The organism is Camelimonas sp. ID_303_24, assembly GCF_053543495.1.
This window is the reverse complement of the sequence record NZ_JBLLJM010000005.1, coordinates 227,337-285,007: the sequence shown is the minus strand read 5'-3', so window position 1 is coordinate 285,007 and position 57,671 is coordinate 227,337. Positions and strand designations below refer to the sequence as shown.

Annotated in this window: 43 protein-coding genes (2 of these 43 cut by a window edge); 15 read left to right on the top strand and 28 right to left on the bottom strand. The window is 66.9% G+C overall.

Annotated elements, in window-relative coordinates; all coding sequences use genetic code 11:
* From ppdK to ygfZ, 12 genes are all read right to left on the bottom strand, one after another.
* On the bottom strand, nt 1-1,228 hold the start of the coding sequence (gene ppdK / locus ACERNI_RS06930) for a pyruvate, phosphate dikinase (protein WP_448832542.1). 1,445 nt of this gene lie to the left of the window's left edge; only the first 1,228 of its 2,673 coding nucleotides appear in the window; its start codon is at nt 1,226-1,228; its stop codon lies off the left edge, out of view.
* A 377-nt stretch (nt 1,229-1,605) separates the two neighbouring features.
* Nucleotides 1,606-2,124 carry a hypothetical protein gene (locus ACERNI_RS06925; protein WP_448832541.1) on the bottom strand — a complete coding sequence of 173 codons (519 nt, stop codon included), beginning with the start codon at nt 2,122-2,124 and terminating at the stop codon, nt 1,606-1,608.
* Nucleotides 2,124-2,546, bottom strand: coding sequence for a DUF883 family protein (locus ACERNI_RS06920; RefSeq protein ID WP_448832540.1), 423 nt, complete (start codon nt 2,544-2,546; stop codon nt 2,124-2,126). Before ACERNI_RS06920 ends, ACERNI_RS06925 begins: the two co-directional genes overlap by 1 nt.
* Before the next feature lie 560 nt (nt 2,547-3,106).
* Nucleotides 3,107-4,561 carry an FAD-binding oxidoreductase gene (locus tag ACERNI_RS06915; protein ID WP_448832539.1) on the bottom strand — a complete coding sequence of 485 codons (1,455 nt, stop codon included), beginning with the start codon at nt 4,559-4,561 and terminating at the stop codon, nt 3,107-3,109.
* Nucleotides 4,558-5,883: a class I SAM-dependent RNA methyltransferase gene (locus tag ACERNI_RS06910; protein ID WP_448832538.1), complete on the bottom strand. Its 1,326-nt coding sequence runs from the start codon at nt 5,881-5,883 to the stop codon at nt 4,558-4,560. Before ACERNI_RS06910 ends, ACERNI_RS06915 begins: the two co-directional genes overlap by 4 nt.
* A 260-nt stretch (nt 5,884-6,143) precedes the next feature.
* Nucleotides 6,144-6,971 (bottom strand): TlyA family RNA methyltransferase, encoded by an 828-nt coding sequence (locus ACERNI_RS06905; protein ID WP_448832537.1) that lies wholly within the window; start codon nt 6,969-6,971, stop codon nt 6,144-6,146.
* 4 nt (nt 6,972-6,975) lie between these two features.
* The gene (gene dxs, locus ACERNI_RS06900) at nt 6,976-8,901 is read right to left on the bottom strand and encodes a 1-deoxy-D-xylulose-5-phosphate synthase (protein ID WP_448832536.1); all 1,926 of its coding nucleotides are present in this window, start codon (nt 8,899-8,901) and stop codon (nt 6,976-6,978) included.
* 157 nt (nt 8,902-9,058) lie between these two features.
* Complete coding sequence (locus ACERNI_RS06895) at nt 9,059-9,337, bottom strand: exodeoxyribonuclease VII small subunit (protein WP_448832535.1); 279 nt, start codon at nt 9,335-9,337, stop codon at nt 9,059-9,061.
* A 39-nt stretch (nt 9,338-9,376) separates the two neighbouring features.
* On the bottom strand, nt 9,377-12,211 hold the full coding sequence (locus ACERNI_RS06890) for a DUF2339 domain-containing protein (protein ID WP_448832534.1): 2,835 nt from the start codon (nt 12,209-12,211) through the stop codon (nt 9,377-9,379).
* A 601-nt stretch (nt 12,212-12,812) separates the two neighbouring features.
* Nucleotides 12,813-13,511 (bottom strand): hydrolase, encoded by a 699-nt coding sequence (locus ACERNI_RS06885; RefSeq protein ID WP_448832533.1) that lies wholly within the window; start codon nt 13,509-13,511, stop codon nt 12,813-12,815.
* A gap of 183 nt (nt 13,512-13,694) precedes the next feature.
* Nucleotides 13,695-14,402, bottom strand: coding sequence for a DNA-3-methyladenine glycosylase I (locus tag ACERNI_RS06880; protein WP_448832833.1), 708 nt, complete (start codon nt 14,400-14,402; stop codon nt 13,695-13,697).
* A gap of 92 nt (nt 14,403-14,494) precedes the next feature.
* Nucleotides 14,495-15,382 (bottom strand): CAF17-like 4Fe-4S cluster assembly/insertion protein YgfZ, encoded by an 888-nt coding sequence (ygfZ, locus tag ACERNI_RS06875; RefSeq protein ID WP_448832532.1) that lies wholly within the window; start codon nt 15,380-15,382, stop codon nt 14,495-14,497.
* 137 nt (nt 15,383-15,519) lie between these two features.
* Between ygfZ and ACERNI_RS06870 the strand changes: the two genes are divergently transcribed.
* Nucleotides 15,520-16,857: a dihydroorotase gene (locus ACERNI_RS06870; RefSeq protein ID WP_448832531.1), complete on the top strand. Its 1,338-nt coding sequence runs from the start codon at nt 15,520-15,522 to the stop codon at nt 16,855-16,857.
* Between the two features lie 562 nt (nt 16,858-17,419).
* Nucleotides 17,420-17,722 carry a hypothetical protein gene (locus tag ACERNI_RS06865; protein WP_448832530.1) on the top strand — a complete coding sequence of 101 codons (303 nt, stop codon included), beginning with the start codon at nt 17,420-17,422 and terminating at the stop codon, nt 17,720-17,722.
* A gap of 38 nt (nt 17,723-17,760) precedes the next feature.
* Here the strand turns inward: ACERNI_RS06865 and ACERNI_RS06860 are convergent, their stop codons facing one another.
* A complete protein-coding gene (locus ACERNI_RS06860; RefSeq protein WP_448832529.1) occupies nt 17,761-18,348 on the bottom strand; it encodes a L,D-transpeptidase in 588 nt (195 codons plus the stop codon).
* Nucleotides 18,349-18,659: 311 nt separating this feature from the next.
* Here ACERNI_RS06860 and ACERNI_RS06855 point away from each other — a divergent pair, with 311 nt between their 5' ends.
* Entirely contained in the window at nt 18,660-19,592 is a 933-nt protein-coding gene (locus tag ACERNI_RS06855; protein WP_448832528.1) for a histone deacetylase family protein, read from the top strand.
* 75 nt (nt 19,593-19,667) lie between these two features.
* Nucleotides 19,668-20,354: an FMN-binding negative transcriptional regulator gene (locus ACERNI_RS06850; RefSeq protein ID WP_448832527.1), complete on the top strand. Its 687-nt coding sequence runs from the start codon at nt 19,668-19,670 to the stop codon at nt 20,352-20,354.
* A 13-nt stretch (nt 20,355-20,367) separates the two neighbouring features.
* Here the strand turns inward: ACERNI_RS06850 and ACERNI_RS06845 are convergent, their stop codons facing one another.
* The 6 genes from ACERNI_RS06845 to fabI all read right to left on the bottom strand — a co-directional run bounded on the left by ACERNI_RS06845 (nt 20,368) and on the right by fabI (nt 30,118).
* Nucleotides 20,368-21,450: an ROK family protein gene (locus ACERNI_RS06845; RefSeq protein ID WP_448832526.1), complete on the bottom strand. Its 1,083-nt coding sequence runs from the start codon at nt 21,448-21,450 to the stop codon at nt 20,368-20,370.
* Between the two features lie 338 nt (nt 21,451-21,788).
* Nucleotides 21,789-22,871 (bottom strand): 3,4-dihydroxy-2-butanone-4-phosphate synthase, encoded by a 1,083-nt coding sequence (ribB, locus tag ACERNI_RS06840; RefSeq protein ID WP_448832525.1) that lies wholly within the window; start codon nt 22,869-22,871, stop codon nt 21,789-21,791.
* 35 nt (nt 22,872-22,906) lie between these two features.
* On the bottom strand, nt 22,907-24,031 hold the full coding sequence (gene aroC, locus ACERNI_RS06835; protein WP_448832524.1) for a chorismate synthase: 1,125 nt from the start codon (nt 24,029-24,031) through the stop codon (nt 22,907-22,909).
* A gap of 152 nt (nt 24,032-24,183) precedes the next feature.
* Nucleotides 24,184-28,254, bottom strand: a complete 4,071-nt coding sequence (locus ACERNI_RS06830) for a Pls/PosA family non-ribosomal peptide synthetase (protein WP_448832523.1) — start codon at nt 28,252-28,254, stop codon at nt 24,184-24,186.
* A gap of 317 nt (nt 28,255-28,571) precedes the next feature.
* Nucleotides 28,572-29,279, bottom strand: a complete 708-nt coding sequence (locus ACERNI_RS06825) for a histidine phosphatase family protein (RefSeq protein ID WP_448832522.1) — start codon at nt 29,277-29,279, stop codon at nt 28,572-28,574.
* 8 nt (nt 29,280-29,287) lie between these two features.
* Nucleotides 29,288-30,118, bottom strand: coding sequence for an enoyl-ACP reductase FabI (gene fabI, locus ACERNI_RS06820; RefSeq protein WP_448832521.1), 831 nt, complete (start codon nt 30,116-30,118; stop codon nt 29,288-29,290).
* Between the two features lie 469 nt (nt 30,119-30,587).
* Between fabI and ACERNI_RS06815 the strand changes: the two genes are divergently transcribed.
* Both ACERNI_RS06815 and ACERNI_RS06810 read left to right on the top strand, forming a co-directional pair.
* Nucleotides 30,588-32,522, top strand: coding sequence for a potassium transporter Kup (locus ACERNI_RS06815; RefSeq protein ID WP_448832520.1), 1,935 nt, complete (start codon nt 30,588-30,590; stop codon nt 32,520-32,522).
* Nucleotides 32,523-32,755: 233 nt separating this feature from the next.
* A complete protein-coding gene (locus tag ACERNI_RS06810; RefSeq protein WP_448832519.1) occupies nt 32,756-32,983 on the top strand; it encodes a hypothetical protein in 228 nt (75 codons plus the stop codon).
* 529 nt (nt 32,984-33,512) lie between these two features.
* On the opposite strand, the gene ACERNI_RS06805 is transcribed toward ACERNI_RS06810, so the two are convergent.
* The 4 genes from ACERNI_RS06805 to pdxH all read right to left on the bottom strand — a co-directional run bounded on the left by ACERNI_RS06805 (nt 33,513) and on the right by pdxH (nt 35,884).
* Nucleotides 33,513-33,767, bottom strand: a complete 255-nt coding sequence (locus ACERNI_RS06805) for a hypothetical protein (RefSeq protein WP_448832518.1) — start codon at nt 33,765-33,767, stop codon at nt 33,513-33,515.
* A 356-nt stretch (nt 33,768-34,123) separates the two neighbouring features.
* On the bottom strand, nt 34,124-34,651 hold the full coding sequence (locus tag ACERNI_RS06800; protein WP_448832517.1) for a TIGR02301 family protein: 528 nt from the start codon (nt 34,649-34,651) through the stop codon (nt 34,124-34,126).
* Between the two features lie 29 nt (nt 34,652-34,680).
* Nucleotides 34,681-35,214: an NUDIX hydrolase gene (locus ACERNI_RS06795; protein ID WP_448832516.1), complete on the bottom strand. Its 534-nt coding sequence runs from the start codon at nt 35,212-35,214 to the stop codon at nt 34,681-34,683.
* 52 nt (nt 35,215-35,266) lie between these two features.
* Nucleotides 35,267-35,884 carry a pyridoxamine 5'-phosphate oxidase gene (gene pdxH / locus ACERNI_RS06790; protein ID WP_448832515.1) on the bottom strand — a complete coding sequence of 206 codons (618 nt, stop codon included), beginning with the start codon at nt 35,882-35,884 and terminating at the stop codon, nt 35,267-35,269.
* Nucleotides 35,885-36,282: 398 nt separating this feature from the next.
* On the opposite strand from pdxH, the gene ACERNI_RS06785 reads away from it, so the two are divergent.
* Nucleotides 36,283-36,753: an RT0821/Lpp0805 family surface protein gene (locus tag ACERNI_RS06785; RefSeq protein ID WP_448832514.1), complete on the top strand. Its 471-nt coding sequence runs from the start codon at nt 36,283-36,285 to the stop codon at nt 36,751-36,753.
* A 487-nt stretch (nt 36,754-37,240) separates the two neighbouring features.
* Nucleotides 37,241-38,158, top strand: coding sequence for a DnaJ C-terminal domain-containing protein (locus ACERNI_RS06780; protein WP_448832513.1), 918 nt, complete (start codon nt 37,241-37,243; stop codon nt 38,156-38,158).
* A 112-nt stretch (nt 38,159-38,270) separates the two neighbouring features.
* On the opposite strand, the gene ACERNI_RS06775 is transcribed toward ACERNI_RS06780, so the two are convergent.
* On the bottom strand, nt 38,271-39,641 hold the full coding sequence (locus tag ACERNI_RS06775) for an aspartate aminotransferase family protein (protein ID WP_448832512.1): 1,371 nt from the start codon (nt 39,639-39,641) through the stop codon (nt 38,271-38,273).
* 379 nt (nt 39,642-40,020) lie between these two features.
* Complete coding sequence (locus tag ACERNI_RS06770) at nt 40,021-41,487, bottom strand: amidase (RefSeq protein ID WP_448832511.1); 1,467 nt, start codon at nt 41,485-41,487, stop codon at nt 40,021-40,023.
* Between the two features lie 186 nt (nt 41,488-41,673).
* Here ACERNI_RS06770 and ACERNI_RS06765 point away from each other — a divergent pair, with 186 nt between their 5' ends.
* Nucleotides 41,674-42,078 carry a GFA family protein gene (locus ACERNI_RS06765; RefSeq protein WP_448832510.1) on the top strand — a complete coding sequence of 135 codons (405 nt, stop codon included), beginning with the start codon at nt 41,674-41,676 and terminating at the stop codon, nt 42,076-42,078.
* A gap of 174 nt (nt 42,079-42,252) precedes the next feature.
* On the top strand, nt 42,253-43,260 hold the full coding sequence (locus ACERNI_RS06760; protein ID WP_448832509.1) for an endonuclease/exonuclease/phosphatase family protein: 1,008 nt from the start codon (nt 42,253-42,255) through the stop codon (nt 43,258-43,260).
* Here ACERNI_RS06760 and ACERNI_RS06755 read toward each other — a convergent pair.
* On the bottom strand, nt 43,257-43,667 hold the full coding sequence (locus tag ACERNI_RS06755) for a MarR family winged helix-turn-helix transcriptional regulator (RefSeq protein WP_448832832.1): 411 nt from the start codon (nt 43,665-43,667) through the stop codon (nt 43,257-43,259). The two genes, ACERNI_RS06760 and ACERNI_RS06755, sit on opposite strands and share 4 nt — an antisense overlap.
* A gap of 248 nt (nt 43,668-43,915) precedes the next feature.
* Between ACERNI_RS06755 and ACERNI_RS06750 the strand changes: the two genes are divergently transcribed.
* Both ACERNI_RS06750 and ACERNI_RS06745 read left to right on the top strand, forming a co-directional pair.
* The gene (locus tag ACERNI_RS06750; RefSeq protein ID WP_448832508.1) at nt 43,916-45,544 is read left to right on the top strand and encodes a long-chain-fatty-acid--CoA ligase; all 1,629 of its coding nucleotides are present in this window, start codon (nt 43,916-43,918) and stop codon (nt 45,542-45,544) included.
* 150 nt (nt 45,545-45,694) lie between these two features.
* On the top strand, nt 45,695-46,453 hold the full coding sequence (locus tag ACERNI_RS06745; RefSeq protein ID WP_448832831.1) for a DUF1499 domain-containing protein: 759 nt from the start codon (nt 45,695-45,697) through the stop codon (nt 46,451-46,453).
* A 239-nt stretch (nt 46,454-46,692) separates the two neighbouring features.
* Here the strand turns inward: ACERNI_RS06745 and ACERNI_RS06740 are convergent, their stop codons facing one another.
* Nucleotides 46,693-47,619 (bottom strand): MBL fold metallo-hydrolase, encoded by a 927-nt coding sequence (locus ACERNI_RS06740; RefSeq protein ID WP_448832507.1) that lies wholly within the window; start codon nt 47,617-47,619, stop codon nt 46,693-46,695.
* A gap of 1,208 nt (nt 47,620-48,827) precedes the next feature.
* Nucleotides 48,828-49,313, bottom strand: coding sequence for a MucR family transcriptional regulator (locus ACERNI_RS06735; protein ID WP_448832506.1), 486 nt, complete (start codon nt 49,311-49,313; stop codon nt 48,828-48,830).
* A 562-nt stretch (nt 49,314-49,875) separates the two neighbouring features.
* On the opposite strand from ACERNI_RS06735, the gene ACERNI_RS06730 reads away from it, so the two are divergent.
* The 3 genes from ACERNI_RS06730 to ACERNI_RS06720 all read left to right on the top strand — a co-directional run.
* A complete protein-coding gene (locus tag ACERNI_RS06730) occupies nt 49,876-51,102 on the top strand; it encodes an ABC transporter substrate-binding protein (protein WP_448832505.1) in 1,227 nt (408 codons plus the stop codon).
* 505 nt (nt 51,103-51,607) lie between these two features.
* Entirely contained in the window at nt 51,608-53,659 is a 2,052-nt protein-coding gene (locus tag ACERNI_RS06725; RefSeq protein ID WP_448832504.1) for an autotransporter assembly complex protein TamA, read from the top strand.
* A gap of 1,169 nt (nt 53,660-54,828) precedes the next feature.
* Nucleotides 54,829-57,671, top strand: the 5' portion of a protein-coding gene (locus ACERNI_RS06720) for a translocation/assembly module TamB domain-containing protein (protein WP_448832830.1). Its footprint extends 340 nt past the window's final position; the window shows 2,843 of its 3,183 coding nt (coding positions 1-2,843); the start codon lies at nt 54,829-54,831; the stop codon falls past the right edge of the window.

Genomic DNA, 57,671 nt, shown 5'->3' with positions numbered 1-57,671 from the left:
GCAGGCCGCTGGCGACGATGGTGCGGGCGGCCTTGGGGTCGAGGGTGGGGTGCAGCAGTTGGTCGAGCGCCTGGGGCTCAACGCGCAGCACCGCCTCTTCCTTCGTCAGCAGGCCTTCGCTGGCCAGGTCAACGGCGATCCGCAGGGCGGCGCGCGCGGTGCGCTTGCCGTTGCGGGTCTGCAGCATCCACAGCTTGCCTTCCTCGACCGTGAACTCCATGTCCTGCATGTCGCGGTAGTGCTTTTCCAGCAGACCATAGATGCGGACGAGTTCGGCGTAGACCGCCGGCATTTCCTGTTCGAGCGACGGCTTGTCGGAGCCGGCGTTGATGCGCGCCTTTTCCGTGATGTCCTGCGGCGTGCGGATGCCGGCCACCACGTCCTCGCCCTGGGCGTTGATGAGGTATTCGCCGTACAGTTCCTTCTCGCCGGTCGAGGGATTGCGGGTGAAGGCGACGCCGGTGGCGGAGGTCACGCCGCGGTTGCCGAACACCATGGCCTGGATGTTGACCGCCGTGCCCCAGCTGGCCGGAATGCCATGCAATTCACGGTATTTGTTGGCGCGGGCGTTCATCCACGAACCGAACACGGCGCCCATGGCGCCCCAGAGCTGCTCCTTCGCGTCCTGCGGGAAGGGGCGGCCGAGCTCGCGGCTGACGATGTCCTTGTAGACGCCAACCAGCCCCTTCCAGTCCTCGGCGGACAGGTCGGTGTCGAGACCATAACCCTTGCGGTTCTTCACCTGGTCAAGAGCGTCCTCGAAATGGTGGTGCTCCACGCCCAGCACCACGTCGGAATACATGGTGATGAAGCGGCGGTAGCTGTCCCAGGCGAAGCGCGCATCGCCGGACAGGCGGGCGATGGTCTCCACGGTCTCGTCGTTGAGGCCGAGATTGAGAACCGTATCCATCATGCCGGGCATGGAGGCGCGGGCGCCGGACCGCACGGACACCAGCAGCGGGTTTTCCCGATCGCCAAAGGTCTTGCCGGCGATGGCGCCGACGTGGTCCAGCGCGGCGTTCACCTGCGCTTCCAGATCGGCGGGGTATGCCTTGCCGTTGGCGTAATACCAGGTGCAGACCTCGGTGGTCACGGTAAAACCGGGGGGCACGGGGAGGCCGAGATTGGCCATTTCGGCAAGGTTCGCGCCCTTGCCGCCCAGGAGGTTCTTCATGCCCGCTTCGCCTTCGGCGCGTCCGTCGCCAAAGGTGTAGACCCACTTCGTCATGATAGGCGCACTCTCTTGGTTAGAGGCAGCCCGTTTTCGCGAGAACGCGCCGGGAGCGGTTCCTTCACGAGCGCCGGACTGTCCCTTTCATGGAGCTGGAGCGTGAGCCGCCCATTGATCGGGAACCGGAATGGTCCCGGATGGGCGCCGCGCGCGCCAGCCTGCCAGGTTCGGGGAGGGTGTACGGATAGAATTGCAAAAGGCAATGCTGCTGAGCGCCGATCGGCCAGATTTTGCGGCGACCGGCGGCAAATTGACGGCATTTCCCGGTTTTCGGATCGAAAACCACAGGCGTTGGCAGCCAAACGCCGGGGCGGCCGCATCGGGCCGGGGTCCAGACGCCGGCGGCGGCGCTTCCAGCCCCGGCGCGGCGGGCGTTACAGTTTGCGACCGATCAGCAGACCAACCAGCACGGCGGTGAGGGTGGCGTTAATGATGGTCTTGCGCGCCACCGGCTGCTTGCGCTCGCCGGCGATGTCGGCGGACAGCGCCTCGCCAATCGACCTGATTCTTTCGCCGGCTGAACGGGCCGCGTCGAAAGCCTGGGTCGCGGCGGAGCCGGCGGCTTTGGCGCCGACGCCGGCCGCCGCGTCCACGGCGGCGGCGCCCAGGCTGGCGGCGTTGACCGCCGGCAGCGGCGCCGGCTGGCGGCGTGGGCGGGCGAAGGCGTAGATTAGCGCGATGATGGCGATGAGCAGCGCCACGCCGGCCACCGTCAGGTGGCCCGCCACCGGCCCCCAGTAAAAGGCGACGGTCATGAACAGCGCGCTGAGCAGCGCCGAAACCAGCATGATGGAAGCCGCCACGGCGATCGCCACGCCAATCACCAGCCTGACGATGCTCTGGCGGGTTTCCGCGATCCGCGCAGATGCGGCCGCCATCAGCGCGCCGAACATCAGCGGCTCCGGGTCATGAGGCCAATGAGGACGCCGACGCCGAGGGAGGTCAGAATCGCCCCCAGCGGATTGCGGCGCACGGTGTCTTCCACGTCGCCTGCGAAGGAGGCGGCGTGTTGCCTGGCCGAGCCGGCGATATCCGCCCCGGCGCTGCAGGCGTCAGCGGCCGTGGCAAAGACATTGTCCTTCATGGCGCGCACGCTGTCGCCCATGGCGGCGGCGGCAGCCGAGCCCCGGTTGGCGGCGATGGCGGTGACCGCCTCGCTCAGCCTGGCGATATCCTCGCGCAACTGACGCAAATCATCAGCGATGTCGTCCCTGGCTTCGCCTGCCGCCTGCCGGATCTCTTCAGCCCCCTTTTTCACCTCATCGGTCGCCTTGCCGCCAGCTCCGCCGGGCGTCGCATCGTCTTTCTGGGCCATGCCAATCCGCTCCTGTTGTTTTGCACGTCGTCGCGCCGCCCCAATACATTGGAGAGACAGAAGCGGGGCTCCCCATTCATGCCCGGCCGTTGAAACGGTTCTGCATGGATGAAGCCCGCTCCCGGGCGCGGTTGTATCGGCAGGCCGGACCATACGGGGGAAACGCAGCGGCGCCGGTCCGCCAGCCTGGCCCTCATGCCCAAGCTTGCGCCGGACCGTCGCATTGCGCAATCAACATCGCCCGCCGTGGTAAATGCCGGCTGCGATAGGCCTCGCAAGGGCGGCCTGCCTGCACAGGGACAACCGTCCGGGCGCGGTGTTGTTCCCTTGCCGCAGGCGCTCCGGCCCATGGCGGGCGGCTAACGGGCGGCAGGAGTCCGTATCCGGAGGCGGGCGGAAACAGGCGCGGTCGGGCAAGAAAATGCAGCGCCTGCTTGCGTTTCAGGCGCGCCGTGGCCCATCAGGGGCATTCCCGGCCGATATGGATCGGGCCAGGCTCAAGTTTCCCCGGTCTTGCGCGCATTTCCATCGACCATACGATGCCGTCTGGCCGGGGCGGGTTAAAGCACCGCGCCCGGGTTAAGCAGCCCGTCGGGGTCGATGGCGCGCTTCACCGCCCGCATCAGGTCAAGGGCGACCGGGTCCTTGAAGCCAGGCAGCAGATCGCGCTTCAGCCGGCCAACGCCATGTTCGGCCGAGATCGAGCCGCCGTGGCGGGCGACAATGGCGTGCACCGCGTCGTTCATGGCGTCCCACTGGTCGAGATAGGCCGCCTTTTCGGCCGGATCGCCGCTGCCCACCGGCTGGTTGACGTTGAAGTGAATATTGCCGTCGCCCATGTGGCCGAAGGGCACCGGCCGGCAGCCGGGGACCATGGCGGTGACGCAGGCGATCGCTTCATCAAGAAACTGTGGGATCACCGCCACCGGCACCGAAACGTCGTGCTTGATCGAGCCGCCCTCGTGCTTCTGCACCTCGGACAGCGCCTCGCGCAGGGTCCAGAAGGCGGCGCGCTGGTCCAGTGAGGCGGCGATGGCGGCGTCGGAGACCAGGCCGCTCTCGATGGCCGCTTCCAGCAAACCTTCCATGATCTCGTCGAGGCCGCCTTCCGCCGGCGACGACAGCTCCAGCAGCACATACCAGGGCGAGGCCTCGGACAGCGGGTCGCGGGCGCCGGGGATGTGCTTCACCACGAATTCCACGCCGATGCGCGGCACGAGCTCGAAGGTGGTGAGAGAAGAGCCGGCATGGCGTCTGGCCAGCATCAGCAGGTCCAGCCCCGCCGCCGGCGTTGCCACGGCGCAGAAGGCGGTGGCGCGGCTGCGCGGGCGCGGAAACAGCTTGAGCACGGCGGCGGTAACGATGCCCAGGGTGCCCTCCGACCCAACGAACAGGTCCTTCAGGTCGTAGCCCGTGTTGTCCTTGCGCAGCTTGTTGAGGCCATGCCAGACGCGGCCATCGGCCAGCACCACCTCAAGTCCCAGCACCAGATCGCGGGTGTTGCCATAGGCCAGAACCGCCGTGCCGCCGGCATTGGCGGCGATATTGCCGCCGATGGTGCATGAGCCTTCAGACGCCAGCGACAACGGGAACAGCCGGTCGGCCTGGTCGGCCAGTTCCTGCACCTTCAGCAAGGTGAGGCCAGCTTCCACGGTCATGGTGTCGGTGAGCGGGTCGATCTCGCGCACCCGGTCCATGCGGGTCAGCGACAGGACGATGGCGTCGATCTCGCCGCCGGGAATCTGGCCGCCAACGAGGCCGGTGTTGCCGCCCTGGGGCACGACGACCAGCCCCAGCTGGCGCGCATGGCGCACCACGGCGGCGACCTCTTCGGTGGTCGCCGGCTTCACCACGGCGCGGGCGACGCCCTGATACAGGTCGCGCGCCTCGCGCAGGTGCGGCTCCATGTCTGTCGGGGCGGTGATGACATGGCGCGCGCCGACGATGGCGGCGAACCCGCTGAGGTCGATGACGGGGCGGGCGATGGGAGTGGTGACTGCGACGGGCTTGCTCATCGTTTCGCCTTTGATGCGCGGGCGCGCTCGAATACGCCGATCACTTCCGTGTGGGCGGAATAACGGAACTGGTCCACCGGGGTCACGCTCGCGACCGTGAAGCCGCCGCCGGTGAGGATGGCGGCGTCGCGGGCGAAGGTGGCCGGATCACAGGAGACATACACCACCTTGCCGATTTTGGCGGCGGCGATCTGCTGCGCCAGGGCTTCAGCCCCGGCGCGGGGCGGATCGAGGACCAGCGCGTCGTAACGGTCGATCTCCTGCGGGAACAGCGGGCGGCGGAACAGGTCGCGCTTCTCGGTGGTGACGCGCTTCAGCCCCTGGGCGCCGCGAAACGCCCGGTCCAGCGCCGCCAGCGCCGGGGCTTCCAGCTCAATGGCGTGCACCTCCGACTGTTCGGCGAGGCGCAGGGCAAAGGGGCCGCAGCCGGAAAAGCAGTCGAGGACGCGTTTCGCCTTGCCAATGGCGGCCAGCATCAAATCGGCGAGAAGCTGCTCGCCTGCGGCCGTCGCCTGCAAGAAGCCGCCAGGGGCCGGATTGACCAGCGCCTTGCCCATGGCGATCAGCGGCGGCCGGCGCTCCACCAGCACGTCGCCGTGCAGCGACAGGCGGGCGAGGTCGAGCTTCTCCGCCATCTCCACCAGCCGCAGCCGGGTGGCGTCGGCCTGCTTGCCAAGATTTTTCTCGCCAAGCCTGCGAATGTCGACGTCAAGACCGGCCTGGGTGGCGGTGAGCTGGATGTCGAGCGGCTTGCCGAAGCTGGCCAGCAGGCGCGTCAGGGCCGTGGCCACGGCGGGGGCCCGGTCCAGGCCCGGCTCCAGCTCAAGGCAGCGGTCGATGGCGATGAGATCGTGACTGCGCGGAGCCATGAAGCCGGCCGCGGGCTTTCCTGGCGAGACCCGGCCATGCAGGGTGACGCGGCGACGGCCAAGGCCGCGCGCGTCGACCATCGGCAACAGGGCTTCGGCGATGCCGGCGCGTTGCAGCGCCGTGCGCACGGCGCCGGTTTTCCAGGTTTCATAAAGATCCGGGGCCATGTGCCGGGCGACGCAGCCGCCGCACTGGGCTTGCCCAGCGCTATTCTGCCCAGCGCTACTCTGCCCGGCGCTATTCTGCCCGGCGCCGCCTTGCCAGGCGCAATCCTGCGTCCGCCGCTGCGGCGAGGCCTGCGCGACGGACAGCAGCCGGCCGCGATTGCCGCTGATGTCGACGTTGACCACCTCGCCGGGCAGGGCGCCGTCCACATAGAGCGGGCCGTCAGGCGTCAGCGCCACGCCGTCGCCGCGCGCGCCCAGATGGTCGATGGTGAGTTGCTCCGCCACGCGCGGGACCTTTCTGACATGCCGCCTGGCAAGCCAGCCACGCCATTCAGGCTGAACCGGATTGCCGCCGTATCTGTTCTATTCAATGTGTTGCGCACGTTATGGCGGGATGCGTTGAAACAAGATCGCATCTCGGCATAATGATGTGATTTTGCATGATTATTTGTGAAGTCGCGGCGTTCGCGCGTTCGCATCATGCCATTGGCCCGCGCTTTTCGCCGCGCGGCGTCCGCCTCCAGGAAAAGCCTTCAGGAAAACCTTCAGGCGGCGTATGCGGCCGCCACGAGAAATTCCTGGTTGCCGTCGCCGCCGGCGATGGGCGAGGGAATGACGCCGCGAACCGTGAAGCCCAGCTGCGCCAGCAGCGCCGTGACGTCGTCGCAGGCCCGCTGGCGCGCCGCCGCGTCGCGCACCAGCCCCTTGTCGACCAGGGCCCGGCCCACCTCGAACTGGGGCTTGACCAGCGCCACCAGATCGCCGCCGGCCTTCAGCAGCGGCGGAACCGCTGGCAATACCAGACGCAGCGAGATGAAGCTCAGGTCCATCACCGCCATGTCGACCAGGCCGCCGAGCAACTCCGGCGTCACCGTGCGGGCGTCCTGGCCCTCGAAGGCCGCAACGCGCGGATCGGCGGCGATGCGCGGATGCAACTGGCCGTGGCCCACGTCCACCGCCAGCACCCGGGCAACGCCGTGAGCCAGCAAAACGTCGGTGAAGCCGCCGGTGGAGGCTCCCAGGTCAACGCAGGTTCTGCCGGCTGGATCGAGACCAAAATGCGCCAGCGCCGCCGCCAGCTTGACGCCGCCGCGCGAAACCCACGGATAGGGCGCTTCGGCAATGATCTCCGCCCCGGTGTCGATCTGGTCTGACGGCCTGGCAAGGGTTTTGCCGTTAACCTGCACCAGGCCGGCGGCGATCGCCTCCTGCGCCTTGGCGCGACTGTCGAAAAAGCCACGGGCCGTCAGCACCCGGTCGGCGCGATCCCGGGCGGCGCCCAAACTGGCGCGATCCTGGGTGGCGCCCAAGCTGGCGCGATCCAAGCTGGCGCCGTCGCGCGCGCTCTCCACATGGGCGCGGTTGCGCGCCATCGGTTCAACCCGCCCGGCGCGGCGCGACGTCCGCACCGGCGGTCGCCGGGCCGAGGGCGGCCAGCGCCTTTTGTACGATGCCGGCGGCGTCGAGGCCGGCGTCGGCGTACATGCGCTCCGGCTTGTCATGGTCCTGGTATGTGTCCGGCAGCGTCATGGCGCGCACCTTCAGGCCGCCGTCGAGCGCGCCATGATCGGACAGGGCCTGCAACACCCAGGAGCCAAAGCCGCCAACCGAGCCTTCCTCGATGGTGATGAGAACCTCGTGGCTGCGCGCCAGGCCGAGGATCAGCTCCAGATCAAGCGGCTTGGCGAAGCGGGCGTCGGCCACCGTGGTCGACAGGCCGCGCGCCTCCAGATCTTCCGCCGCCTTCAGCGCCTCCGCCAGGCGCGTGCCCAGCGACAGCAAGGCGACGCGGGAGCCTTCGCGCACGATGCGGCCCTTGCCGATGGGCAGCGGAACGCCGCGCTCCGGCATGTCGACGCCGACGCCTTCGCCGCGCGGATAGCGGAAGGCGATGGGGCCGTCGTCATAAGCAGCGGCGGTGGCGACCATGTGGACCAGCTCCGCCTCATCGGCGGCGGCCATCACCACCATGTTGGGCAGGCAGGCGAGATAGGCGATGTCGAAGGCGCCGGCGTGGGTCGGGCCATCGGCGCCGACAAGGCCAGCGCGATCGAGGGCGAAACGCACCGGCAGGTTTTGCAGGGCCACATCGTGCACCACCTGGTCATAGGCGCGCTGCAGGAAGGTGGAGTAGATGGCGCAGAACGGCTTGTAGCCTTCCGTCGCCATGCCGGCGGCGAAGGTGACGGCGTGCTGTTCGGCGATGCCCACGTCGAAGGTGCGGGCCGGGAACTCCTTGCCAAACAGATCAAGCCCGGTGCCTGAGGGCATGGCGGCGGTAACGGCGACGACGCGCTCATCGTCGCGCGCCTCGGCCATTAGCGCATCGGCGAACACCCGCGTATAGGCGGGGGCGTTGGCCTTGGGCTTGCTCTGGGCCCCTGTGACCACGTCAAAGGTGACGACGCCGTGATACTTGTCGGCGGAGGCTTCGGCCGGCGGATAGCCCTTGCCCTTCTGGGTCACCACATGCACCAGCACGGGGCCGTTCTCGGCGTCGCGCACATTCTTCAGCACCGGCAGCAGGTGCTCCAGATTGTGGCCGTCGATCGGGCCGACGTAGAAGAAGCCAAGCTCCTCGAACAGGGTGCCGCCGGTGAGCATGCCGCGGGCATATTCCTCGGCGCGCTGGGCGTTGCGATAGAAGAAGCGCGGCAGCTTGCTGGCCAGCTGCTTGCCGATCTCGCGCAGGGAGCGGTAGGCGCCGCCCGACACCAGCCGGGCCAGATAGGCCGACATGGCGCCAACCGGCGGGGCGATCGACATGTCATTGTCATTGAGAATGACGATCAGGCGCTCGCCGCGCGCGCCGGCGTTGTTCATCGCCTCATAGGCCATGCCGGCGGACATGGCGCCGTCGCCGATGACGCACACCACGTTGCGGCGCTCGCCCTTCAGCTCACTGGCCACCGCCATGCCGAGGCCGGCGGAAATCGAGGTGGATGAGTGGGCGGCGCCAAAGGGGTCGTACGCGCTCTCGGCCCGCTTGGTGAAGCCGGAGAGGCCGTTGACCTGGCGCAGGGTGCGGATGCGGTCGCGCCGTCCGGTCAGGATCTTGTGCGGATAGGCCTGGTGGCCGACATCCCAGATGATGCGGTCGTCCGGCGTGTTGAAGACATAATGCAGGGCGACGGTCAGCTCGACCACGCCAAGGCCGGCGCCAAGATGGCCGCCGGTGACCGAAACCGCGTCAATGGTTTCGGCGCGCAACTCGCCGGCGATCTGCGGCAGATCGCTTTCCGGGAAAGCCCGCAGGTCTGCGGGAATGCGCACTTGATCGAGGAGCGGGGTCTCGACTGCCAAAGTAGATACCTTCAACCGTTTGCCGCGTCACGGATTCCGCTGAAACGGGAGAACCCGCGCGCACTCCGGACATAAGCCTTCACGGGCCGCAGGTCAAAGCCCGCGCGACGCGGCGTCGCGCCGCCGGGAAAGCCGGCTTGCCGTCCCTGCGCCTGTCCTATTCCTGTGGATCCAGCGGAACCACGCCCGCCGGAGCGCCGTCGGGGCCGAGGGCGATTTTCTCGATGCGCGCCTCAGCGTTGCGCAGCAGGGTTTCGCAATGGCGTTTCAGGGCCTCTCCGCGCTCAAAGATGGCGATCGATTCCTCCAGCTCGACCCGCCCTTCCTCAAGCCGGCGCACAATGGCTTCCAGCTCGGACATGGCGGCCTCGAACGGCAGCGCGGCAATGTCGTTGACGCGGGCTTCTCCGGATTTTCCGGGCACTGGTTCGGTCATCTCGGCCTGCTTCCTTCGCGCCTTTCAAAGAGGGTCCTTTTACGCGGAAACGTCGTCGTCCGCACCCCCGCCCGACCCACGGCGCGGCGACGGGGGATAGAGCAGCAACTGGTAGGCCCGGGCGATGCCGATCAGCACCAGGCCAAGACCAATGAACGACAGGGCGCGCCAGACGCCGTCAAGGTTGGACATGTCGAACAGGAAGGCCTTGAGCACCGCCGCGACGATAAACGGCGCCGAGGCGAGGCGGGCCAGACGCCGCTGGCGCACAAGGCCCCAGGCCAGCAGCCCAACGCCGATGACCAGCAGGGCGGCGGTGTAGCACCACCATTCCGCCTCGCCGGCTTCCCGCCAGATGGAGAGCGTGGGCCCCTGGAAATAACGGCGGATGGCCAGCATCACCCAGGCGGTGAACAGGGCGAGGCCGAGCACGCCGGTCGCCAGGGTGCGCCAGCGCGGCCAGTGCGTCCGGTTCAGCGCCGCGAGGCCGGCGGCGATGAGCGCCGGAATGAGGTAGGCCGGGATCAGTGAATTGAACAGGGCGCCGCCCATGACGGTCTCACCCGTAAACAGCGGGTTGGCGAAGATGAACAGGCCCATGACGATCAGCACCGTCGATATCGCCATGAACGCCAGGCTGGCGACGCGGTAGACCAGATCAGCCCGCCGCCGGTTCATGCGCGACAGGGCCAGCGAGAACAGCAACGAGCAACTGGCCAGCAGGCCGGTTTCCAGATGATCGGAGGCGGCGCGGAACGGGTCGCCGCCATTCAGGGCGTGGCGGACCTCGAACAGCACCAGCAGCGCCGAGAAGATGATGGCGAGGCTTTCGCACAGGCCGGTGATCCGGTCGCGGCCCTGGCGCGCCAGCAGCATGGCGGCGGCCCAGAAGGCGAGGGCGGGGGCGCCGTAGCCCCAGAGCAGCCAGTTGAACACCGGCGTCGCGCCCATGGCGCCGTCGGCGGCGATGGCCGGGTTCCAGGCCAGACGACAAAGGATGAGCAGGCCAAGGGCGCCCACCGCATAGCGCAGGGCGGGCAACTCCAGCCGCGCCGCCACCCAGGCCGTTCCCGCCGCCGCGAGGGCGAAGGCCACGGTCAGCATGCCCTTGTCGAGCGCGAAGGTGAGGCCGAGCGCCACGGCGGCGACGGCCCCGGAGGCGATGGCGCCGACCGCCAGTTGGTGGTGGGGCGCAGCACCCTGCGACCCGGCGCGCAGTCGCGCCGCCAGCGCCACGCCGGCCAGCGCCAGCACGGCGGCGACCAGGGCGAACGGGATGCTTGCTGCGAAGCCGGCGATCTTCATCCACACCACGGTCATGACGCCAAGCGGCGTCAGCGTGGCGGCGGCGGCATGGCTGGCGGCGGCGAACAGCGGCAGATCGCCGCCGGCCAGCAGGCGGCGCAGGGCGCCGGCGGCGATGGCGAGGCCGGCGATGATGGCGAATGCGAGATAGATCGTGAGATTTTCCGGCATCGGATGAGGGCCGACGCCGCCGGGGGCGAGGGTTTGCGGCTCCGTCATGGCCAGCGCGACGACGCGCCAGTTCCACAGGGCGCCGGCGGTGATGACGCCAGCCAGCACGGTGGCCGGCGCCACGGCCGCAATGCGCCAGCCGGTGGCGAACAGCACGCCGGCCATGGCGCCGGCGGCAAGCATGCGCGCCGGCGGCGTCAGAGGCAGGTCCGATGCGGCGAAGCCCAGAGCGGTGAACGTGGCCAGCACGATGAGAGCGAACCAGTCCGGCCGCGCCTCCGCATCCGGCGTGCGCCAGTGCGGCTCCACCGCCAGCACGGCGGCGGCCAGCAGCAACTGGATCAGCACATGGGCATTGACGGCGAGCGGCGCGTCATGGCCGGAGGCGACCAGCGCCAGCCCCCACAGCCAGGCGCCGACGGCAGTCGCGATGGCCAGCCAGCGCCAGCGCCGGATGCGGGCAAGGGCGTAAGCGGCGCCAACCACGGCGGCGAGATAAAGCGTCAGCGCCCACAAGTTTGGCTGGTTCGACGAAACCATGAAGGGCGCGGCGAGGGCGGCCGGCAGGCCAAGCGCCGCCAGCGCCGGACCTTGCAGCGCGGCGCTGAACATGGCCAGCACAGCCACGACGCCGAGAGTAACGAAAGCCAGCGCCGGACCGATGAAGGCATAGAGCGCATAAGCGGCGTAGACCGAGCCGAAAATGGTTGCGGCGCCAGCAGCGGTGAGGGCGGCGGGTACGCCAGGAACAGCGAATGGGTGATCGGCGACAGCCGTCGCCCGGCCGGCGCGCAGGTCGCGCCGCCGCAGCCATTCGCCGCCGGCAACGAGGGTGAGGCCAAGCGCCAGCCCCAGAACCACCCGCGCGGCGGGCCCGAAATAGCCTTCCTCGATGCTGAAGCGCACCAGCATCAGGCCGCCGATGGCCAGCGCGAGGGCGCCGACCCAGACGCTCCAGCGGGCGCCGAGCTTTTCTTCGAAGCTGCGGCCGTCGCCCCTGGATTTGCGGGCGGCGCGAGCAGATGTGAGGGCCGAATCCCTGTCCGGGCCTTGCCCATGGGCAGCCGTCGCGGGCTCTGCCTGCGCGCCTTCTGCCTGCGCACCCCCGGCTTGCGCGCCGCCCGGCGGCGAGGCGGCGGGGCGCAGGTCCCCGGCGCTCTGCGGGCTGGCGACGGTTGGCGCGGGGGCTGCTTCAGCCGGCCGGGCGGCGGGCGTCGCCTGCGTGGCGGTGGTTTCGGGCGGGCTTCTGAGTTGGGCGACGGTCTGCTCCAGCCGCATCACCCGTGCTTCCAGCAACGAGGCGCGGCTGCGGGCGCCGATGCTCAGGACCAGAGCGACAATGGCGATGACCGGAATGGACAGCACAAGCAGGACGAGAAGTGTCAGTTCGCTGTCCAAGGTTGTCTCCCTTCGCGATCATCTGTCGGTTGGGCGCTGTCTTATCCGCAAATGGGCTGGATAGTGAAATCGGGCGGACCGCGCCGTTTCACGGCGGCAGCGGGTCCCGCCGCTGATCAAGGCGAAAAACTGATTCATCGGCGGCAAATACGGGTTTGATTATACGGGTTTTTTGCGAGTTCTGGTTGTCTGGTTCCGGCTCCCGCCACTGCCGGGCGCCGCCTGGCTCACAAAATGGTCAGGGCGCGTTGCAGCGGTTACACATGAGGCAGTCCTCCTGATTTCAGGTGTGTTGGCGAAATCTTAACCCGACCTGGTCCAGCATCTTCGTCGCGATGGCGCGCCGCGCCGGCCTGCTTGCGCCCAATTCCTCACGTTCTGATTCAGAATCGGTGTTTGCCGGCAAGTCCCTGGCGGAGCCGGGATAATCCCGCCTGGCTTCAGCGCCCTGACCCCGATGGCATTCCGGGAAAAGCTCCGGTTGGTTTGCGCCTCAATGGGGCCGCGTAGACAGGGTCGCTTTTCTGAAAAACTGAATCCGGATTGTGCGCCATCCCTTTGAACGAGCGTCGTTTCAGGGCGAAAAAGGCTATCGGCCTTGCTATCGCGCGCCCTTCCGTCGCGCGGCTCCAGCCCAAGAATCCTGAGCCCGGGCATCCTGAGCCTGGAAGCCCTCGGCCTGGGAGCCCCCGACCCCGGCGCCCCCGGCCCGGGCGCCTTGCTCCTGGTCGGCGTCCAGATCCCCGCACAGGCAGGCGAAGCGCTGCAAAAAGCGTGCGCTGGCTTCGTCGGCGCTCCACGGGGCGAGGAAATCGTCAATGACGAATGACAGGGGCAACGGCGGGCCGAACAGGACGCTGGCTTCCTCCGCATCGAAGCCCGCCAGCTGGACCGCTTCATGCCAGGCTGACTGCCTGTCGGCCTGCTTGACGATGCGATGAATCAACGGCGCCGCGCGGGGCAGCAGGCCGAAGCGACGGTGCACCGCTTCCTGCAGGCGCGCCTCGATCTGGCCGTAACCATCGCCAAGCACCGCCTTGAACGGCGAAATCATGTCGCCGATGACGTATTCCGGCGCATCATGCAGCAGCACCGTCAGCCGGCCCTTGCGCGACAGGTGCGGGTGCAGGTCGGCGGCGATGGCCTCCACGAAGACGCAGTGCTGGGCGACCGAGAAGATCGCTGGCCCCAGGGTCTGGCCGTTCCAGCGCGCCACCCGGGCCAGACCGTGGGCGATGTCGGCGATCTCGATGTCCAGCGGCGACGGGTCGAGCAGATCGAGCCGGCGTCCGGACAGCATGCGTTGCCAGGCGCGGGATGGCGGGCGGGATCCTGCCCGGGGTGGTGCGATGGGGGCTTTGCGCGTCAAGGCCGAGGTTCCCGAACGGCGTCCTGTTGCAGGAAAATATGCCGGAGCGCGGTGGGTTCAGGCTGAACCGCATCCCAGCTCCAATGCTCTTCGTTTTGAGCGAATTCTGATCGATCAGCCGGGTTCGGCGGATCGGAAAGCGCTCTGGCTGGCCGTTGCGCCATCGTCGCAGCGCAGCTTTCCCGGGCTGGCGTCGCTGGCGCAGGCGGCGCATTCGCCATGACGATAGCAATCCAGCAGATGGTCGTTGACCATGCCCACCGCCTGCATGAAGGCGTAAGTGATGGTGGGGCCGCAGAACTTGAAGCCGCGCGCCTTCAGCTCCTTCGACATGCGACGGGAGGCTTCGCTTTCTGTCGGCGCATCGGCGCGGGCCCGCAGACGGTTCTGCACGGGCGCGCCGTCGACAAAGTCCCACAGAAATTTTGAAAATCCCTGCTTTTCCTGGATATCGAGCCAGATGCGGGCCCCGGCGATGGTTCCGATGATTTTGGCGCGGTTGCGCACAATGCCCGCGTCGTTCATCAGCCGCGCCACGTCGTCGTCGTCAAAGCGGGCGATGGCCTCCGGTTCAAACCCGGCGAAGGCGCGGCGAAAGCCGTCGCGCTTGCGCAGGATGGTGATCCACGACAGGCCGGCCTGAAAACCATCCAGAATCAGTTTCTCAAACAGGGCCCGGTCATCGTGCTCCGGCACGCCCCATTCCCCGTCGTGGTAGGCCACATAAAACGGATCGGTTCCGGGCCACCAGCAACGGGCGCGCCCGTCATCGTGGATGATCAGATCATTGCCGGTGAGGGCGCCGCCGGTTTCCGCCACGATCCGTTCCTTGTGCGCAAGAGAGTATCAAGAGGAGATTATGCTCATTGAAGAACATATAAGGAACAAATGCAAGCCGGCGTTATCCCCGCCGTTCAGGCATCCGCCATGTCGAAGGTGGCCCAGGCTGGCCTGGCCAGGGTTATCGGCGCGCCGTTGACCTGTGGCGTCACGCCGGCCGCCAGGGCGTCGGCGTAGCGATCAAGCCGCACCATGGCGATGGCGCTGGCGCCAGCGCTGGCGCGGATGTCGCCGATGCGTTTGTCGCCGGCCATGATGTCATCGCCCTGGCTGACCACGGCGGCTTCATCCAGCCTGGCGGCGACCATCCGGGTGCGGGCCGTGCCGCGGTGGTGCATGCGCGACACCACCTCCTGGCCAACATAGCAACCCTTGTCGAAAGCGATGGCCCCAAGCTGGTCGAGGTCGGCCTCATGGGGGAACACCTCGCCAAAGGCATAGTCCGCCCCGCCCTCGGGCACGGCCAGGGCGATGCGGTGGGCGCGCCAGGCCAGATGACCGGCGTTCGCGTCGATGCCGTCCAGCCCGGCCATGGCCGCTGCCGGCGCGATGGCGCGCTGGCCAAGGGCGGGGAGGCGGGGATCGGCCAGGGCAAGGCCAGGCAACTGCGGACCGTCATCGTTCCAGCGCGCGGCGACGGCGTAATCGTCGCTACGGTTGGTGACAACCACTTTGGCGCGCAGCTTGTAGAAGTTCAGCCGTTTGGCCAGATCGGCGGCGCTGGCGGCGGCGACATCGAACAGGAAGCCGCCCTCATCCAGTCCGGGCAGGCTGCCTGCCGGCGCAGGCGCCACGAGAAAATCAAACAGGATCTTGCCCTGCGGCGTCAGTAGCGCGCCCAGGCTGGCGTCACCCGGTTTCAGGTGGTCGATGTCGCAGGTCACCAGCCCCTGCAGCAGGCTCATGGCGTCGGCGCCTGTAACGGAAACGACTCCGCGATCTGACAGATGGGCGACTGGCATTGGCATTCTCCTGCAGGACCAGGCGACGCTTGCGCGCCTGTGCTGGCTGACATAATCCCACCTTGCGCCGGTTCCAACATGCCGGAATGGTATGGCTTGAGCACAGGCAGACGGGGCGCAGGCAGGAGAGCAGACTGATGGCCGATATTTACGATCTCGTTCTCGCGGGCGGCAATGTCGTCAACCAGGATGGCGAGGGCGTGCGCGACGTCGCGGTCCGCGACGGTCGCATCGTGCATATTGGCCCGGTCGACCCGTCGAAGGCGGGGCGCGTCATCGATTGCCGTGGCCTGACGATCCTGCCTGGCGTCATCGACACCCAGGTGCATTTCCGCGAGCCGGGCCTCGACCACAAGGAAGATCTGGAAACCGGCTCGCGCGCCGCCGTCATGGGCGGCGTCACGGCGGTGTTCGAGATGCCAAACACCAACCCGCAGACGGTGACGGCGGAGACGCTGGCCGACAAGGTGCGGCGCGGCCATCATCGCATGCATTGCGATTTCGCCTTCTGGGTTGGCGGCACCCACGACAACGCCGCCGACATTCCGGAACTGGAGCGTCTGCCGGGGGCGGCTGGCGTCAAGGTGTTCATGGGCTCGTCCACCGGCGATCTGCTGGTGGAGGACGACGAGGGCGTTGGCCGCATCCTGCGCCAGACGCGCCGTCGCGCCGCCTTCCATTCCGAGGACGAGATGATGCTGCGCGAGCGCAAGGATCTGCGCGTCGCCGGCGATCCGTCGAGTCATCCGGTCTGGCGCTCGGCGGAGGTGGCGCTGCGCTGCACCGAACGGCTGGTGCGCATTGCCCGCAACGAGGGCGCGGCGATCCACGTGCTGCACATTTCGACGGCCGACGAGATGCGCTTTCTTGCCGGCTGCAAGGATGTCGCCTCCTGTGAGGTGACGCCGCATCACCTGACGCTGGCCGGGCCAGAAGCATATGAGAAGCTGGGAACCCTGGTGCAGATGAACCCGCCGGTGCGCGACGCAGCCCACCGGGCCGGCATCTGGGAGGGCGTGACCCAGGGCGTTGCCGATATTCTCGGCTCTGACCATGCGCCGCATACGCTGGAAGAAAAGGCGAAACCCTATCCGGAGTCGCCCTCTGGCATGACCGGCGTGCAGACGCTGGTGCCGACCATGCTGAACCATGTGGCGCAGGGGCGCATGACCCTGGCCCGCTTCGTCGACATGACCAGCGCTGGCCCGGCCCGGCTGTTCGGCATCGCCCGCAAGGGCCGCATCGCCGTGGGTTATGACGCGGACTTCACCATCGTGGACCTGAAGCGCACTGAAACCATCCGCAACGGCTGGATTGCCTCGCGCTGCGCCTGGACGCCCTATGACGGCGTTTCCGTCACCGGCTGGCCGGTGGGAACGGTGGTGCGCGGCCATGTGGTGATGTGGGAGGGCGAACTGGCAACCCCGTCCCAGGGCGAGACCGTGCGCTTTGCCCAGGCGTTGCCGCGCGGGTAAGGCGCCGTTGTCGTCATGCGCCGCGCGCCAGTGAGGTCGCGCGGCCTGTGCGGGTTGCTGCCCGGCCCGGCGTCGTCTGTCATTGTGGCGGCGTATGGGAATGGAGCGGGCGATGGGCGGTTCATCTGACCAGCGGCAGAATTCGCAGCAGGAGAATGGCGCGGTGCTGGCCTTGCTGGCGTTCATGCTCTGGGCGGCGGGTGGCGGCGGTCCGGCCCTCCCGCAGGCGCGGCGCCCGCGCGCGGCCTCCGGTAGCGGTTACGTTGGGCAGCCGTGGCCGTTGCCACCGCCGCCCCCGGCCCCGTATCCCCAGCCGTCCCTGCGGCCCGATACGGCCAGTATCGGCGCGGAGTTGGGGAGGCATTTTGCGCAGGGGCGGCTGGCTCCTGGCGCGATCGCCAGATATGTGCGACGCGGAGGGAGAGATCTCCCGCCTGAACTTCAACGCCTGTCTGATCCGCAGGAGTGGGCCGCCTTTCAGGACATGAGTACCCGCCTTTCGCGTCAGCTCCGGCCGTCCAGCGTGTCGCCGGGCGCGGGAGGATCTGCCGGGGGCGAACCCGTGCTGAGCGCGGAGGAATGGCAGGGCGTGCGCGACGCCATGCGCGGAGCGACCGGGGTCATGCGGCAATTCCGGGACCAGTACGGCGCGGGCATATTTGATGCGGGCAATGGCCTTGCTGGCGGAGCGGCGGGAGGCGCAGGCGATGCCTATGTCCATATCGTCAATGGCCGCGTGGCGCGCCCGGGCCTGGCTTCATTCGCTGACGGGGGCGCTGGCGCCGGCTCACTGCCGCGATCGGCGTTCCATGTGGATGTGGATGATTGCGTGGAGAAGGCGGCGGCGCAGCTTATAGTATTGTGAGGTTTGCGGCGCCCGCTCGCGAAGCGCCGCGCCCCGCATTACCTGACGATGACCTTCGCCCCGGACTGCACGCGATTGTACAGGTCGATGACGTCGATATTGCGCATGCGGATGCAGCCGGACGATTCGGCGCGGCCGATCTTCTCCGGCTCATTGGTGCCGTGGATGCGGTACAGGGTGTCCTTGCCGTTCTGATAAAGGTACAGCGCCCGCGCGCCCAGCGGATTGCCCGGGCCGCCCTTCGTGTCGCGCACGTGCGGCCAGCGCTGCTTCATTTCCGCCGGGGGATGCCAGTCCGGCCATTCCGCCTTGCGCTGCACCACGGCGGTTCCCGTCCAGCCGAAGGCTTCGTTGCCGACGGCGACGCCGTAGCGCATCATCTTGCCGCCGGGCAGCACGTAATAGAGCTGGCGCGCTTTGGTGTCGACGATGATGGTTCCCGGTTCCTCGCCGGTGTCGTCCTTCATCATGTAGCGGGCATAGATCGGGTCCTGCTCCGCCTTGGGAACCTGGGCCAGCCATTCGGCGTCGCGGCCCGATACCTCAGGGTCGGGCGTCGCCGTATAGCAGCCGGCGAGCAGAACAGAGGTCGCGGCCGCCATAACGACCCTCGAAAGATACGGCATTGTCAGTCCCTGATGCCAGGATGCAAAGCTGCTGGCGCATCCGCATCCCGGATAGCTCAAGCGCCGCACTGGCTTGACCAACGCCCGACGAGCGACGCTCATCAGGCGTTGGCATGAGCCGGCGGCGGCGCCAGCAGGGCCGCGAATCGTCATGCAAAACAACAGATGCCAGCGATATCCGACCGGCGGTCGCCCTACAATCATCTGCTGGCTCAACCAAATGAGAGCATGCCTCTTGTGATCCGCGCATGGACAAGCCGGCGCCGGCTTGCAAGACTGGAGCCAATTACACGGTTTTACAGGGCCCTCCATTGACGACGCTGTTTCTGTCGCATCCTTCATGTCTCCTGCACGAGACATTTCCTGGCCATCCCGAATGTCCCGACCGGTTGCGCGCCGTTGAACGGGCGCTGGAAGACGAGAAGTTCGCGCTGCTGGCGCGGGAGCCGGCGCCGCTGGGCTCGGAGGCGGACGTTCTGCGCTGTCATGGGCGGCAATATGTGGAGCAGTTGCGCGCCCTGGCGCCCACCGACAGCCGCCTGGTCGAGGTTGATGGCGACACCACCATGAGCATGGGCACGTGGGAGGCGGCGCTGCGCGGCGTCGGCGGCGCCGTGCGGGCGGTGGACGAGGTGCTCGGCGGCCAGGCGACCAATGCTTTTGTCGCCACGCGCCCCCCTGGCCATCACGCCGAGCGCGACCGCGCCATGGGATTCTGCTTTTTCAACAACGCCGCGATCGCCGCCCGCCACGCCATCGAGGCGCACGGGCTGGAGCGCGTCGCCATCGTCGACTGGGACGTGCACCACGGCAATGGCACCCAGAATATCTTCTGGGACGATCCGGCGGTGCTGTACTGCTCGACCCATGAGGCGCCGCTGTTCCCCAACACCGGCGACATGGGCGAGCGCGGCGAGCACGGCAACATCGTCAACATCCCGCTGACGCCGGGCACCAACGGCCGCACCTATCGGGAGATTTTCGACCTGATGGTTTTGCCGCGCGTCGATTCGTTCAAACCCGATCTGGTGATCATCTCGGCGGGCTTTGACGCCCACTGGCGCGATCCGCTGGCCAATATCAATCTGACCGAGAATGATTTCGCCTGGGCGACCCGCCGCCTGCTTGATCTTGCCGACCGGCGCAGCAAGCGCCGCGTGGTTTCCGTGCTGGAAGGCGGCTACGATCTTGAGGCGTTGCAGCGCTCGACTGCGGCGCACGTTGAGGCGCTGATGGCGGGGTAAGACGTTTGGGGGAAACTGGAGCCTCGCTTTGCTGAAAAGCGCTTCAGCTTCCAGGAAACTGGCAGGAGCCCACCCATGTACACGCCGCCGGCCTTCCGACAGGATGATCCCGCCTGGGCGCACCAGTTCATCAGGGCGACGCGCCTTGGCACGCTGGTGACGGCGACGGCGGAGGGCATGGCGGCGACGCCGTTGCCGATGCTGCTGGATGCGCCGGAGGGGCGCGAGGCAACGCTGCTTGGCCATCTGTCGCGCGCCAACGACCAGTGGAAGCGTCCGCCGGTTGGCGAGGCTCTGGTGATTTTCACCGGACCCGACGCCTATGTGACGCCGTCCTGGTATCCCTCGAAGCAGGAGGCAGGCAAGGTGGTTCCCACCTGGAACTACCAGGCGGTGCATGTCTATGGCGAGGCGATTTTTTTCGACGATCCGGAGGAACTGCGCGCCGTGGTGACGCGGCTGACCGACCTGCACGAGGCGGAGCAGATTGCGGCGGGCCAGGTTGAGGCGGCTCAGGATTCTGTGGGTCCGGCTGAAGCCGGGCCGCAGCCCTGGCGGGTCAGCGACGCGCCGGAGGCGTTCATCGCCGGGCAATTGCGCGGCATCGTCGGCGTGCGGCTGCGCATCACCCGCATCTGCGCCAAATCGAAGATGAGCCAGAATCGCAGCGCTGAAGATCAGGCCGGGGTCGTTGCCGGACTGTCGGCGAGCCGGCGCCCGTCAGATCGGGCCGTCGCCGCCATCGTCGCTGGCGACGCGTAGCCTGACAGGCCAGCTAGTTCTCCTCCAGCCCGCCGCGGTTGGTGAAGCGGGCGTTGCCCAGGCCGGTGCCGATGGTCAGCACGCCCCAGTGCGCTACGTCCTGCATGAATGGGGTCTGACTCAGGCCCTGGACGACGGCGTCGTTGTGCATGACTGTTACCGTCTCGTGTCCGCCGATCTCGGGGATGGCTTCGCGCAGGCAGTCGGCCAGGTTGAAGCGCGAGCTTTCCCAGTTGCCCGGCAGGTTCTGGCCGCCGCGGGCGATGGCGCCGTCGGGGCCGATGACGCCGGGGACGCCGACGCCGATCAGCGGACACAGGCGGCGGCCGTTGCTGTCGGCCATGCTGATCAACTCCTTCAGCATGTCGGTGAGCCTGGCCACCGCCTCATCGCGCTTGGGATCATCGTCACGATGACGCCAGAGGGTTGATTTCCAGACCCGCGCCTTTGACAGGTCCTTTTTCTTTTTCAGGTTCACGTCGACGACGCCGCAGCGGATGTTGGAGCCGCCCACGTCCACGGCGAGAATGGCGTCGCTGCCCTCATAGATCCAGGCCGGAGCCAGATGGGCGCAGCCGATCAGCCCCGCTTCGTCCGGGTGATGGCGGATCATCTCCATGTCGATGTCGACGCCCTCGCTTTTCAGCAGCACCATGGCCCGGCCCACGGCGAGTTCGCCCACGCGGCTCTGCTTCAGCCCGCCGCCGACGACGACCCGCTCCGTGCCTTTCCAGGCTGCGTCATTGAGAAAACGCCGCGCCACATGCGCCAGTTCGCCGGCAAAATGCTCGATGGCGCCGAGCACGACGCCGGCCGCTTCCAGATCGCCCTCCGCAAGCAGCCGGTCGAGGGTGGATTTGCTGATGTCCGAACTGGGATCGTCGCCGAGGGGATCGCCTTCGCTGTCGTTCTGGCGCAGCGCCTTGCGGATTTCATCGAGCGTGGCGCGAAAGGCCCGGCCGCTGGCGCGGTCGCCCACGAAGCCGTCCCTGCCGCGGATCTCCAGATTGTAGCTGTCGACCACCACTGACGACAGAACGTCTACCCCGTGGGCGGCTATGCCGCCAGCGGCCTGTTGGTTGCCGCCGTTCGCCACGGGCTTTCCGCCCTTGCCGTTTGCTGTTGATGTGGTCTTTCCGGATTTGCCGGATTTGCCGGATGCGGCTTTGCTGCCCGATCTGGATGGCGCGGATCTGGCCATTTGTCCCCCGGTTTGGGACGCGATCATCGCGTCCGGCGTCTGCTGGGAGGATCTGAAGGGCGTTGCGCCCTTCAGGCCCCGTCAGTCAGGAAAACCGCCGGGAGCCGGTTTTCGTTCCGCCTGGCCAGCAGGCCGGAGGATTTGCAGCCAGGCAGATGGCCGCCAGGCTCCAGGGGCAGCCCGTCAACGCCAGGGATGCCGCAGGTTCAATATGGACCGGGCTTGCCCGGCGCTCAGCCCTCAACCGGCTCGGTGCGGACGATCTCGATGCCGAAGCCGGCGAGGCCGACAAAGGCGCGCGGCGTCGACGACAGGTTGACGATCGACGAGACGCCGAGATCGCGCAGGATCTGCGCGCCAAGGCCGATTTCTCGCCATTCGCGGACGCGGGTTTCCTCGGCGCTGACCGGATGCTTGCCCTCGTCCTGGCGGTGCAGGGGCACGCCGGCCGAGCCATCGCGCAGATAGATCAGCACGCCGCGACCGTCGCGGGCAAATCGGGCGAGGGCCTGATCGACGGCCGAAGGGCCAAACAGGTCGGCCACCACGTCGGCGCGGTGCAGGCGGGCGGGAACCGCCTCGCCATTGCCGATGGCGCCCAGGACGAAGGCGAAGTGCTGCACCGTGTCGAGGTTGGTTTCGTAGGCGTAGCCGGTGAGGTCGCCGTATTTTGTGTGCACCGGGAATGTTCCCACGCGCTCCACCAGCTTCTCGCGCGAGCGGCGGAAGGCGATCAGATCCGCCACCGAGATGCGCTTCAGGTTGTGCGTGGCGGCGAAGGCGTCGATCTGTTCGCCCTTCATCACCGTGCCGTCGTCATTGGCCAGTTCGCAAATCACGCCAACCGGCGGCAGGCCGGCGAGACGGCACAGATCCACCGCCGCTTCCGTATGGCCGGAGCGCATCAGCACGCCGCCGTCGCGGGCGATCAGCGGAAAAACGTGGCCGGGGCGAACAAAATCCTCCGGTCCGTACTGGCCATTGGCCAGGCCCCGCACGGTGTTGGCGCGCTGCTCGGCCGAGATGCCGGTGGTGAGGCCGTGGCGCACGTCGACGGTGACGGTGAAGGCGGTGCCGAGCGGCGCGTCATTGGCGGCGACCATGGGATCGAGCCGCAGGCGCTGGGCCTCCTCTCGCGAAACCGGGGCGCAGACGATGCCGCAGGTGTTGCGGATGATGAACGCCATCTTTTCCGTGGTGCACAAGGAGGCGGCGCAGATCAGGTCGCCCTCGTTCTCGCGGTCGTCGTCATCGGTGACAATGATGATCTCGCCGCGGGCGATGGCTTCGATGGCTTCGTTGACGTTGTGCGACATGGGATTTCCGTCCGGACGTTTTTTTGCTGGCCGCGTTACTGGTCCTGTCCCACGCCCGGCCAGTGGCGGACGCCGCCGGTCTGGGCGCGGTCGCGCAGATAATGATCGGCGATGGCGCAGGCTACCATGGCCTCGCCCACCGGCACGGCGCGCAGGCCGACGCACGGGTCGTGGCGGCCCTTCGTCAGAATGTCAGCTTCATGGCCGGCGCGGTCAATGGTCTGGCGCGGCGTCAGGATCGACGACGTCGGCTTCACCGCGAACCGGGCGATCACCGCCTGGCCGGTGGAAATGCCGCCGACAACGCCGCCAGCGTGATTGGAGAGGAACAGCGGCCGCCCGTCATTGCCCATCCGCAACTCATCGGCGTTCTGCTCGCCGGTCAGCTCCGCAGCGGCGAAGCCATCGCCGATTTCGACGCCCTTCACCGCGTTGATGCTCATCAGATTGGCGGCGATGTCCGTGTCGAGCTTGCCATAGACTGGCGCGCCAAGGCCGGCCGGAACGCCCTCGGCGACGATCTCGATGACGGCGCCGATGGAAGAGCCGCTCTTGCGAATGTCATCCAGATAGCTGGCGAACACGTCGACCATGGCCGCGTCCGGGCAGAAGAACGGGTTGTCGTTGATGATCGACCAGTCCCAATTGTCGCGGTTGATCCTGTGCGGGCCGATCTGCACCACGGCGCCGCGCACCACGAGGCCGGGGACCACCTTGCGGGCGATGGCGCCGGCGGCGACGCGCATGGCGGTTTCGCGCGCCGACGAGCGGCCGCCGCCGCGATAGTCGCGCAGGCCGTATTTGACGTCATAGGCGAAATCGGCGTGGCCGGGGCGGTACTTGTCCTTGATGTCCCCGTAATCCTTCGAGCGCTGGTCGGTGTTCTCGATCAGCAGGCCGATGGGTGTGCCCGTCGTGACCTGCCCGCCGTCCTGCGGATGGGGGAAGACGCCGGAGAGGATTTTGACTTCATCGGCCTCGCGCCGCTGGGTGGTGAAGCGCGACTGGCCGGGTTTGCGCCGGTCGAGGTCATGCTGGATGTCAGCTTCCGTCAGCGGAATGCCCGGAGGGCAACCGTCAACGACGCAGCCAATGGCCGGACCGTGGCTTTCGCCGAAGGTGGTGACGCGGAACAGGTGGCCGAATGAGTTGTGCGACATGGATTTCCTCTGTCGTCTGCATAGGGCTGGCGCCGCGTCCGGTCAAACGGCGCTCCACATTTTCTGGCGGCGACAACCGCGCCCGTCATGCAAAAAGGGCCGGCGTCGCCGCCGGCCCCCGATCTTTTTTGTCGTCCGCTGCCTGCGCCGGCTCATGCCGCGATGCGCAGGGGAGTGACGGCGCCGGCCGCATGGCTCTCGGCGCGCCGCACCGGCACGGCGGGGGCGCCAGCCCATTCGGAGTGCGCCGGCAGGCTCTCGCCCTTCATCACCACCGTGGTCTGGCCGATGCGGGCGAAGTCGCCGACATGGGTGTCGTAGAGCACCGTGGAGCCGGCGCCGACCGTGACGCCCTTGCCAAGCTCCACCCGGCCCACCTTCATCACCCGGTCCTCGTACAGGTGGGTCTGCAGGGTGGAGGTCATGTTGATGGCGCAGTAGTCGCCAATCTTCACGCAGTCGAACTCGGTCAGGTCGGTCCAGTCCATCCACACGCCCTTGCCGATCTTCGTGCCATACAGGCGCAGCAGCCAGGGCAGGAACGGCGTGCCGCGGAAGTATTCCAGCGACGCCTTGCCGACGAGACCGCCATAGATCACGGCCACGGCCTCGGTGCGCATGGCCCACCACGACCACATGGGATGGGCGGTGGGCTTGTAGGCGCCCATCATCACCCATTTGACGATGGCGGCAAAAGCCACCAGCGCCAGGGCGATGACAACGCCGGCGGCGAGGAAGACGCCGAGGGCGGTCAGCCAGTCGCCGCGGGCGATTGGATTGGCGATGACGTCGGCGGTCATGTAACCGCAGGTGATGAACAAAGCGGTGGGCAGCGAGGTGTGGATAGCCTCGAACAGGCCGCGCCCCAGCAGCTTCAGCTTCGGCGGCTGGTAGGTGAAGTTGGCCGCCACGTCGAACTTCTGCCGCACCGGCAGCTTGATGGCCGGGCTGCCGAACCAGGTTTCGTTCTCGCCGATATGCAGGTCTTCCGGCATGCGCGACTTGATGCCGAGCAGGGCGCCGTCTTCGATCACCGAGCCGCCCGGGACGATGGCGTCATTGCCCAGGAACACCCGGTCGCCGGTCTTCACCGTGCGCAGCTCCATGTAGCCGCGGCGGATTTCCTCGTCGCCGAAGATCACCTCGTCGCCAAGGAAGTTGCCGGCCCCGATGTCGACCAGGTCGTAGCGGCCGGCGAGGTTGGTGGAAATCTCCGAACCCTTGCCGATCTTCGCGCCCATCAGACGATACCAGACGCGCATGAACAGCGTGGCGTAGAGCGAGTTCAGCGTCTCCAGCGTCACCTCGGTGGCCAGGCCCATCAGCCATTTGCGCACATAGGTCCACGAGTGGATCGAATACACGCCGGGGCGCACGCGCGGCAGGATCACCCAGCGGCAGACAATGATGACCGCCATGGAGACGAGGATCAGCGCCAGCGCCGTCGGGATGGTCAGCAGCGGCAGCATCGACCAGGACACTTCGTGGTCGTTCACGCCGCTGAACAGCCGGTCGAGATTGTAGAGAATGTAGAAGGCCGGGAAGATCGGCAGCAGGCCGAGCATCAGCATGACGATGTAGCCAAGGCCATAGACCACGCCCTGGACAGCGCGCCGCGCCGGGCCAGCCTCCGCCTGCGGCGGCAGGGCGGCAAGGTCGACCATGCCGGTCTTGCGGGCGGGCGAACCCTCCCACTTCTCGCCGTCGCCGACGACGCCATTCTCCGGGATAGCCGTCAGGTCGGCCAGCTCGGCGCTGCGGCCGATGCGACTGTTGGGGCCGAAGGAGCAGGTGTTGCCGGTGTAGGCGTCGGCGCCGATCTCGATTGTGCCAATGATCAGTTCATTGCCGACCACCTGGACGTTGGCGAAGCGGTTCTTGGCGCCGGTGGAGGCGCCGTCGCCGATCGAGATCAGGTCGATGGCGCCGGCCTCGAAGTCGCCGATGATGGCGTCCCTGCCGATCTTCGCGCCGAGCATGCGCAGGTAGAAGCGCATCAGCGGCGAGTTCTGCAGGAACTTCAGCGATGTGGCCTGGATCATGCGCTGCACGAACCAGACGCGGAAATAATAGACGCCCCACAGCGGGTAGCGGCCAGGCTTCGTGCGGCCCAGCACCGCCCATTTCAGGCCGGCGATCAGCAGCTTGGCGCCGATGTTGAGCACGACATAAACGGTGAACAGCGCCGCCATCTCGGCCCAGATCGAGGCGTCCTCGCGCAGCAGCGCAATGGAGGCCAGGAACAGGCCAAGCCACTGGATGGTCACCACGCCAAGAATCACCGGCAGGGCGACCGCCTGGGCAAGGCCGCACCAGAAGCGCCGCATCAGCGGCGGTGGTTCAAACGACAGGTCCTGGACCTCGCCGCCGCCATTGGCTTCCACCAGCGCCGCCATGGCGCGCAGGGTGCGGGCGGCGTAGACGTCCTGCATGGTCAAGGTGGCGTAGGCCGGATGCCGGCGCACTTCGGAGACGAAGCGCGCCGCCAGCAGCGAGTGGCCGCCCAGATCAAGGAAGAAATCGGCTTCGAACGGGATCGCCTGGCCAGGGAAGACATGCTTCGCCGCCGCCAGCAGCACCGCCTCGGCGTCGCTCTGCGGCGCCTCCTCCTCAGTCGCCTCGCGGGCGGTGAGTTCAAGGCCTTTCAACGCCTTGCGGTCGATCTTGCCGGAGGTGAGCCGGGGCAGGGTCGCCGCCAGCTCGAAGTGCGACGGGCACATGTAGGATGGCAGGCGCTCGCGCAGCCCGGCGCGCAGGGCCATGCGGTCGATGCTCTGGCCTGGTTGGGCAACGAGGAAGGCGACGAGCCGGTCGACGCCGTCATCCTGGCGCACGACCACGGCGGCCTGGGAGACGTTGGGGAAGTCAGCCAGGGCCGCTTCGATCTCGCCCAGTTCGACGCGGAAACCGCGAATCTTGACCTGATCGTCGATCCGGCCGTGGAAAATGATATTGCCGCTGGCGTCGAGGCTGACGGCGTCGCCGGAGCGGTACAGGACCGGGTCAACCGGCTTCCTCTCCGTGGTGAACGGATTGGCGATGAATTTTTCCGCCGTCAGCTCCGGGCGACGCAGATAGCCCTGGGCGACGCCGGGGCCGCCGATCAGCAGTTCGCCTTCCGCGCCGGGGGCGACGGGGTTCAGCTGCTCATCAACCACATAGCAGGTGTAGTTGGGAATCGGCTTGCCGATGGTGACGGCTTCGCCAGGCACAACTTCCGCCACGGTGGCGACGACCGTCGCCTCGGTCGGGCCATAGGTGTTGAAAATACGCCGGTCCTGGCGCGCCCAGCGGGCGATCAGCGGCGCCGGCAGCGCTTCGCCGCCGAGCAGGATCACGCGCAGGGCCGGGACGTCGCGCGGCAGCAGGGCCAGCAGGGTTGGCACCGTATCGAGCACGGTGACGCCGGCAGCCTCCAGCACGTCGGGCAGGCGCTCGATGTCGCTCATCACCTCGGGCGTCGCGACTGTCAGCGTCGCGCCAACCAGGTACGGAACCCAGATTTCCTCCATCGACAGGTCAAAGGCGACGGAGGCCCCCTGGAACACCACGTCGTCGGAGGTCAGGCCGTAGACGTCATTGGCGGAGCGCAGGAAGTGGCAGATGTTGCGCTGGCTGATGACGATGCCCTTGGGCGTGCCCGTGGAGCCTGAGGTATAGATCATGTAGGCGGGGCTGTCGGCGCTCTGGCCGCGCATGCGCGGGTCAGACAGTTCCGGCAGGTCGCCGGCTTCGGCTTCGGCCCGCAGCGTTTCGGTGGTCCAGACGGCGAACTTGGTCTCGCGAGCCCGGGCGACCAGGCTGTCGCAGGTCAGCAGACCTTTGGCCCCGGCGTCGGCAAGGCAGACGGCGATGCGCTCCACCGGGGCGTCGGCGTCGAACGGCAGCCAGGCGGCGCCGGTGCGGGTGATGGCGAGCTGCGCCATCAGCAAAGCGACGCCGCGCGGCGCCCACAGGCCGACCACGTCCCCCGGGCCGATGCCCTTCGCCGCCAGCGCCCGGGCCATCTGGGCGGTCAGTTCGTTGACCTGCGCATAGGTCCAGACCTGGTCGCCGCTGGCGTAAGCGATGCGATAGCCGCGCAGGCGAACCGTCGCGGCGAAGATCTCGGCCAGGGTTTCGTCACGCGCGAATTCCGGCCGCACGGGACCGGCCAGCATGAATTGCGACGCCGTATGGTCGGCGGGCGCGCTCACATTCATGTCTTCGCCTGGTGTTCTCATCTTGCCCTCGCCTGGACGGCTTCTCCGTCCATGGATGCTGCGGCAGACCCGGATTTCACAAGGAAAGGGCCTGCATGGGCGGATGATTGCGCCTGGCTGCCTGAACCGCGCATGAACGAAAATGAACGGAACGACGACAGGGGCGGAATGTGGGGATTATGAGCGCGAAGCGAGATTCGCCAGGGGGGGCGGCCAGAAGAGGCCCGCCAGGAGAAACACGCGAAGCGAGGCCAGCAGGAGGGGGGGGGCGGATGGGGGCCGGCATTGGCGCGCCAGTGTTGGCGCAGCTGCCCCGACGGGCGGTGGCGCCTGAAAACTCAGCCGTGGCCCGGCGGCGCGTCTTCCGGCAGCCAGCGCCAGCCGCTGGCGTCGATGCGCAGCACGCGGCCCTGCCACACCGGCAGGCGGACGACCTCGACCGGGGGCAAGCCGCAGGTCAGGGCCAGCAGCGCCCGGGCGACGCCGCCGTGGGAGACGATGACCGCATCGCCGTCCAGCGCCGCAATGGCCGGCGCCAGCCGGGCGGCGACATCGGCGTAACTCTCGCCGTCCGGCGGGGTATAGGTCCACGGCGCCGCCTTGCGGGCGGCGTGGGCGGCGGGGTGGCGCGCCTTGATGTCTTTCCAGGGGTGGCCTTCCCAGCGGCCAAAGGAAATCTCGGCCAGCCGGTCGTCCGTCTGGTAGCCCGCAGGCTCCAGCCCCATGGTCTGGCGGAGAATTTCCATGGTGCGGGACGTGCGGGCCAGGGGGCTGGCCAGCCAGCGCACGCCAGCGGGGTCAGGGAGCAGATCGCGCAGAAGCTGGCCGGCGATCGCCGCCTGGCGTTTGCCGGTGAGGTTCAGCTGCGTGTCGCGCCGGCCCTGCAAGCGCCCGGCGGCGTTCCAGTCAGTTTCGCCATGGCGGACGAACCAGATGACGCCGCGCGGTGGGGTTCTGGGAACCGGCGGCATATCCGCAGGCGTTGTGTCCTGCGGCCCGCCGTTCTGCTGCCCGGCGGTTGTCGCCTGCGTCCGGATAGCGTCCACGGGGCGGCTTATTCCTTGTTGAGAACGATGTCGGGCGCGTCGGGGTTCTTCATGCCCACCACGTGGTAGCCAGCGTCGACATGGTGCACTTCGCCGGTGACGCCCTTCGACATGTCGGAGAGGAAATAGGCGGCGCTCTCGCCGACATCCTCGATGGTCACCGAGCGACGCATGGGCGAGTTGTACTCGTTCCACTTCAGGATGTAGCGGAAATCGCCGATGCCGGAAGCGGCCAGGGTCTTGATCGGGCCAGCGGAAATGGCGTTGACGCGGATGCGCTGCGGGCCAAGGTCGGCGGCGAGGTAACGCACGCTGGCTTCCAGCGCGGCCTTGGCGACGCCCATCACATTGTAATGGGGCATCCACTTCTCGGCGCCGTAGTAGGTCAGCGTCAGGATCGAGCCGCCATCGGTCATCAGCTTCTCGGCCCGCTGGGCGATCGCGGTCAGCGAATAGCACGAAATCAGCATCGACTTCGTGAAATTGGCTTCGCTGGTGTCGAGATAGCGTCCGGTCAGCTCATCCTTGTCGGAGAAGGCGATGGCGTGGACGAGGAAATCGATCTTGCCCCAGAGCTTCTCCACCTCGGCGAACACCGCGTCGATGGTGGCGACGTCGGTGACGTCGCAATGGCCCACCACGGCGGCGCCAAGTTCGGCGGCCAGCGGCTCGACGCGCTTCTTGAGCGCGTCGCCCTGATAGGTCAGGGCGATTTCAGCGCCGTGCTGACGCGCCGCTTTGGCAATGCCCCAGGCAATCGATTTGTTGTTGGCCAACCCCATGATAACGCCGCGTTTGCCGGCCATGAGGGAACTGATTTGCGCAACGTTGCCTGCCATGGTGAAACTGGAACCCTGGTGCCCGCCGGAACCGCCGACGCTTCTTCCGTTGCATCATTAGCCGACGCGGGCGGGGGACGGAAGCCCGGATTGCTTCACTGTTTCACAGGGGGCGCCCGCGCCGGCTGCCTCACGGGGCGGCCATTCGCGCCGCGCCCTGGCCGGGTGCGCCAGGTCGCCACGGCCGAGCTTGCGTCAGATTCTGGATGGTTTATACCGCCGGCCGCTGTGTGTTCCGCCATGTGTCCGGCGCGGGCGCAGCGTTAGTCGGTTCTCAGGAGCCTGTCGCCGAACTTTGACAAGCTGGTGAGAGAATGACGTCAGGCCATTGCGAAAAACCAATTTGCACGCCTCAATGATGGCGGTTGTCTGACAACGCGATGGCAATCTGCGAAACGCTGGCAAACGGATCGGCTGATCACATTGCCGGCGTCGCATAACGGGCGTTGCGTCCAGGGGCGGGATTTTAATGTCAGCAATGCAAGGCCAGGAAGAAACGGGCGGCGCGGCCGGCTCGCCAGATGGCGCCGCCTCAGGCGGGCATGATCCCAAAACCGGCTTCTGGACCCTGGTGGTCGGCGCCGCCGGCGTCGTGTTTGGCGATATCGGCACCAGCCCGCTCTACGCGTTCCGCGAAGCGGCCAAGGTTGGCATGGAAGGCGGCCTCGACGCCCGCGCATCGGTGATTGGGGTGTTGTCCCTGATTCTCTGGGCGCTGATGCTCGTGGTGACGGTGAAGTACGTCTTCATTCTGCTGCGCGCCGACAATAACGGCGAGGGCGGCATCCTCTCGCTGATGGCGCTGGCGCAACGGGCGATGGGACACGCCAACAGCCGCCTCATCATCTTTCTCGGCATGTTGGGCGCGGCGCTGTTTTACGGCGACGCCATTATTTCCCCAGCCATTTCCGTGCTGTCCGCGGTCGAGGGCCTGAAACTGGTGACGCCGGCGCTGGACGATTATGTGCCGCAGATCACCACGGCCATCCTGCTGTTGTTGTTTCTCGTGCAAAGTCGCGGCACGGCCCAGGTCGCGCGCCTGTTCGGCCCGATCATGATGCTGTGGTTTTTTCTGATGGCTGTCGGCGGCCTCTACCACATCAAGGATGATCTTGGCGTGTTCTGGGCCCTGAACCCGAAATACGCGGTGAATTTCATCCTGCACAACGGCGCCATTGGCCTGGCGATTCTCGGCGCTGTATTTCTGGCTGTCACCGGCGCCGAAGCCCTGTACGCTGATCTTGGCCATTTCGGCCGCAGCCCGATCCGCTTCACCTGGTTCATGGCGTTGCCGGCGCTGGCGCTGAACTATCTTGGCCAGGGCGCGCTGGTGCTGGCGCATCCTGAAAAGATCGAAAACCCGTTCTTCCTGCTGTTTCCTGACTGGGCGTTGGCGCCGATGGTGGCGATGGCCACGCTGGCGACCATCATCGCCGGCCAGGCGGTGATTACCGGCGCCTATTCCCTCAGCCGTCAGGCCATCCAACTCGGCCTGCTGCCGCGTCTCGAAATCCGTTACACCTCGGACGTGCACGCGGGACAGATCTACATGCCCCGCATCAACTATTTGCTGCTGGCCGGCGTGCTGCTGTCGGTGGGCCTGTTCCGCAGCTCCAGCAATCTGGCGGCGGCCTATGGCGTGGCGGTGACCGGCACCATGGTGGTGACCGCGATCCTCGCCTTCGTGGTGATCTGGAAAGACTGGAAGCGTCCGCTGTGGCTGGCGGCCGTCATCATGCTGCCGTTCCTGATTATCGACAGCACCTTCCTGCTGGCCAACCTGCTGAAGGCGCTGCACGGCGGCCTGTTCCCCATCATCGTCGCAGCGATCATCATGACCATGATGCTGGTGTGGCGGCGCGGCACCCGCATCGTGCTGGAGAAGACACGCAAGGCTGAAATGCCGATGGAAGAGCTGGTCGAGATCCTGGCCAAGAGCAGTCCGCACAGGGTGCGCGGCACGGCGGTGTTCCTCACCAGCGATCCGGATTTCGCGCCGGCCTCGCTGCTGCACAACGTGAAGCACAACAAAGTGCTGCACGAAAAGAACGTCATGCTGACCGTGATTACCGACGACAGGCCGCGGGTGCCGGACAGCGAGCGGGTGTCCATCGAGCCGATCCGCGACGGCTTCAGCCGCGTCACCATGGCGTTCGGCTACGCGGAAACGCCGAACGTGCCGCGTGGCCTCGCCATCGCCCGCAGCCAGGGCTGGCGCTTTGACATCATGTCCACGTCATTCTTTGTGTCGCGCCGCTCGATCCGCATCGGCGCCAATCCGCGCATGCGATTGTGGCAATCGAAGATGTATATGTTCCTGGCGCGGAACGCCTCTGACGCCACGGACTTCTTCCAGATTCCCACCGGCCGCGTCGTCGAGGTGGGCACGCAGGTGACCCTGTAAGGCAAGACCCGCAAGGCGGTTTTGCGGGCCGCCCCGCTGGCGGCGCTGCCGGGCGGGGCGGGCGGCGGCGCCTGGCCGCGCGGCGGCGGCCGCCATTAACGGGCGGTTAGTCATGTCCATGAAAATTCAATAAAATTTGCCAAAAAAGGCCCCATTGTTGACGCGCTTCGTGGGCTCCATATGGGGCTACCGCGCCAAAGGGGCGCGTTTTGGGAGCTTGCAGGGCAGGACCAATGACTGAAAGAGCGCATGGACGCGGCGAGCGCCGCGCAGCAGTGAGTCAGGAAGAACGCGGGCGCGATGCGGGCCTGACATTCCGGGCCGTTGGCATACCGGCGCTGGCCGGGGCGCTGGCTTCCGCGCCGCGCAAGCCTGCTGACGCCAGGGCGGCCCGCCGGCCCTGCGAGGCGACCTTGCCGCACGACGCCGACGATGCGGTGGCGCTACGCTCCGGCAACTGAACTGCTGATCCGCGAATTTTACCTATTAAGATTGCCCGCGAAATTTGCGGACGCGCCCAGGTGGTCAGATCAGGGCGCTGCTTTGTCCCGCGGCCCAGACAGGGCGGGGCGGCTCATGGCAGAGCCCGTGGGCGAGTTGCAGTAGGTTTTGGCAGCGGCGCTCCGCTGAAATGTCGGCGGGCCTGCGCTTCGCAGGTCACGGGCGCTCCGGCGCCTCGCGACAGGGCGGCTGTGCGTCTGTCGCGGATGCCCCCAACCACGCCGAGGCGGCTCCGCGCGTAGCTTCGGCCCCGCGAGCAATTGCGGCTGCCGTCACGGAAAAGCGCGCCTTCAGTGGCGGCCTTTCCCAGGATGGCCTTTTCCCGGCGGATGCAGACTTCTTCAGGCAAGATGCCGCCGCAGGCGTCCATGCGGACGCCTGCGGCGGCTGCGTGATGTCAGGAACCAGCCCGCGGAATTCGCGCGCTGCTTTGCGATGACGCCTGCTGCGGAAACCCGTCTTGCCCGCCGCGATGGCGGGCGCGGCCAGTCAGTGCCGGCGGACCGTGGAAAACCCGCCGCTGCGCACGCGGGCGGGCAGACTTTCGGCGAACGTGGCGACGGCTTCCTCGCCATAAGCGTCGACGAGCTCACGGAAGGCCGTGAACAGCGCCGCGTGGGCGACGCAGTCACCGTCCAGCCCATCAAGCTGGGCCTCCGCGAAAGCCTCGGAAAGGTAGCTCAGCGCCGCCCGCTTTTCCTCGCTTGCTTCGCCAAGATCGTAGTCAAAATTCGAATCGTTCATCACGCGCCTGAATGCCGGGGCTGGATGTGGAGTTGGACATGGGCAAGACCGGCCATCCCTGAACACGGTCGCCTGATATCTGGTTTGGTCATCTGGCGCGCCATCACGCGCTTCGCTCGGGAAGCGGCAACCTGTTCGCCTGATGTATCCTCTGACGTGGGCAGAATAGCGCCTGGAGATCGCAGCGCCATGAGGTTCTTGCCAAACAGTTAACATGCCTGCGAGGCCCGGTAAATTTCTCCAGTGCCCCCAAATGCAGGCAATTTGACGGCGCGGATGGCCGGAAGTCGCAATTCTGGAAGGCTTTCCGATCAGGCGGGATCGTCTGATCGGTCAGGGGGCGCTCAAAACAGGCTCTAGCGGGCAATGCGGGCCGAGAGCGCGCGGGAGAGCGCGGCGCCTTCGGCCAGGTAGCGCTGCACAGCAAGTTCGGCGGAGGGCGTACAGCGTTTGTAGGACAGGCTCCAGGCGCGATAGCTGTCGTTCCACGCCGCGGCGAGGCGTTGGCGGCGCTCTGGCGGCGAGGTTTCCGCCGCGATCAGCGCGTCCATGCGGTCGCGCCACAATTGGCCGTCGCTGGCGCCGCAAAGACCGCGCAGCCAGGCCAGAGAGCCCATGATTTCAGCGAGTCGCAGCATGCTCTTTTCAGTGGTGGGCGGCGCGCTGGCTGGCGCCGGAGCCGCGACGGCGGGAGACGGTGCTGTAGACGCGGCTTTCCGGTCTGGCTGGGCCTGCGCGGCCTGGGACATGCCCAGGGGGACGGCCAGGCTGGTCAGGGCGGCCAGCGCCAGCGCCAGCGCGAGGCTCACCCGGCGCTGACGGGGGTGAACCGCTGGTTGCGAGGAGCGTGGGCTGGCGAGAAATTCGGTCGACCGGTTTCGCAATTTGTCCTGCCCGTCAGTTCCGGCGTTTGTCAGCCGGTATGTCCGGCTCCGGCCGTATCCGCATGCGACGCTACGCGAAACGCCTGATCGAGAATGGTCAGCAGATTCTCCGTCACCGGCAGGCCGCGCGCCTCGTCTGGCGTCACCCAGGCCACAGCCGGGGCTTCGGGGCTCACCGTCGCGTCGCCGCCGGTCCAGATGGCGGCGAAGCACATGATAACATAATGGCGCAGCGCTGGGTCAGCTGAATCCGCCGGCGCGCGGCCGCCCCGGGCGAACGCGATGTGTTCCAGATAGCCGGCGAGACCGATGATGCGGGCTGACACGCCGGTTTCCTCCGCCAGTTCGCGCAAGGCGGCGGCTTCCAGGGTTTCGCCGGCCTCCACGACGCCGCCGGGAAAGCTCCAGACCAGCGGCGGCGCGGCCCGCTGCGCCAGCAGGACCCGGCCGCCGCGGATGACGGCGCAACTGGCGGCGACAAACGGGCGGATGGGGAAGCGCCTGTCCGCCGCCTCCTGGAGTGCGCTGTCCACGCGCGATTCAGCCACGCCAGGTCTCTTCACGCCTGCCCTCCTTCACGCCGGGTGCACGCCATGTCGCCTTAGCCATGTCTCCTTATGGGAACAGGCGCAGCCGCGACCACGGCGTAGCTTCGTCGGGACGGGTGAAGGTCACCCGGTCATGCAGACGGAAAGGGCGGTCATGCCAGAACTCGATGGCGAGCGGCGTCAGCCGGTAGCCCGTCCAGTGCGGCGGGCGCGGCAGCTCGGAGCCCTCAGGATGGCGCTTTTCCACGTCGGCGACGCGGGCGACCAGATCCTCGCGGGAGGCGAGGGGCCGGGACTGGTCGCTGGCCCAGGCGCCAATGCGGCTGCCCCAGGGGCGGCTAAGGTAATAGGCGTCGGCCTCGGCGTCGGAAACGCGGCTGATCAGGCCGCGGACGCGCACCTGGCGGCGCAGGCTTTTCCAGTGGAAGACGATGGCCGCCTTGCCGGCGCCGTCGAGCTCGCGGCCCTTGGCGCTGTGCGTGTTGGTGAAGAAGCTGAAGCCGCACTCGTCGAAGCCCTTGAGCAGGACGATGCGGGCGTTCGGCAGACCATCCGCGTCCACCGTGGCCAGGGTCATGGCGTTGGGGTCGTTGGGCTCCGAGGCCGAGGCGTCCGCCATCCACACGCGGAACAGCGCGAACGGGTCTGTTGTCTGCGTGAAGTCACCGGTAATTAACGGTTCCAAGGCCAATCTCCTTTCGCCATCCTGGCGGAGTGGAATTCTGATATTCGATGCCCCCGGTTCACATCGGCGGCGCATCAGGCGTCGAATTCCCGGCTCCGCCGGCAATCCTGTCTTTCCGGGTCCGGCCTTTGCGAGGGGGCAAAAGCCGGCGCCTGAAACCCTGGAGTGATCGCCTGTCACGCTGGACCGGCGTTTTCTCCATATCTGAACTTGCGTTTTCCTGGTGCAAGCAGCGCCCACCTGCCGGGAAGCGCCCTGTTGGAGACCTCGCGTTGCAGTCTTCCGCGACATCCAGGGCGCATGCGCCCGTTCAGGCGCTTTATATGCGTCATCGGGCGTTTCGCGAAGGACGTGATCGTCGCGTATTGGGGAATCCTGGACATTCTGAAGAGGGGCGCATGGCTTTTTCCCGGCCGCAGGCTGTTTTCGCCCGGCTGGGGCATTGCATGCGCCCTGGCGTCGCCATCGCCGTCTGCCTGGCCTTGTCTGGATGCGGCTTCAGCATTCCCATCAAGCCACTGGCCCGGGACGAAGTGGTGACCGGCTCCATCACGCCGGTTGACGCCGACACCCGTCTGGCCCCCGGCCTGACGGAGGAGGACTGGCGGCGCGCCAACAACGCCATGTCCGTGGCGCTCGATCCGCTCGGCAATGGTGAGCGCGCGGGGTGGGACAATCCCGAAACCGGGCACTCTGGCGCCTTCCGTTCGGCCGGCCTGCCGTTCGTTCGCGCCGGCGAGGTTTGCCGGTCGTGGGTCGCCGACGTGAAAACCAGGATCACCAGTCGCCGTCACGAGGGCTCCTCCTGCCGGGCGCCAGGCGAGGATTGGCGCATCGCCTCCAGCCAGCAGGTGGCGGACGCGCGTTAGCGCTCTGGTTCCCGCATCGCCACCCCGCGACGCCAGCAGGCGCGGCGAACGCAGGTGTCTGTGATGCGTTTGTATAATTAGTTGATTTAATTATCCAATTTGTCATGTCCCGCATCCGCGGGCCGCCCGGCGGGAGCCGGCTTGGCTTCAGGGTGACGCGGCCCAAGGCCTGCTGGCGTCGCCAGCCCGGATAATTTGCACGGAAATCGCGCTTTCGGGAAATCGCGCTTTCCCAGACAGTCTGGTAGTTGCATAATGGCAACAGGCGCCCATATGCCATGGGCGACCATGCGCGCGCCCTTGTGGTCCAGCGCCGTAATCCATCTGGAAGCTGGAAGGCCGGCGGCTGTCTGGCCCCGCCGCATCGCCGCCAGTTTCGGGGCCGCGGCGACTGGCCGGGATGGATTGCGGGGCGGATTGGCTGTATGCGCGTCAATGGAGTTGCTTGGAACATTAACGCCCTGCCGGGCGCGGGAGCAGACAGGTAATGCGTGATCCTTATCAGGTTCTTGGCGTGGCGCGGGATGCCAGCGAGGCGGACGTCAAGAAGGCGTTCCGCAAGGCCGCCAAGACATGGCATCCGGACCACAACAAGGACCCGAAGGCCAAGGAGCGCTTCGCGGAAGTCAACGCGGCCTATGAGATCGTCGGCGACAAGGAAAAGCGCGGCCAGTTCGATCGCGGCGAGATCGATGCGGAAGGCAAGCCGAAATTCCAGGGCTTTGAAGGGTTTCATCCAGGGGCCGGCGGGCGCGGCGGGTTTGGCGGCGGCCAGGGCTTCGAGGGCTTCTCCTTTGGCTTTGGCCAGAACGGCCGGGTCGATCCGTCGGATATTTTCGGCGACGCCTTTCGCGACGCCATGGGCGGGCGGGGGCGCGGCCGCCGCACGCCGCCGCGCGGCGCCGACATTGAGGCCGAGATCGTCATCAGCCTGCGTGACGCCGCCGAAGGTGGGCAGAAACGTCTGCACCTGCCCAGCGGCAACGACGTCAACATGAACATTCCCGCCGGCATCCGCGACGGCAAGGTGATGCGGCTGAAGGGCCAGGGCGATCCCAGCCCGTTTGGCGGCGAGCATGGCGACGCCCTTCTCACCGTGCGCATCGCCCCGGACGATCACTTTACCCTCGACGGCGACACCCTGCGCGCCCGGCTGCCGGTGGATCTGGAGGATGCGGTGCTCGGCGGCAAGGTGCGGGTGCCGACGCTGGACGGCGAGGTGGCGATGACCATTCCGGCGATGACCAGCAGCGGGCGCAGTCTGCGCCTGCGCGGCAAGGGCTTCCCTACCGGCAAGGGCGACGCGCGCGGCGATCTGATTGTCACCGTGGACGTGCGTCTGCCGGAAGAGGCCGATCCGGAGTTGACGGCGCTGATGCAGAAACGCCGGGACGCCCGCATCTGAGACGCCCGCATCCGGGGGCAGGGCGGCGCCTGGGCTTGTCAGGTCGCGGAGCGCCAGCATTGCCGCGACCTGACATCAGGGCGCCTTCACGCTGCTGCGCGTGAGGGCGTTTCTATTTCAGCGTGCTGTTCACCCAAAGCGTGGTGCGGTCGAGAGCGATGGCCAGGCGTTCGAACAGCAGGTCGATTTCCGATTCGGTGATGATCAGCGGCGGGCACAGGGCCATGGAATCGCCGAGGCTGCGGGCGATCAGTCCTTCCTCCGCCGCATAGCGGGTGAACATGGCGCCAACGCCGGCCTGGGCCGGGAAAGCGGCTTTCGTCTCCCGGTCGGCCACCAGCTCCAGGGCGCCCATCAGCCCCATGCCGCGCGCCTCGCCAACGAGGGGGTGCTCGCTGAACTCGCGCAGGCGTTGCTGGAACAAAGGCGCGACCTTGCGCACATGGCCGACGATGTCGTCGCGTTCGTAAATCTCTATTGTTTTCAACGCCACGGCGGCCGCCACCGGGTGCCCGGAGTAGGTGAAGCCATGGTAGAAGGCGCCGTGCTTGCGGCTCTCGTCGACCATGGCCTGATACATGCGCTCCGGGATCAGCACGGCGCTGATCGGCATGTAGGCGGCGGAGAGGGCCTTGGCCAGCGACATGCTGTCCGGGCGCATGCCCAGCGCTTGCGAGCCGAACATTTCGCCAAGCCGGCCGAAGCCGCAGATCACCTCGTCGGCGATCATGTAGACGTCGTAGCGGTCGAGCACCGCCTGGATTTTCGGGAAATAGCCGGCCGGCGGGACAATGACCCCGCCAGCGCCCATCACCGGCTCGGCGATGAAGGCGGCCACGGTGTCCGGCCCCTCGCGCAGGATCATCTCCTCCAGTTCATTGGCGAGACGGGTGGCGAAATCTTCCTCGCTCTCGCCCGGATAGGCGTAGCGGTAATGGTGCGGGCAGGCGGTGTGCAGGATGCCGGCGATGGGCAGGTCGAAATCGGCGTGGTTGCCAGGCAGGCCGGTGAGCGAGGCGCTGGCGATGGTGACGCCGTGATAGCCGCGCTGGCGGCTGATGATCTTCTTCTTGTTGGGGCGGCCCAGCGCATTGTTCATGTACCAGACCAGCTTGACCTGGGTGTCGTTGGCCTCCGAACCGGAGTTGCAAAAGAACACGCGCGAGACCGGAATCGGCGCCATGTCCTTCAGCTTTTCCGCCAGGGCGATGGCCGGGTCGTGACTGCGGCCGGCGAACAGATGGTTGAACGGCAGGCGCGCCATCTGCTCGCGCGCCGCTTCGACCAGTTCGGCGTTGCTGAAGCCGAGGGAGGCGCACCACAGGCCGGACATGCCCTCCAGATAGGGCTTGCCGGTGCTGTCGTAGACATAGACGCCTTCGCCGCGCTCCATCACCACCGGCCCCTGATCGGGCAATGTCGCCAGATTGGCGTAAGGATGGGCGATGGTCGCCAGATCGCGGGCGGCGTAATTGTCAGTCATGCGGCTCCCTTCCCCGTAATTTGACAGGCCTCCGGCCCTGGCGACCGGAGCTTTGGGCCCAGTCTGCCACAGTTCTTGCCGGACGCCATGAGCGGGAGATCCCCCCGGGGGGGCCGGTGCTCAGTTGCTCCCTGCTGTCGCCCTTTGCCGCCGCCCTTTGTGTTGCCGCCCCCGCCACCGCGTCATGGCCAGACTTGTTCCGGCCATGACGCGGTGGCGAAGGCGGGTTGGGGAAGGGCGCGCGGTGAGGAGAGGGTATCGAGGGCGCGGGGCGCCAGATCACCCTGAAGGTCGCCCCGAAAGTCGTCCCGAAAAGTGCTTTTGGCGCGAACCGGGAGCGACGCGGCTTCTGGGGGGCCCTTCAGGCCAGGCGCAGCTTTCAGCGCGCCATGGCGCGCGCCATGGGCGGCGCGTTAAAACCGCCGTTCAGCTTTTCGAGCATGCCGGCGACCGCGATGGTGGTGCGGTCCGCGCCTTCTGCGCCGACAATCTGCACGCCCGCCGGCAGCGCGCCATCGGCTTGCGGCACAGGCGCAACCGTCGCCGGGAGGTGGGCCACGGTGGCCAGGGCGGCCCAGTGCAGCAGGTTGAAATAGGGCGCGGCGATGCCGTCGCCCATGTCAATGCGGCGGCCGTGGATGTCCTTGCCATGGTCGTGGGCGATGGCGGTGACCGAGGCGGGCGGCATCAACACCACGTCGTAATTCTCGAAAAAGCGGCTCCAGGCCTGCTTCAGCTTTTCGCGGCGGGCCACAAGCTCCCGCCATTCGGCGGCGCCGAGGCCGGCGGCCCGGCATTGCTGCGCCTGGTGGCTGTGGTCGTCGGCGGCAAAGGAAGCGGCGTTGTCGGCGAGGCGCTGGCGCGCCTTCTCCGGCACGGCGGAGAGGGCGATGGCGTGGTTCATCAGGGCGTAGATCTCAAACGCCTCGAAGAAATCGAAATCCGGCCGGGCGTTTTCATCGACGGTCGCGCCCGCGTCGGCGAGGCTGCGGGCCGCGGCATTCACCGCCGCCGCCACCGCGGCGGAAACCGGCGCCTGGGCCTCGTTCAGCCACACGGCGACGCGCAGGCCCTGTGGCGTCGTCCGGCGCGGCGGCTCCAGCCTGGCCAGCGCGCCATTGGGCGAGTCAGAGCCGGCGGTCAGCGACAGGACCAGATCGAGGTCGGCGGCCGAGCGGGCGATGGGCCCGCCGACGCCCAGGTCCGGATTATGGTTCGCGGTTCCCGGCGCCGGCGGAATGTGGCCGCGCATCGGGACCAGATCCCAGGTGGATTTGTGGCCGAACAGGCCGCAGCAATGGGCCGGCCAGCGGATCGAGCCGCCAATATCCGAGCCCCATTCAAATGACGACATGCCGGTGGCGGTGGCCGCCGCCGCGCCGCCAGACGAGCCGCCAGGGCTGCGGGCGACATCCCACGGGTTGTTGGTGGTTCCGTAAACCGCGTTGAACGCCTGCCAGTCGCTGGTGAAGGCCGGGACATTGCTCTTGCCGAAAACCACCGCGCCGGCATTGCGCAGCCGGGCGATGGCGGCGGCGTCTTCTTCCGGAACATAATCCTTCAGTGGCGGCGCGCCGGCCGTGGCCGGCATGCCCTTCACGGCGAACGAATCCTTGATGGTGACCGGCAGGCCGTCGAGCGGCAGGGCCTTGCCGGCGGCGCGGCGGGCGTCGCTGGCGCGGGCGGCGGCGCGGGCGCCTTCCACATCCATGGCGACCACGGCGTTGAGCCCGGGGTTGAGGGCCGCCACGCGCTCCAGGGTCTTCTCCAGCAGGTCAACCGCCGTGGTTTCGCCGCGCGCCAGCGCAGCAAGCTGTTCACTGGCGGATTTTGTCAGCAGATCCATGGCGCTCTCCCGTTGCCGTATTTTTGGTCGCCCGCATGTGCGGCGGGCGGGGGTATGGATACATTCAGAAGAAAATTGCGCAACTGTTGGCGGCGCGCGGCGCGATGCGGCCTGGCTGAAGCTGGATTTTGCACAGTGGCGCAAGGCTGCGGTTGTCATGCGCATGTCCAGGAGGGGGCGAACCACATGAGTGAAACCGGGACAATTGAAGGCGGCTGTCTGTGTGGGCAATGCCGCTATGCATGTACGTGCGCGCCCATCAATATCCGCGCCTGCCATTGCCGCCGCTGTCAAAAGGCGACCGGCTCCTCCTTTTACGCGCGGCTCATGGCGCCGCTCGCCTCCGTGCGGATCAGCGGCCCGGTGCAGTGGTACGACGGTGGCGCGGGCATCCGGCGAGGGTTTTGCGGCGCCTGCGGCTCCACCCTGTTTTCTGAACGGGCGAGCGCTGGCACGATCGGGCTGGCGTTGGGTAGTCTCGATGACCCGGATGCGTTCAGGCCCTCGGAGCACATCTGGACGTCCGACATGCAGCGCTGGCTCTGTCTGGATGATGGCTTGCCGCAGCATGCCGAAGGCCCGCCGGCCTGACGCCAGTCACTCCAGGGCGTTGCGCCTGCGGCGCCAGCATCCACTGCGCGGGCGGCAAGGCGCGGCGACTGGCTGGAGGCCGGCGGTTCGCGCAGGGTCCGGCCTGTTGCCTGTTGCCTCGTCCCCGCCGTTCTGGCCGCTCCGACCTTTCGTCCTCAACCCCGGCTGCTGACCATGTCCAACAAACACCTTCCGTTGCTTTTGCTGGTGATCGCCGGACTGGTCGCCGCGCCGCTGGCGCTGGGGTTCGCCGGCGGGCTGCATCCGGCCTTCGATTCCTTCGCGCATTTCCGGACGCATCTGGCCGTGTTGACGGCGCTGCTGGCCCTGCCGCTGCTGTTCACCGCCCGGCGGCGCGGCGGGGCGGCGCTCGTGCTGCTGGCGGCGGCGGCGTTTGCCACCACTTTCGGCGCGTTCAACCAGCCGGGCGGACAGGATGCGCAGGCGGCGGGCGGGCGTTACCGGCTGATCCAGATCAACCTGCGTTTCGACAACCGGACGCCGGAGCGCCTCCTCGACATGATCGCGCGCGAGAACCCGGACATTATTGCCTATCAGGAGGGCGGCGCGCACTGGGCGCCGTGGCTCGACAGGCTGGCGGCGGCATATCCCCATCGCCTGCATTGCCCCAGGGCGTCGGGCGTCATGGCGGTAGGCCTGCTGTCCCGCCATCCGTTCCGGTGGGACAACGGCTCACGTCAGGAAAGCGGCGCTGACCACGCCGCTCCCACGGCGCCAGGCTGCGCCGGCGATGGCCTGATGGCGATCGCGCCGGTCAATCTGGGCGGAGTGGTGGTGCGCGTGGCGTCGTTGCATCTCGAATGGCCGTGGCCGTTCGCCCAGCAGCGGAACCTGCGTCAGATCAGGCCGGAGCTGGAAAAACTGCGCGGCCCGCGCATTATCGCCGGCGATTTCAACGCCACGCCGTGGAGCCATACGGTGCGGCAGGTGGAGGTCGCGGCCAGCGCGCGCGCCATGGGTAGCGCCAGAGTCACCTGGTTTACGTGGAGATTGCCGGCCGCGTTGAGGCCATATCTTGGCCTGCCGATCGACCAGATTCTGGTCAGCCGCGACATCATTGCGCCGCGTCTTGTGACGCTGGACCACGTCGGTTCGGACCATCTGCCGGTGCGGCTCGATTTCTCGACGCCGCCCGCCAGCTCGCAAACCGCCGCGCTCTAATCAGGCAGCGTGTTGCGCCACGCGCGCTGGATGCGATCAAGAGCCGCGATGTCGCTGGCGGGGAGGCGGCCAAGGGTCTGGTCCACATAGGCGCGCTGGATGGCAAGGCCGCGGGCGACCACCTCGCGCCCCTGCGCGGTGAGATAGAGCGCATGGCTGCGCCTGTCGCCGGGCAGGGCGCGGCGTTCGGCGAAGCCGCCGCGCACCAGCCGGTCAACCAGGCCGGAGACGTTGCCCTTGGTGACATAAAGGCGGTCGGCCAGTTCCTGCTGGCTCAGTCCTTCACGTTCCGACAGGGTGGAGAGCACGTCGAACTGCGGCACCGACAGGGCAATGTCGCGCAACTCGGCGGTGATCGCCGCGTAGAGCCGCCGGTTGAGTCGCACGAAGCGCAGCCAGACTTTCATGATGTCCGCCGCTTCATCCGCGCTCGCCGGGCCGGGAAGCGGTTCAATTGACGCGTTCACTGTCGCCTCCAGGTGCTGTCGCATGGCTCCGTCGCGACCCATGTCGCCAGCCGGCTTCTTACCAGCACACATGTTTACACATAAACCATTGCAATCGGGCGCGCCTGGACGATGATCGGTTCTGTCGGGCGCGAACCAGAACCTGTAGCCGGCGCGCGGCCGTAAAAAACATGGACGGGAGGACGAACGTGCTGGGTCTGATGCAGGATTGGCCGCTGTTGATACACCGGATCATTGATCACGCGGCGATACAACATGCGAACCGCGAAGTGATCACGCGCGCGATCGAGGGACCGTTTCATACGACGACTTATGCGGATATCCGCGCCCGCTCGCTCAAGGTGGCCCAACGCCTGGCGAAGGAAGGCGTGAACCCTGGCGACCGGATTGCCACGCTGGCGTGGAACACATGGCGCCACATGGAAGTCTGGTATGGCGTCACCGGCGTCGGCGCGGTTTACCACACGCTCAATCCGCGCCTGTTCGAGGATCAGCTCGCCTATATCGCCAATCACGCCGAAGACCGGCTGCTGTTCCTGGATCTGACCTTTGTCGGCCTGATGGAGAAGTTGCAGGACCGGATTCCGACCGTGCGGCGCTTCATCGTGCTGACCGACGCGGCCCACATGCCGCAGACCAGCCTGCGCGGCGCGATCGCCTATGAGGACTGGATCAACGAAGTTGACGGCGATTTCGCCTGGGTCCGCGTTGATGAGAACGCCGCCGCCGGCATGTGCTATACCTCCGGCACCACCGGCAATCCCAAGGGCGTGGTCTACTCCCACCGCTCCAACGTGCTGCACGCCATGATGTGCATGGCGCCGGACGTGCTGGGCCTGTCGGCGCGCGACACGGTGCTGCCAATCGTGCCGATGTTCCACGCCAACAGCTGGTCCCTGGCCTTCTCGGGCCCGATGTCCGGCGCGCGCATGGTCATGCCCGGCATGAAGCTGGACGGCGCCTCGGTGTATGAATTGCTGGAGCACGGCAAGGTGACCATTACCGCCGCCGTGCCGACGGTCTGGCTGATGCTGCTGCAGCACATGGAGGCGAATGACCTGCGCCCCACGACGCTTGAGCGCGTGGTGATTGGCGGTTCGGCCTGCCCGCGCTCGATGATCGAGGCGTTCGAGAGCCGCTATGGCGCTTCTGTCCGCCACGCCTGGGGCATGACCGAGATGAGCCCGATCGGCAGCTGCGGCATGATCAAGCCGGATTACGGCGAACTCGACCGCGAGGCCCTGTTCGACCTGAAGGTGAAGCAGGGCGCCGCGCCGTTTGGCGTGGAAATGAAGATCACCAATGACGCTGGCGAGGACCTGCCGTGGGACGGCAAGACTTTTGGCCGGCTGAAGACCCGCGGCCCGGCCGTGGCGAGCGCCTACTTCCGCAACGAAGGTGGTGAAATTCTTGACGCGGATGGCTTTTTCGACACAGGCGACGTGGCGACCATTGATCCGTATGGCTCCATGCAGATCACCGATCGCGCCAAGGACGTCATCAAGTCAGGCGGCGAGTGGATTTCCTCCATCGACATCGAGAATCTGGCGGTCGGCCATCCTGATGTCGCCGAGGCGGCGGTGATTGGCGTTGCTCACCCCAAATGGGACGAGCGGCCGCTGCTGGTGATCGTGCGCAAGGAGGGGCGGACGCCGGAGAAGGCGGACATCCTGGCCTGGATGGACGGCAAGATCGCCAAATGGTGGATGCCCGACGACGTGGCGTTTGTGGATGGAATTCCGCATACCGCCACCGGCAAGATCCAGAAAATGGAGCTACGCGAACAGTTCGCGAATTACCGTCTGCCCACGGCCTGAAGTGGACGCGCCGACCCCGCCGTGCTGTTGACAGGCGGCGGGCGGCGCAGCCACCCTCCGGTTCACGCGTTCCATCCCGCGCGCCAGCGCGCCGCGCCGTGGGGCGGGCGTTAATCACTGTTGAGCAATGGAGAACAGGGCTTGAAGCGGATGCGTCTGACGGAAGCGCGGACGCGCGCTGGTGGTTTTGCGCCAAAGCTGGCCTGGTTTGGCCTGTTCGTCACGATTGGCGGCGTTCTGGCGGCGCGGTTCGGCGAGGTCGGGCCCTTGCCGGCGATCGCGGTGATCTGCGCGGGCTGGGTGCTTTCAGCCATTGCCCTTTTGCTGGCGATCACCGGGCTTGTCGTGGTGTGGCGGCAGGGGTTGCGGGGCGCCGCATCCGCCATGCATGGACTTGTTCTCAGCTGTCTGGCTCTGGCCTGGCCGGTCATTCTCGGCGCGCAAATCTGGCGGGCGCCTGACCAGACGGACATTTCAACCGATGTGTTTTCACCTCCGGCTTTCGCCACCACGGCCACGGCGGTGGCGGGGCGCGGCGGCTTGATGCCGCCGCCGGCGCCGCCGGTCCAGCGGCCCGCGGCCGACCAGGCGCGCCTTATGGCCCTGCCGCTGTTTCTGGACCAGCAACCGGCCGACGCGCTGAAGGCCGCTGAAATGGCGGCGCGCTCGCTTGGCTGGACGCTGACTGACGCGACAGTCGCGCCAGATGGCGGCGGTCAGTTCGAGGCTGTCGCCAGAAGCGATCTGCTGCGCTTCCCGCAATATGTCGCCGTCCGGGTGCGCCCGACAGCAGATGGGGCGCAACTGGATGTGCGGGTGGTGTCCGTCTTCGGCCGTTACAGCCCGGGTTCGGGCGTGCAACGGGTGCTGGACCTGCATGAAGCGGTGCAGACGGTCGATGAGGGATAGGGCGGGATGCGTTGAAGCGGAATCGCGCCTTCGCCATCATTTTAGCTTCGCATGCTTTTCGCGGACAGGCGACGCCTGCCTGTCCGCACCATGCGCCAGGGTGGGGCGCTCCCGGCGATCCGGGCTTGCCGGAAGCTGGAATGCCCCAGGCCGTGAAATTGATGGGATATCCGCGACCTGCAAGGTTGGGGGGCGCCGGCCGATGGCGGGGCTGATGCCCGCGCCGCCAGCCGGGGGGCTCACGACGCCAGGCGGTAACGGCCCTTGAGTTTCGGGGCGCCGTCGGTGACGACCTTGCCGCGATTGGCCAGATCTTCCAGATGGGCGAAAACCGACAGGCCGGCGGCGCTGATCAGTTCGGGCGGCAGGCCGTCGTAGAGGCGCGGGACGATCTGGTCGATGGTTTCATCACCTTCGGTCAACCGGGCCAGAATGGCGTTTTCCCGCTGGCGACGGTGGACAAGCAGGCCGCGCACCAGCCGCTGCGGATCGGCGATCGGCGCGCCGTGTCCCGGCCAGTACACGGCTTCCGACCGGCCGCGCAGTTTTTCCAGCGAGGCCATGTAATCGGACATGGAGCCGTCGGGCGGGGCGACGATGGTGGTTGACCAGCCCATGACGTGATCGCCGGAAAACAGGCCGTTTTCCTCCGGCAGGGCGAAGGCCAGATGGTTGAGGCAATGACCGGGCGTCTCGATGGCGGTCAGGGTCCAGCCGGGCCCGGAAATCGAGTCGCCGTCGGCGAGGATCAGGTCCGGCGCGTAATCCAGATCAGCGCTGGCGTCGAGGCTGGTTCCTTCGCCTTCGCCCAGGGGGCGGGAGGGGCGGTGCGGGCCGCAGCCAACCAGGCGCGCGCCGGTCGCGGCCACGAGCGGCCCGGCCCCAGGCGAGTGATCCCTGTGGGTATGGGTGATCACCACATCGGTGATGGTTTCGCCCTGCGTTGCCGCAAGGATGGCCTGCAGATGCGCATCGTTCACCGGGCCCGGGTCAATGACGGCGATGCGCCCCCGCCCCACGATATAGGTGTTGGTGCCCCGGAACGTGTAGGGGCCCGGGTTGTCGACAAGAACCCGCCGGACGAGGGGGCTGAGTTCCATGACGACGCCGGCAGGAATATCAAACTCCTTGATAAAGGGCGCTTCCCCTGACGTCTGTTGGGCCATCTCGCGGTCTCCCGGAGCGCTTCCGCTGGATGCAGGCGGCGAAGACGCTCTGTCTTTTTGGTTTGTCAAAGCTCGACGCGCAAAAGCGCATGGCTTTCGCGGCAACCCTTCTGCTGCCTATCAAGTAGCGCAGCCTTGCGATGATCGCCAGAGCCCGAAAGGGCAGGGGAGAGGTGAAGCGCGGAAAAACCCGTTGCAGCTGGCGCCCGGAACCGCGGCGACGAGCGCCTGCGTGCATGGGGTTCATGCCCACTCGGGTTTCATGCTCAATCGGGGTTCATACCTGCTGAGCCCATACCTGCTGAGCCCAAGTCTGCTGAGCCCAAGTCTGCTGGAGCCCATATCGACCGGGTCGATATGGGCTGGAACCATGTGCGTTGGGGCCATGTCCGCTGTGATCATGTCCACTGGGGCCATGCGCCGTGGGACCGGAGGCGATCGCTCATGCCGGATTGGCAACGTCTGCCAGGCGCGGAGCGACCGGGCTGGCGCCGATCTGTTGGACGGAGCGATGCTGTGGCTTCCTGGCGTAGCCTGCATTGCAGATGTCAACGGATGCCGGTTGCGACTGCCATGTGGCAACGCATTGTGTGGCGAGAGGCGAAAACACTACGCGGCGCTCCGCCGCTACATCCCGGTGCAGACTCGCAGATCAAACCCCAATGAGCCGGGCTCATTGGGGTTTGATGAAGCTCGTGCTGCAAGCCGCATATCTTGCAAGGACATGCATCACGCAGGTTCGCGGTTTGCCGGTGACAGATGCGCCAGGTTCTTCGTGGTTGGGCGCTGGCAGGTGATATTGCTGGCAGGTGATATTCACGCGCGCAATAGACGGCAGGTTATTGTCGAATTGACAGGGCGGACTGAACGTATGCGCCGTCCTGTTCTGGTTCAGGAATTATAGTATATTTATCTGCGTATAATTATAATTTTTCAAAAAATACATAGTCCACGCGCGATCTCTGGCTACCAGCAAAGCATATGTACATTGCGTGCATGCTTGGGAATCGTGCGCGGAGGCGCAGCTGGTTGACGGTTGCCACTTCTATTGGCCAGCTGCCGCTCACATGTGGAGTCTGCGTCATCAACCGGTCCGGATCCGGTTGTGTCGGCTGTTCCGATTGAATTGGGGACGCTTCCAGGCGCAAGGGGAGCGCGAGGGCCAGTCTGGCGCCGGGAAGATGATCTGCCCTGTGCGCGCAGTGTGATCAACTGGGCCGCACGATGACAGGCAGGGCATGTTCACGTGCGAGCGCTCTTCCTCTGGCGCGCGTTCCCGCCTTGAGATTATGAATGACCGCCGTGTGGCGTTGTTTTTCCCGGGCATATTCCGATCGGGATCTTGCGTAATTCGGGGCGACCATTGGATAGTCAGGCGGCAAATTCCACTTTCTTCTGTATTCGGTTGGGGTCATGCCATACACCGTCGTCAGGTGTCGCTTCATGATCTTGAATTTTTTGCCGTCCTCAAGGCAGATAATATAATCTGGCGTAATGGAATTTCGAATTGGAACCGCTGGTTTTTGTTGCTCTGGCGCATCCTGTTTTGTTCCAGATATTTTGTTAAGCGATGCATGAACTGAATTGATGATCTCGGTAACTTGCGACCGGTCGATCGCATTGTTCTGGATATAGGCTGCTACAATACGCGCTGTAAGATTGATGAGGCTGGGTTCAGCTTCTGCTTGTGACATGCGCTTGCTCCAAAAAAATATAGACGCCCGCGAATTCTCGCAATTACGCCGGTATGTGGCGCGATGTGGGGCCTTGAATGATTTAATTGTTGCAACGGTTGGGGCCGTAGGGCTTTTCCTGGAGCCAGACAACTGAAATTTGGCAGAATTCTGAATTTATTTTGTTATTAAGCTGTTGCGAATATTAGCATGTCAACTTTACGTGCGTAACTTTTATTCCGTGCGTAAAGTTTTCGTTCGCCTTCTGGCAAATTTGCGCGATGTTTACTCCGGGCGCTTGCTGGCGCGGCCACAAGGGCGGCCACAGGGGGGCGACGGGGGCGGCGACAGGGGGCTTTGTTGTTGCCGGGTGCGGGGTGACCGGCGCCAGGGGGCGAATTACTGGCGCATTCCCGTTCCTCAATTGCTCAAACGCCGCGCGGGTTTAATCAACGCCGGATGAGTCACGCCTGGCGGACTTTTGGTACTATGCTGGCGGCGTGCGGCCGGCAGGCGGCCCGCGCGATGGCGGAAGCGCAAGAAAACATAAGCCAGCGTTTCCATTTGATGGGGAGGAGTAATCATGAACCAGTGGTTGCGCAGGGGCGCATTGTGCGCGGCGGCGGGATTTGCCGGATTGCTGGCGCCAGCGTTCGCCAGCGCCGGCTCCTTCACCGGGCCGGGTGTGACGGACAAGGAAATTCGCATCGGCAACACCATGCCTTACAGCGGGCCGGCTTCCGCGCTTGGCAATACGGGCAAGGTGATCGCCGCATACTTCAGGATGATCAATGATGCTGGCGGCGTGAATGGCCGCAAGATTGATCTGCGCTCCATGGATGATGGTTTCTCGCCGCCCAAGACGGTGGAGCAGACGCGAAAACTGGTTGAGGACGACCAGGTTGCTTTCATGTTCGCGACCATGGGCACGGCGCCCAGCTCGGCCATCCAGCGCTATCTCAGCGGCAAGGGCGTGCCGCTGATCTTTCTGATCAGCTCCGCCGGAAAATGGAACGATCCAAAGAACTTCCCGCAGACCATGGCTTTCCCGTGGCAGCCGCCATACAGCACCGAGGGTCGTATCTACCTCGATTACATGCGCAAGAACGACCCGAAGGCGCGCGTTGCGGTGCTTTACCAGAATGATGACAGCGGCAAGGAATACATCCGCGGGCTGCGCGAGGCGCTCGGGGCTGATGCTGACAAGGTAATCGCCGCGGCCATGCCGTTTGAGGTGACCGAGCCGACCGTCGATTCCCAGGTGCTGGCGCTGGCGGCCACGAAGGCGGAAGCCTTCATGATCCTTGGCGTTACGCCGCGCGCCTGCTCCCAGGCCATCCGCAAGGCGTGGGAAATTGGCTGGCGCCCCATGCGGTTCCTCGCCAGCAGCTGCATCAATCCGGACCAGATCCTGAAGCCGGCTGGCCTCGACAAGGCCGAGGGCATCATCACCATGCTGTCCTTCCGAACCGTGACTGCGGACTCGCACAATGACAGCAAGGTTTCCGGCTATCTCGACTTCATGAAAAAATATGCGCCCGGCATTGATCCCACCGACTTCTACGCTGTCTACGGTTACACGGTCGCCGGCGCCATGACTGAAGTGCTGAAAGCGGCGGGCGATAACCTGTCGCGTGAGAATGTCATGAAGCAGGCGGCGACGATGAAAGGCGTGGCGCTGCCGATGCTGCTGGACGGCATTACGCTCAACACAACGCCGGATGATTACCGGCCCCTGCGCTCCGGCTATCTGGCGCGCTTCACCAACGGCCAGTGGAAGCCGTTTGGGTCGTTGCTTTCGGGGCAGTGACCCGACGCGCGCCCGGAGCCCCGCCGCATGCCAGCGCCGGCATGCGGCGGGGCGCGCCGGCGCGGCCGCCCTCTGGTGGGGAAGGGATTGTGGGACGGGGGCCGGAATGGTCCTGGTCCTGGTCCTGGTGATCCTGGCCTCCCTGATCCTGGCCCCCACGATTTGGGTATGCGCGCCGGCGTCGATGGCGCGGCTCGCGCGCTTGTGAGCCGGCCCGCGACATTCATATTGTGTGAACCATAGTTCGAACGTGTTGGGCGGGACTCCGGACATTTTCACCGCAAATGCTGGAAAGAAACCTATCGCTCATATCTCGCCTCCCATGGTCGCCATGTGCAATGGGTGCGACTGTTGCGCGGGGGACGCTGCGGGACGGCGGCAAAAATGGCAGGAAAGACAGGCAAGTCGATCTGCCGGCGCTGTTCAGGGTCCATTGCCGGATCTGCCGCGCCGCGCGGATGCGAACTGAATCTTCTGTGACGCAGCTCACAGGCCGGAGATATGTATGAAGAGGCGGCCGCGGGGGCGGTGGCGCACCCCCCTGTGTAAGGAACTGTTTGTTGGCGCGGCCCTGGCTTCTGTCAGCGCGCCTGTCGCGACCCTCGGGCTGACCGCTGTGGCGTCGGATGCGCGCGCCTTCGATTTCTTCGGGCTGTTCGGCGATAAAAAGCCGGAGCCTGTCGCCGACGCCGTGACCTATGAGGTCCGGTTTGAGGCGGACGGAAACAGGTCGCTGGCCAATGCGATGCAGAGCGCCTCGACGCTTTACCGTTTGCGCAAGGATGCGCCGCCGGACGGCATGGCGCTGGCGCAGCGCGCCGCCATCGATCTCGCGCCGATGATCGACGCCATGTGGGCCGAGGGATTTTACGACGCCGTCGTCAGCGTCGAGATCGCTGGCGCGAAGCTGCAATTGCCGGTGAGCGAGGCGTCGTTGCAGGCGGCTGGCCGCGCCGCCGGCGCCATGCGCGGTCGTCAGGTCGTTCCCGTGACGGTCAGCGTCAATCCGGGCGAGCAATACACCCTGTCATCGCTGGAAGTGAAAGACGCCCAGGGGCGGAGCCTGTCCCGGGCCGAACTGCCGCAGAACGTGCTGAGGATGGGTGATGGCGCCCCGGCGCGGGCTGGCGATCTGCGCGCCGCCAGCGCCCGCGCCGTCGACTGGTATCGCGGCGAATCCTATCCGCTGGCAAAGGGCGTGGATATCGCCGCCACCGTCAATCACGACACGCGCACCATGCAGGCGACCATTGTGGTGTCGCCGGGGCAAAAAGCGCCGATCGGTGAGGTGGAGGTGCGCAATGCGGGCGGCGCCAGACCGGGGGAAGGCCCCACGGTTGATCCGCGCGTCATCCGCTCCTTCATCTATCTGGAGCCGGGCGAGCCCTATTCGCCAAAGAAGCTGGCGGACACGCGCCGTTCGCTCACCGAGCTTCCCATTCTTGGCGGCGTGCGCGTCACCACGCCAGACCGGCTCGACGCGGAGGGGCGCATCCCGGTTTTCGTTGACGTGACGGAGCGGCTGCCTCGCGTCATCGGCTTTTCCGCCGGCTATTCCACGGTGGATGGTCCGAATTTGCGCGCCTATTGGGAGCATCGCAATCTGTTCGGCGGCGCCGAGCAACTGCGGCTTGAGGGCAGCATCTTTGTCGCGCCGCGCAACGACGGCACCCGCCGCAAGGGCGTGGCGGATCTCAACGAAGGCGATTTCGGCGGCCGTTTCCGCGCCACGTTCATCAAACCGGCGCTTGGCGGCACCCGCAACGACCTGATCGTCGAGGCCATGGCCGAGCGCGACCGCACCGGCGGCGACCGCTACGGCGGCTATACGGTGCGCGACGTGCAGGCGACGGCGTCGATCCGGCATCGCATCAGCGATGTGTTTTCCGTTCAGGGTGGTCTGAAGGTCGAGCGCGGCCAGACCAGCGACGTGCTGTCGGCGATCGACTATACCCTGGTCGGAACGCCGGTATCCGTCACGTACGACTCCACCGACAATCCGCTGGACGCCACCCGGGGCTTCAAGGTCGTGGCCTCGGCGACGCCGTACCCGTCGTTCCTTGGTTCGACGGTGAATTTCACCGAAGGCAAGCTGACGGCCTCCACTTACTACGCGGTGGATGAAGACGCGCGCATCGTGCTGGCCGGCCGCGTGACGATCGGCATGCTTGGCGGCCCCACCCTCAGCGAGATCCCGGCCAATCACCGCTTTTACGCTGGCGGCGCTTCGTCGGTGCGCGGCTACCGGTTGAATTCGCTGGGTCCCCAGGATGGCAGGTTCGGGTTTGTCGTTGGCGGGCGGAGCCTGCTGACGATGAATCTGGAAGCGCGCATCAAGGTGACCGACACCATCGGCGTCGTGCCATTTTTCGATGCCGGCAACGCCTTCGAAAGCTCCACGCCGCATCTGAAGGACAAGCTGTATAAATCGGCGGGCATTGGCCTGCGCTATTATACGCCCATCGGCCCGATCCGCGCCGATTTCGCCTTCCCGCTGGACCGGCGCAAGGGTGACAGGCCGGTCAGCATGTACATCAGCATAGGGCAGTCGTTCTGATGATCCGGCTTTTCAAAAACCGGTCGCTCCGGCAGGTCCTGCTTCTGGTTCCGGTGGTTGTGCTGGCGCTGGGCGCGCTGGCGTGGGTGCTGGCGCCGGAGGATGTCCGTTCGGACGATGCCGAGCGCACCGTGCTGGGCGACCTGATTTCCCGGGTGCTGTCCACCGACAACGCCACCGTGTCGGTGGGGGCGGTGGACGGCGCGCTGTCATCCGACGCGACGATCCGCAATGTGGTGATCTCCGACCGCCAGGGACCGTGGCTGCGCCTGAACGAGGCGCGGCTGATCTGGCGGCGGCTGGCGCTGCTGTCTGGCCGGCTGGAGATTGATCGTCTGGAGATCGGTCGGCTGGAGCTGATCCGCCGTCCCGTTCCGCCCGAGCGCGAGGTGACGCCGGCCAGCGATGAGCCGCTGCTGCCGCAACTGCCGGTGGAAGTGATTGTCAGGGCGTTCCAGCTCAAGGACCTCTCCCTCGGCGAAGCATTCGCTGGCGTCGCGGCGCAGATCGGCGCCGATGGCGAGGCGCGGCTGGGTGATCCGGCCCAGGGCCTGAATTTCCGGCTGGATGCGAAGCGCCTCGATGCGCCTGGGCAATTCACCGCACAGGTGACGTTCACGCCCAATGACAAGAACCTGAAAGTGCAATTGCACGCCAATGAGCCGGCGGGCGGCCTGGTGGCGCGGCTGGCGTCGATCCCCGGCCTGCCGGCCATGAAGCTGGACGTGGACGGCGCCGGTCCGCTGGACAATTTCAACGCCAGGCTGGATCTTGACGGCGGTCCGGATCTTTCCGCGCGCGGCTCGGCCAGGCTGACGCAGCAGGATCCTGCCCAGCAGAAGGTTTCTGGCGGCGGCCGCGTGATGACGCTGGATATGGCCGCGCGCGTCTCCGGGGTGCTTCCCGCCCCGGTGGCGCCGGTGTTCGCCGGCGACACCCGGCTTGGCGGCCGCATCTTCCTCAACAGCGACGGCGCCTTCTGGCTCGACGATCTGGCGGTGCAGGCCGAGGCGGCGCGGCTTTCGGTCACCGGCGGCATGACCTCCGGCAAACAGCTCGACGTGAAGGTGATGGCCGGCGCGGTGCCGAATGACGGCGCCGTGCTGCGCACGGGCAACGCCGAGATTGGCAAGCTGGATTTCAACGCGCGCATCACCGGCCAGCCGTCGATGCCGACCGTGAAGGCCAGCCTCGATCTGGCGAAGGCCAGATTGCCGACGGGCAATATCGCCTCCGCCAGGGCGACGCTGGACGCGGAGCCTACCGGCGTGATTGGCGAGCGCGGCACGCGTCTGAACATACAGGCTGACGCCACGGCCACGGGCATCGCTTTGGCGGACAAGGGGCTGGACGCGGCGATTGGCGACAAGGTCAGCCTGACATTGCGGGCGGCGCTTGGGCGTTACGGCACGGCGCATGTGGACGTGTTCAATGTGGCCACGGCCTCCGGCGCGGTCGATTTCAAGGGCATCGCCGGCAGTCACCGGCTGGATGGCGTGCTGGCGGCGAAGGTTCCAGACCTGGCGCGGCTGCGCCTGCTCACCGGCATGCGGCTGAGCGGCGCGCTTGATGTTGGCGCCAAACTCACCGGCGAGCCGCGCTTTAACCGCATCCGCGCCGAACTGAATGGCGGCGCGCGCGATCTGGGCACGGGCATTGAGGTTGTCGACGGACTGAGCGGCGGCCGCGTGACGCTGACGGGCGCGGTGGAAGTGGCGCCGCGCGGCGGCTTCGGTTTTGACAATTTGCTGCTTGCCGGGACGCACGCGACCATGCGCGTCAACGGGCAGGCGCGGGAAGACCAGTCCGCCATCGAGGCGCTGGCGACCATCGCCGACCTGCGCTACGCCGACCGGCGCATGACCGGCAGGGGCGAGCTTCAGGCCAGCCTGACCGGGCCGCTGACCCGGCCGGACGCGGTAGCGACGCTCAGCATCCGCGACGGCTCCATGCTGGGACGCCCGGCGCCGCAACTGCAACTGGTGGTGAAGGCCACGGACCTCACCGGCAATCTGGTCGCCAACGCCAACCTCAGCGGTGAGCTTGATCGCAAGCCGGTGAGGGGCGTCGTCGAGGCGGCGCGGCTTGCCGGCGGGGGCTGGGATATCCGGGGCCTGGATTTCGCCATGGGCTCCGTCACCGCCCAGGGGGCTGTGGCGATTGACGCGGCCAATCTGGCGAAGGGGCGCCTCACGGTGCGGGCCGCCAATCTGGACGATGTCTCGGCTCTGGCCTTGCGCCAGCTCGCCGGGCAGCTCAATGCCGACCTGACCCTGGAGCACGTCGGCGGCGGCCAGAACGTCGCCGTGCGGGCCGACGGCGCGCGCATGCGCTTTGGCGACATCAGGGCTGACCGTCTGAACGCCGATCTGCGGGCCAATGATGTTTTGCGCCGGCCTTCCGCGGATGGCTTCGTCAACGTCGACAATGCCATTGTTGGCGGCCAGCCCATGTCCCGCGTCCGGCTGGAGGCGCGCGGCGCCGGCGCAGCCACCGACCTCTCGCTGGCGGCGGTGGCCGCCGGGTTCGATCTGGACGCGAAGGCGCGCTTGACCCCCGGGGACCAGACGCGCGTCGATGTATCCAGTTTCACGGCGCGTCGCGGCGCGCATCGCATAGCCCTGGCCGGGCCGGCGAGCCTCGTCGTGGTTGATGGCGGCGTCGATATCCGCCAGCTGGCGGTGGCGCTGGGCAGCGGGCGGCTGACGGTTCAGGGCCGGGCGGGCCGGACGCTGGACCTCAATGTCGGCGCCAGGGCCGTGCCGCTGTCTGTCGCGGAAATTTTCGCGCCAGGTCTTGGTCTGGCCGGCGTGCTGGAGGGCGATGCGACCGTCAGGGGGACATCATTGGCCCCATCCGGACAATGGCGCATCAATCTGTCTGGCGTCTCGGCGGCCGCCGCGCGCGCCGCCGGCCTTCCGCCGGCAACGATGAGCGCCAATGGCGTGCTTGACGGCGCCGGGCGCACGTCGCTGAACGCGACGGTGACAGCGGGCAGGATTGCCGATCTGCGCATTTCCGGCAGCGCTCCGCTCGATCCGGGCGGCCGTCTCGACGTGGGCGTCCGGGGGCGGGTCGATCTGGGCGTGGCCAATGCCCAGCTGGCGCCGGCTGGCCGGCGTCTGACCGGCGCGGCCACCGTGGACGTGCGGGTGGGCGGCTCCGCCATGCATCCGCAGATCACCGGCGGCGGCGCACTGTCTGGCGGGACGTTCTCCGACGCGGTCACCGGCGTGCGCCTGAACAATATCAACGGCCAGATCACCGCGCGCGGCCAGGAAATCGTCGTGCAGCGCATCGCCGCCTCCACGCCCAATGGCGGCTCCCTGTCCGTCACCGGCAATGTGCGGGTGGACCCGGCGGCCGGCTTCCCTGGTTCGTTCCGGATCACCGGCTCCAACGCTTTGCTGGTGAACGACGGCATGGCGCGCGCCGCCGCCGATCTGAACCTCACCGCGGCCGGGCCGCTGGCTTCCCGGCCGCGCATCGGCGGAACCATCAGCATCCGCTCGCTCAATATCAGCGTGCCCAACCGGTTGCCGGGCTCCCTGCGGCCGCTGGCCCACGTCCGGCAAATCGCGCCAACGCCGCAGGCGCAGGCGCGCCTTGCGCTCGAACAGCGCGCCCGCGCCCAGGGCAAGCGCGCCGCGCCGTTTGACGCGGTTCTCGATCTGGTCGTGACGTCGCAGAACACGATCCAGGTCGGCGGGCGGGGCATCAACGCGGTGCTGGGCGGCCAGTTGCGCATCGCCGGAACCATGTCGGCGCCGGCCCCGACGGGCGGCTTCGCCATGCGCAGCGGCAGCTTCGATCTCGGTTCACAGGCGCTGGACTTCACCCGGGGGCAGGTCACCTTCAGCGGCACGCTCAGCCCGGAGCTGGATTTCGTTGCCGAGACCATCGCTGGCGGCGTGACGGCGCGAATCCAGATCTCTGGCCCGGCCAGCGATCCGGCGTTTGATTTCAGCTCCAGCCCGGCGATGGCCAGGGAAGAGGTGATCTCGCGCATCCT

Excerpts from the sequence above, each read along its gene's own strand:
- ACERNI_RS06925 (WP_448832541.1), bottom strand. The coding sequence starts at position 2,124 with ATGTTCGGCGCGCTGATGGCGGCCGCATCTGCGCGGATCGCGGAAACC.
- ACERNI_RS06920 (WP_448832540.1), bottom strand. The coding sequence starts at position 2,546 with ATGGCCCAGAAAGACGATGCGACGCCCGGCGGAGCTGGCGGCAAGGCG.
- ACERNI_RS06915 (WP_448832539.1), bottom strand. The coding sequence starts at position 4,561 with ATGAGCAAGCCCGTCGCAGTCACCACTCCCATCGCCCGCCCCGTCATC.
- ACERNI_RS06905 (WP_448832537.1), bottom strand. The coding sequence starts at position 6,971 with ATGGCGCGCAACCGCGCCCATGTGGAGAGCGCGCGCGACGGCGCCAGC.
- ACERNI_RS06895 (WP_448832535.1), bottom strand. The coding sequence starts at position 9,337 with ATGACCGAACCAGTGCCCGGAAAATCCGGAGAAGCCCGCGTCAACGAC.
- ACERNI_RS06885 (WP_448832533.1), bottom strand. The coding sequence starts at position 13,511 with ATGCTGTCCGGACGCCGGCTCGATCTGCTCGACCCGTCGCCGCTGGAC.
- ygfZ (WP_448832532.1), bottom strand. The coding sequence starts at position 15,382 with ATGCCAGTCGCCCATCTGTCAGATCGCGGAGTCGTTTCCGTTACAGGC.
- ACERNI_RS06870 (WP_448832531.1), top strand. The coding sequence starts at position 15,520 with ATGGCCGATATTTACGATCTCGTTCTCGCGGGCGGCAATGTCGTCAAC.
- ACERNI_RS06860 (WP_448832529.1), bottom strand. The coding sequence starts at position 18,348 with ATGCCGTATCTTTCGAGGGTCGTTATGGCGGCCGCGACCTCTGTTCTG.
- ACERNI_RS06850 (WP_448832527.1), top strand. The coding sequence starts at position 19,668 with ATGTACACGCCGCCGGCCTTCCGACAGGATGATCCCGCCTGGGCGCAC.
- ribB (WP_448832525.1), bottom strand. The coding sequence starts at position 22,871 with ATGTCGCACAACGTCAACGAAGCCATCGAAGCCATCGCCCGCGGCGAG.
- aroC (WP_448832524.1), bottom strand. The coding sequence starts at position 24,031 with ATGTCGCACAACTCATTCGGCCACCTGTTCCGCGTCACCACCTTCGGC.
- ACERNI_RS06830 (WP_448832523.1), bottom strand. The coding sequence starts at position 28,254 with ATGAGAACACCAGGCGAAGACATGAATGTGAGCGCGCCCGCCGACCAT.
- fabI (WP_448832521.1), bottom strand. The coding sequence starts at position 30,118 with ATGGCAGGCAACGTTGCGCAAATCAGTTCCCTCATGGCCGGCAAACGC.
- ACERNI_RS06815 (WP_448832520.1), top strand. The coding sequence starts at position 30,588 with ATGTCAGCAATGCAAGGCCAGGAAGAAACGGGCGGCGCGGCCGGCTCG.
- ACERNI_RS06810 (WP_448832519.1), top strand. The coding sequence starts at position 32,756 with ATGACTGAAAGAGCGCATGGACGCGGCGAGCGCCGCGCAGCAGTGAGT.
- ACERNI_RS06805 (WP_448832518.1), bottom strand. The coding sequence starts at position 33,767 with ATGAACGATTCGAATTTTGACTACGATCTTGGCGAAGCAAGCGAGGAA.
- ACERNI_RS06785 (WP_448832514.1), top strand. The coding sequence starts at position 36,283 with ATGGCTTTTTCCCGGCCGCAGGCTGTTTTCGCCCGGCTGGGGCATTGC.
- ACERNI_RS06780 (WP_448832513.1), top strand. The coding sequence starts at position 37,241 with ATGCGTGATCCTTATCAGGTTCTTGGCGTGGCGCGGGATGCCAGCGAG.
- ACERNI_RS06775 (WP_448832512.1), bottom strand. The coding sequence starts at position 39,641 with ATGACTGACAATTACGCCGCCCGCGATCTGGCGACCATCGCCCATCCT.
- ACERNI_RS06770 (WP_448832511.1), bottom strand. The coding sequence starts at position 41,487 with ATGGATCTGCTGACAAAATCCGCCAGTGAACAGCTTGCTGCGCTGGCG.
- ACERNI_RS06765 (WP_448832510.1), top strand. The coding sequence starts at position 41,674 with ATGAGTGAAACCGGGACAATTGAAGGCGGCTGTCTGTGTGGGCAATGC.
- ACERNI_RS06760 (WP_448832509.1), top strand. The coding sequence starts at position 42,253 with ATGTCCAACAAACACCTTCCGTTGCTTTTGCTGGTGATCGCCGGACTG.
- ACERNI_RS06755 (WP_448832832.1), bottom strand. The coding sequence starts at position 43,667 with ATGAAAGTCTGGCTGCGCTTCGTGCGACTCAACCGGCGGCTCTACGCG.
- ACERNI_RS06745 (WP_448832831.1), top strand. The coding sequence starts at position 45,695 with ATGCGTCTGACGGAAGCGCGGACGCGCGCTGGTGGTTTTGCGCCAAAG.
- ACERNI_RS06740 (WP_448832507.1), bottom strand. The coding sequence starts at position 47,619 with ATGGCCCAACAGACGTCAGGGGAAGCGCCCTTTATCAAGGAGTTTGAT.
- ACERNI_RS06735 (WP_448832506.1), bottom strand. The coding sequence starts at position 49,313 with ATGTCACAAGCAGAAGCTGAACCCAGCCTCATCAATCTTACAGCGCGT.
- ACERNI_RS06730 (WP_448832505.1), top strand. The coding sequence starts at position 49,876 with ATGAACCAGTGGTTGCGCAGGGGCGCATTGTGCGCGGCGGCGGGATTT.
- ACERNI_RS06725 (WP_448832504.1), top strand. The coding sequence starts at position 51,608 with ATGAAGAGGCGGCCGCGGGGGCGGTGGCGCACCCCCCTGTGTAAGGAA.